The 57,671-nt window shown below is 43.7% G+C and carries 51 protein-coding genes and 1 riboswitch (2 of these 52 cut by a window edge); of the genes, 29 read left to right on the top strand and 22 right to left on the bottom strand.

The window, feature by feature from the left end:
* The 5 genes from FDP09_RS10185 to FDP09_RS23775 all read left to right on the top strand — a co-directional run.
* On the top strand, positions 1–117 hold the 3' end of the coding sequence (locus FDP09_RS10185; RefSeq protein ID WP_187328834.1) for a hypothetical protein. The gene continues 135 nt to the left of window position 1, outside the view; the window shows 117 of its 252 coding nt (coding positions 136–252); the start codon falls outside the window, past its left edge; its stop codon occupies positions 115–117.
* A 61-nt stretch (positions 118–178) separates the two neighbouring features.
* On the top strand, positions 179–355 hold the full coding sequence (locus FDP09_RS23770; protein ID WP_187328835.1) for a hypothetical protein: 177 nt from the start codon (positions 179–181) through the stop codon (positions 353–355).
* An 823-nt stretch (positions 356–1,178) separates the two neighbouring features.
* The gene (locus FDP09_RS10190; RefSeq protein ID WP_137402568.1) at positions 1,179–1,808 is read left to right on the top strand and encodes a hypothetical protein; all 630 of its coding nucleotides are present in this window, start codon (positions 1,179–1,181) and stop codon (positions 1,806–1,808) included.
* A 1-nt stretch (position 1,809) separates the two neighbouring features.
* Positions 1,810–2,322: a peroxiredoxin family protein gene (locus FDP09_RS10195; RefSeq protein WP_137402569.1), complete on the top strand. Its 513-nt coding sequence runs from the start codon at positions 1,810–1,812 to the stop codon at positions 2,320–2,322.
* Positions 2,323–2,788: 466 nt separating this feature from the next.
* On the top strand, positions 2,789–2,953 hold the full coding sequence (locus FDP09_RS23775; protein ID WP_187328836.1) for a hypothetical protein: 165 nt from the start codon (positions 2,789–2,791) through the stop codon (positions 2,951–2,953).
* Between the two features lie 725 nt (positions 2,954–3,678).
* Here the strand turns inward: FDP09_RS23775 and FDP09_RS10200 are convergent.
* The 3 genes from FDP09_RS10200 to FDP09_RS10210 are packed head-to-tail and all read right to left on the bottom strand — an operon-like array spanning position 3,679 to position 6,506.
* Entirely contained in the window at positions 3,679–4,725 is a 1,047-nt protein-coding gene (locus tag FDP09_RS10200) for a vWA domain-containing protein (protein WP_137402570.1), read from the bottom strand.
* Complete coding sequence (locus tag FDP09_RS10205) at positions 4,712–5,635, bottom strand: hypothetical protein (protein WP_137402571.1); 924 nt, start codon at positions 5,633–5,635, stop codon at positions 4,712–4,714. The genes FDP09_RS10200 and FDP09_RS10205 overlap by 14 nt, the downstream gene beginning before the upstream one ends.
* The gene (locus FDP09_RS10210) at positions 5,628–6,506 is read right to left on the bottom strand and encodes a DUF58 domain-containing protein (protein WP_137402572.1); all 879 of its coding nucleotides are present in this window, start codon (positions 6,504–6,506) and stop codon (positions 5,628–5,630) included. Before FDP09_RS10210 ends, FDP09_RS10205 begins: the two co-directional genes overlap by 8 nt.
* Before the next feature lie 108 nt (positions 6,507–6,614).
* Between FDP09_RS10210 and FDP09_RS10215 the strand changes: the two genes are divergently transcribed.
* Positions 6,615–6,956, top strand: a complete 342-nt coding sequence (locus FDP09_RS10215) for a DUF4296 domain-containing protein (protein WP_137402573.1) — start codon at positions 6,615–6,617, stop codon at positions 6,954–6,956.
* Between the two features lie 105 nt (positions 6,957–7,061).
* Complete coding sequence (locus tag FDP09_RS10220; RefSeq protein ID WP_137402574.1) at positions 7,062–9,455, top strand: endonuclease MutS2; 2,394 nt, start codon at positions 7,062–7,064, stop codon at positions 9,453–9,455.
* Between the two features lie 33 nt (positions 9,456–9,488).
* On the opposite strand, the gene FDP09_RS10225 is transcribed toward FDP09_RS10220, so the two are convergent.
* From FDP09_RS10225 to FDP09_RS10255, 7 genes are read right to left on the bottom strand one after another with little or no spacing between them, the layout of a single operon-like run.
* The gene (locus FDP09_RS10225) at positions 9,489–9,923 is read right to left on the bottom strand and encodes a nuclear transport factor 2 family protein (protein WP_137402575.1); all 435 of its coding nucleotides are present in this window, start codon (positions 9,921–9,923) and stop codon (positions 9,489–9,491) included.
* Positions 9,924–9,931: 8 nt separating this feature from the next.
* Entirely contained in the window at positions 9,932–10,408 is a 477-nt protein-coding gene (locus FDP09_RS10230) for a hypothetical protein (RefSeq protein WP_137402576.1), read from the bottom strand.
* A gap of 59 nt (positions 10,409–10,467) precedes the next feature.
* On the bottom strand, positions 10,468–11,103 hold the full coding sequence (locus tag FDP09_RS10235; protein ID WP_137402577.1) for an ABC transporter ATP-binding protein: 636 nt from the start codon (positions 11,101–11,103) through the stop codon (positions 10,468–10,470).
* 3 nt (positions 11,104–11,106) lie between these two features.
* A complete protein-coding gene (gene lpxA / locus FDP09_RS10240; RefSeq protein WP_137402578.1) occupies positions 11,107–11,886 on the bottom strand; it encodes an acyl-ACP--UDP-N-acetylglucosamine O-acyltransferase in 780 nt (259 codons plus the stop codon).
* Complete coding sequence (locus FDP09_RS10245) at positions 11,883–13,277, bottom strand: bifunctional UDP-3-O-[3-hydroxymyristoyl] N-acetylglucosamine deacetylase/3-hydroxyacyl-ACP dehydratase (protein ID WP_137402579.1); 1,395 nt, start codon at positions 13,275–13,277, stop codon at positions 11,883–11,885. The genes lpxA and FDP09_RS10245 overlap by 4 nt, the downstream gene beginning before the upstream one ends.
* Before the next feature lie 39 nt (positions 13,278–13,316).
* Positions 13,317–14,339, bottom strand: coding sequence for a UDP-3-O-(3-hydroxymyristoyl)glucosamine N-acyltransferase (lpxD, locus tag FDP09_RS10250; protein WP_137402580.1), 1,023 nt, complete (start codon positions 14,337–14,339; stop codon positions 13,317–13,319).
* Positions 14,340–14,354: 15 nt separating this feature from the next.
* Positions 14,355–15,584, bottom strand: coding sequence for an HD domain-containing protein (locus tag FDP09_RS10255; protein WP_137402581.1), 1,230 nt, complete (start codon positions 15,582–15,584; stop codon positions 14,355–14,357).
* Positions 15,585–15,650: 66 nt separating this feature from the next.
* Between FDP09_RS10255 and porX the strand changes: the two genes are divergently transcribed.
* Genes porX through FDP09_RS10270 form a run of 3 tightly spaced genes read left to right on the top strand, consistent with a single transcriptional unit; the run spans position 15,651 to position 18,865 of the window.
* A complete protein-coding gene (gene porX / locus FDP09_RS10260) occupies positions 15,651–17,213 on the top strand; it encodes a T9SS response regulator signal transducer PorX (RefSeq protein ID WP_137402582.1) in 1,563 nt (520 codons plus the stop codon).
* A 10-nt stretch (positions 17,214–17,223) separates the two neighbouring features.
* Positions 17,224–17,646, top strand: coding sequence for a tRNA (adenosine(37)-N6)-threonylcarbamoyltransferase complex ATPase subunit type 1 TsaE (gene tsaE, locus FDP09_RS10265; protein ID WP_137402583.1), 423 nt, complete (start codon positions 17,224–17,226; stop codon positions 17,644–17,646).
* Position 17,647: 1 nt separating this feature from the next.
* Positions 17,648–18,865 carry an alanine dehydrogenase gene (locus tag FDP09_RS10270; RefSeq protein ID WP_137402584.1) on the top strand — a complete coding sequence of 406 codons (1,218 nt, stop codon included), beginning with the start codon at positions 17,648–17,650 and terminating at the stop codon, positions 18,863–18,865.
* Positions 18,866–19,093: 228 nt separating this feature from the next.
* Here FDP09_RS10270 and FDP09_RS10275 read toward each other — a convergent pair whose 3' ends face one another.
* Positions 19,094–19,567, bottom strand: a complete 474-nt coding sequence (locus tag FDP09_RS10275) for a response regulator (RefSeq protein WP_137402585.1) — start codon at positions 19,565–19,567, stop codon at positions 19,094–19,096.
* 247 nt (positions 19,568–19,814) lie between these two features.
* Between FDP09_RS10275 and FDP09_RS10280 the strand changes: the two genes are divergently transcribed.
* Genes FDP09_RS10280 through FDP09_RS10295 form a run of 4 tightly spaced genes read left to right on the top strand, consistent with a single transcriptional unit; the run spans position 19,815 to position 24,820 of the window.
* The gene (locus FDP09_RS10280) at positions 19,815–20,903 is read left to right on the top strand and encodes a ThiF family adenylyltransferase (RefSeq protein WP_137402586.1); all 1,089 of its coding nucleotides are present in this window, start codon (positions 19,815–19,817) and stop codon (positions 20,901–20,903) included.
* Positions 20,904–20,912: 9 nt separating this feature from the next.
* Positions 20,913–21,599: a hypothetical protein gene (locus FDP09_RS10285; RefSeq protein ID WP_137402587.1), complete on the top strand. Its 687-nt coding sequence runs from the start codon at positions 20,913–20,915 to the stop codon at positions 21,597–21,599.
* Positions 21,600–21,606: 7 nt separating this feature from the next.
* The gene (locus FDP09_RS10290) at positions 21,607–23,745 is read left to right on the top strand and encodes a 7TM diverse intracellular signaling domain-containing protein (protein WP_229683277.1); all 2,139 of its coding nucleotides are present in this window, start codon (positions 21,607–21,609) and stop codon (positions 23,743–23,745) included.
* Positions 23,738–24,820, top strand: a complete 1,083-nt coding sequence (locus FDP09_RS10295) for a hybrid sensor histidine kinase/response regulator (RefSeq protein WP_137402589.1) — start codon at positions 23,738–23,740, stop codon at positions 24,818–24,820. The genes FDP09_RS10290 and FDP09_RS10295 overlap by 8 nt, the downstream gene beginning before the upstream one ends.
* Before the next feature lie 75 nt (positions 24,821–24,895).
* Here FDP09_RS10295 and FDP09_RS10300 read toward each other — a convergent pair whose 3' ends face one another.
* Positions 24,896–25,615, bottom strand: a complete 720-nt coding sequence (locus FDP09_RS10300; protein ID WP_137402590.1) for an SIMPL domain-containing protein — start codon at positions 25,613–25,615, stop codon at positions 24,896–24,898.
* A 164-nt stretch (positions 25,616–25,779) separates the two neighbouring features.
* Between FDP09_RS10300 and FDP09_RS10305 the strand changes: the two genes are divergently transcribed.
* Positions 25,780–26,319: an inorganic diphosphatase gene (locus FDP09_RS10305; protein WP_015266079.1), complete on the top strand. Its 540-nt coding sequence runs from the start codon at positions 25,780–25,782 to the stop codon at positions 26,317–26,319.
* A gap of 134 nt (positions 26,320–26,453) precedes the next feature.
* Positions 26,454–27,590, top strand: a complete 1,137-nt coding sequence (locus tag FDP09_RS10310; RefSeq protein WP_137402591.1) for a 1-acyl-sn-glycerol-3-phosphate acyltransferase — start codon at positions 26,454–26,456, stop codon at positions 27,588–27,590.
* 37 nt (positions 27,591–27,627) lie between these two features.
* Here FDP09_RS10310 and FDP09_RS10315 read toward each other — a convergent pair whose 3' ends face one another.
* Entirely contained in the window at positions 27,628–30,633 is a 3,006-nt protein-coding gene (locus FDP09_RS10315) for a DNA polymerase III subunit alpha (protein WP_137402592.1), read from the bottom strand.
* A gap of 229 nt (positions 30,634–30,862) precedes the next feature.
* On the opposite strand from FDP09_RS10315, the gene FDP09_RS10320 reads away from it, so the two are divergent.
* A complete protein-coding gene (locus tag FDP09_RS10320) occupies positions 30,863–31,234 on the top strand; it encodes a DUF983 domain-containing protein (protein ID WP_137402593.1) in 372 nt (123 codons plus the stop codon).
* Between the two features lie 60 nt (positions 31,235–31,294).
* Here the strand turns inward: FDP09_RS10320 and FDP09_RS10325 are convergent, their stop codons facing one another.
* The gene (locus tag FDP09_RS10325; RefSeq protein ID WP_137402594.1) at positions 31,295–32,833 is read right to left on the bottom strand and encodes a BCCT family transporter; all 1,539 of its coding nucleotides are present in this window, start codon (positions 32,831–32,833) and stop codon (positions 31,295–31,297) included.
* A 208-nt stretch (positions 32,834–33,041) separates the two neighbouring features.
* Between FDP09_RS10325 and FDP09_RS10330 the strand changes: the two genes are divergently transcribed.
* Both FDP09_RS10330 and FDP09_RS10335 read left to right on the top strand, forming a co-directional pair.
* Positions 33,042–34,088 carry an App1 family protein gene (locus FDP09_RS10330; RefSeq protein WP_137402595.1) on the top strand — a complete coding sequence of 349 codons (1,047 nt, stop codon included), beginning with the start codon at positions 33,042–33,044 and terminating at the stop codon, positions 34,086–34,088.
* Positions 34,089–34,094: 6 nt separating this feature from the next.
* On the top strand, positions 34,095–34,970 hold the full coding sequence (locus FDP09_RS10335; protein ID WP_137402596.1) for a diacylglycerol/lipid kinase family protein: 876 nt from the start codon (positions 34,095–34,097) through the stop codon (positions 34,968–34,970).
* A 49-nt stretch (positions 34,971–35,019) separates the two neighbouring features.
* Here FDP09_RS10335 and FDP09_RS10340 read toward each other — a convergent pair whose 3' ends face one another.
* Positions 35,020–35,475 carry a DinB family protein gene (locus FDP09_RS10340; RefSeq protein ID WP_137402597.1) on the bottom strand — a complete coding sequence of 152 codons (456 nt, stop codon included), beginning with the start codon at positions 35,473–35,475 and terminating at the stop codon, positions 35,020–35,022.
* Positions 35,476–35,643: 168 nt separating this feature from the next.
* The gene (locus tag FDP09_RS10345; RefSeq protein ID WP_137402598.1) at positions 35,644–37,104 is read right to left on the bottom strand and encodes a Gfo/Idh/MocA family protein; all 1,461 of its coding nucleotides are present in this window, start codon (positions 37,102–37,104) and stop codon (positions 35,644–35,646) included.
* A 308-nt stretch (positions 37,105–37,412) separates the two neighbouring features.
* Here FDP09_RS10345 and FDP09_RS10350 point away from each other — a divergent pair, with 308 nt between their 5' ends.
* Complete coding sequence (locus FDP09_RS10350; RefSeq protein ID WP_137402599.1) at positions 37,413–38,966, top strand: beta-N-acetylhexosaminidase; 1,554 nt, start codon at positions 37,413–37,415, stop codon at positions 38,964–38,966.
* A 63-nt stretch (positions 38,967–39,029) separates the two neighbouring features.
* Here the strand turns inward: FDP09_RS10350 and FDP09_RS10355 are convergent, their stop codons facing one another.
* From FDP09_RS10355 to FDP09_RS10365, 3 genes are all read right to left on the bottom strand, one after another.
* Complete coding sequence (locus FDP09_RS10355; RefSeq protein WP_137402600.1) at positions 39,030–40,280, bottom strand: serpin family protein; 1,251 nt, start codon at positions 40,278–40,280, stop codon at positions 39,030–39,032.
* Between the two features lie 512 nt (positions 40,281–40,792).
* Positions 40,793–41,968 carry an O-succinylhomoserine sulfhydrylase gene (locus FDP09_RS10360; protein ID WP_137402601.1) on the bottom strand — a complete coding sequence of 392 codons (1,176 nt, stop codon included), beginning with the start codon at positions 41,966–41,968 and terminating at the stop codon, positions 40,793–40,795.
* Positions 41,969–42,106: 138 nt separating this feature from the next.
* A riboswitch (SAM riboswitch) is annotated at positions 42,107–42,215 on the bottom strand.
* Between the two features lie 81 nt (positions 42,216–42,296).
* The gene (locus FDP09_RS10365) at positions 42,297–42,971 is read right to left on the bottom strand and encodes a GDSL-type esterase/lipase family protein (protein ID WP_137402602.1); all 675 of its coding nucleotides are present in this window, start codon (positions 42,969–42,971) and stop codon (positions 42,297–42,299) included.
* A gap of 391 nt (positions 42,972–43,362) precedes the next feature.
* On the opposite strand from FDP09_RS10365, the gene FDP09_RS10370 reads away from it, so the two are divergent.
* Entirely contained in the window at positions 43,363–44,535 is a 1,173-nt protein-coding gene (locus FDP09_RS10370) for a DUF4407 domain-containing protein (protein WP_137402603.1), read from the top strand.
* A gap of 1 nt (position 44,536) precedes the next feature.
* Here the strand turns inward: FDP09_RS10370 and FDP09_RS10375 are convergent, their stop codons facing one another.
* Both FDP09_RS10375 and FDP09_RS10380 read right to left on the bottom strand, forming a co-directional pair.
* Complete coding sequence (locus FDP09_RS10375) at positions 44,537–45,319, bottom strand: DUF5995 family protein (protein WP_137402604.1); 783 nt, start codon at positions 45,317–45,319, stop codon at positions 44,537–44,539.
* 1,609 nt (positions 45,320–46,928) lie between these two features.
* Complete coding sequence (locus FDP09_RS10380) at positions 46,929–48,137, bottom strand: Gfo/Idh/MocA family protein (protein ID WP_137402605.1); 1,209 nt, start codon at positions 48,135–48,137, stop codon at positions 46,929–46,931.
* 203 nt (positions 48,138–48,340) lie between these two features.
* Between FDP09_RS10380 and FDP09_RS10385 the strand changes: the two genes are divergently transcribed.
* On the top strand, positions 48,341–48,922 hold the full coding sequence (locus FDP09_RS10385; RefSeq protein ID WP_137402606.1) for an acetyltransferase: 582 nt from the start codon (positions 48,341–48,343) through the stop codon (positions 48,920–48,922).
* Between the two features lie 7 nt (positions 48,923–48,929).
* Complete coding sequence (locus FDP09_RS10390) at positions 48,930–49,592, top strand: Crp/Fnr family transcriptional regulator (protein ID WP_137402607.1); 663 nt, start codon at positions 48,930–48,932, stop codon at positions 49,590–49,592.
* 13 nt (positions 49,593–49,605) lie between these two features.
* On the opposite strand, the gene FDP09_RS10395 is transcribed toward FDP09_RS10390, so the two are convergent.
* The gene (locus FDP09_RS10395) at positions 49,606–50,421 is read right to left on the bottom strand and encodes a universal stress protein (protein ID WP_137402608.1); all 816 of its coding nucleotides are present in this window, start codon (positions 50,419–50,421) and stop codon (positions 49,606–49,608) included.
* A gap of 151 nt (positions 50,422–50,572) precedes the next feature.
* Here FDP09_RS10395 and FDP09_RS10400 point away from each other — a divergent pair, with 151 nt between their 5' ends.
* From FDP09_RS10400 to metG, 6 genes are all read left to right on the top strand, one after another.
* Positions 50,573–51,376, top strand: a complete 804-nt coding sequence (locus FDP09_RS10400) for a sulfite exporter TauE/SafE family protein (protein ID WP_137402609.1) — start codon at positions 50,573–50,575, stop codon at positions 51,374–51,376.
* A 140-nt stretch (positions 51,377–51,516) separates the two neighbouring features.
* Positions 51,517–52,938, top strand: a complete 1,422-nt coding sequence (locus tag FDP09_RS10405) for an MBL fold metallo-hydrolase (RefSeq protein ID WP_137402610.1) — start codon at positions 51,517–51,519, stop codon at positions 52,936–52,938.
* Positions 52,939–52,950: 12 nt separating this feature from the next.
* Positions 52,951–53,532 (top strand): YeeE/YedE family protein, encoded by a 582-nt coding sequence (locus FDP09_RS10410; protein WP_137402611.1) that lies wholly within the window; start codon positions 52,951–52,953, stop codon positions 53,530–53,532.
* Between the two features lie 68 nt (positions 53,533–53,600).
* Positions 53,601–54,038 carry a DUF6691 family protein gene (locus FDP09_RS10415; RefSeq protein WP_137402612.1) on the top strand — a complete coding sequence of 146 codons (438 nt, stop codon included), beginning with the start codon at positions 53,601–53,603 and terminating at the stop codon, positions 54,036–54,038.
* Between the two features lie 1,310 nt (positions 54,039–55,348).
* Complete coding sequence (locus FDP09_RS10420) at positions 55,349–56,530, top strand: MFS transporter (RefSeq protein WP_137402613.1); 1,182 nt, start codon at positions 55,349–55,351, stop codon at positions 56,528–56,530.
* A 102-nt stretch (positions 56,531–56,632) separates the two neighbouring features.
* Positions 56,633–57,671: the 5' portion of a methionine--tRNA ligase gene (gene metG / locus FDP09_RS10425; RefSeq protein WP_137402614.1), read on the top strand. Its footprint extends 1,022 nt past the window's final position; only the first 1,039 of its 2,061 coding nucleotides appear in the window; it begins with the start codon at positions 56,633–56,635; its stop codon lies off the right edge, out of view.

Here is a 57,671-nt window from a genome sequence, read left to right on the forward strand (position 1 = left end):
CAGACGGCGATCGACGAGGTGCTGTATTGGAACAGGTTCAGTGCGCTGTTTGCCTTTCTGATGTTTACAGTCAAGTGTTTTTTGGTGGCAGTAGTGTTGTTTGCAGAGTGGAATTAACCTATGGCATGCATGCCAAAATACTTGATTTATATCTAATATCAACTTAAAACTTACAATTATGAAACCTATTTCCATTGAAAAAATGTCTGAAATTAAAGGAGGGGATAATTATTCAAATAGAACATGCTCTCGATTGGGAGGCGTTGCATTTCTAGCTGCAGTAGGGCAACAGTGGGCTGCAACACTTGGGATAACAGCTGCTGCAGCTGCTGGTGGATGTTTTGATTACTGGTAAGCTTTAATGTCGCTCAATGGCAACTGAATAATAACTGGATTTTTGTCACTACGATGTTCTGTTTTTAGAAAATAGTACCGTAGTGGGGAATTTTATCTTTAGTAAAACAATTGAAAATCAATCGTGCATAACAGTATTTCTGATGTTTGGTTATCAAAAATGTTAGAGTAAATATGTTAAATCTATGAAAGTATATATGAGCTTTACAATTAAATTCATAAAACTATTCATTAACCTTTTTGCAGCAGGATACCTGTTTTATCTTGGTTATTTGCATATGGACGATATTCCAAATGGAGAAATTCTATTTCGCTCCAATTTAATTCTAGGAATAATTTGTTTGGGCTTTTTCTTTCGAGAATTAAAAAGAGTCAGACAGCGTTAATAACTCTTTTATGCGTTATAACTTGCTGATTTGATAGAGAAATACTCCTTTGGAAACATGAGAATGATTAATGGTAATTTTATGATGCCATGGACTCCGTTGCTATTTCTTGTGATCGCAAAAGGATATATCATATCAGTATTAATCTTGTTTTGACTTTCTAGTCTCTGGTATTATTGGGGGATTTTCTTTCAGATGATTACCTATTTGGTGTGTGACACAGTCTGTTTTTTAGTTGTTAAAGTCCTTATTGTTCTAAACTGGATGAAAAAAGTTGCGAAATCCGCGAGAATTAGAGTCAAAGTCATTTAGTTAAGCGAGGGGAGGGGATAGGCACCATAAACAGAGTAAATGGTATGCCCCTTTACTTCGACTCTGCTCGGTATGATATAACTGGAGAATAGTTAACTAAAAGACATTGAAGTTAGAATTATCAGTATGAAACCATTTTTGATCTTATTGGGCTATTCATTGGCTTTATATTTAGCAACACTTTTGTTGATTGATTTTGAGGGGATGCTGCTGAACGAAATGCTAAATGAGGATGCGCTTGAACTGTCATTTAAGGAAGTCCAGACGGCGATCGACGAGATGCTGTATTGGAACAGGTTCAGTGCGCTGTTTGCCTTTCTGATGTTTACAGTCAAGTGTTTTTTGGTGGCCGTGGTGCTCTATGCAGGGCTGTTCTTTGCCGATCGGCACAAGGAGGTAAGGCTGGGGACGCTTTTTGGTATTGCCGTATATGCGGAGGTGGTTTTTGTGATCGCCGGACTGGTGAAGCTGGTGTACGTATCGGCCTATGGCCTCAGCTATCAGGAGTTTGCTGCCTTTTACCCCTTGTCCTTACTCAACTTGTTCGATTTAGAGAATATTAATCCCGTTTTCAGTTATCCGCTTCAGTTGGTGAACCTGTTTGAGTTGGTCTATGTATTTGTATTGGTGTATTTGGTGAAAGAGGAACTGGAACTGAGTATGCCCAAAAGCTCGAATATAGTCCTCGGGTCATACGGTACGGCACTGTTTTGCTGGGTGGTGTTTACGGTCTTTATCACCTTGAACATGTCCTGATATGAGGAAGAAACTGAAGTTTGTGGTGCTTTTTTTGGTAATTGCCTTTCTTGGGGTAATGGGGTACCTGATCATGGATAGGGTAATGGAGAAAAATAGCGTAGCAGAAAGGATCAGCCAGTTTCCAGCGTTTACGCTTTATAGGCCTGACGGGGAAAAGTTCACCACCGACGAGCTGCCCTATGATCGACCGGTCATCTTGATCTATTTTAACTCTACCTGCCACCTGTGTGAAAAGGAAATCCAGGCCATTAGGGAGAGACAGGAAGAATTTGGCGATATCCAATTGCTATTGGTATCGAGCGAAGCGGGGAATGTGATAGGGGACTTTGCCAAAAGGATGGAACTGGATGCTTGTAAAAACATACATTGGTTCCAGGATAGGGACATGGAAGTGGCCGTTTACTATGCTGTGGGCAGCGTTCCGGAGATCTTTTTGTATGGCCCTGACGGTAAACTGGTCAAGCGTTTTCAGGGGACGGTGAAGGTGGAGAGGTTGCTAGAAGCGTATTGAATATATTTAGGTTAAAAGTCCAAAGACTTTTTTGAGTCATGGTTCAAGTCTTCAGACTTGAACCAACGCTGCTGGTGAGAGGGAGGAGCTTCTCCATAATACAGTCACACAATCCCACAGTTCCACGGCCATACATCAGCCCTTCAAGTGGTTTTACTGGGATTTTTGTCATTTTATGCCCTGTTTTTGGTGGTGGGGAGTTTTTATATTGTAGTTCTAAAATGTTGATTGTTATGGAGTTGTTTGTGAAAATAGGGAAAGTGATTTTTAGTCTTTTGGCAAGTGTTTATTTGGTTTACTTGGCCTTTGATCATAAAGCTGATTTTTTGAATGGAGAGATGACCTTTTTAATGAGTATGGTAGGAGGAGGAATATGTCTTTCCTATTTTTTTAATGGATTGCGTAGGTTGGTGATGAATGTTCCGGCGGTGTTGATTTCCTTGATGCCAACGGTTCTGGGGTGTATATGACCAAAGGGCTCATGGACGGGGAACAAATCATGCGGGTAATTATTCTGGGCTTGGCTTTGCTGCTCATTGGAGTGGGGTGGTATGGGTATTATACAAGTAAAGTAAAGCTCATTACAGCAGTATTGATATCTGTAGGGATGATGTTTCATCTATTGGATTAATTACCAGTATCATCAAGAATTGCAGTACTGATTAGGCTTAATCGTATGAGTTTGACAAAAGAAATAGTACTTTTAATAACCTGAGCTCGACTTAATTTTAGTATAAAAAGCGTCATTGCGAACCCTTTTTAGGAGGATGTGGGTTGGAAAAGGGTGTGGCAACTCGCCGCGGCGAGCTGCCACGGCTTCCACCCGCTCAGGCCTACCTCCAAGCCTCGCAGTGACGGTTTTATAATCGAACTGAGGTTTTAATATTTAGCGGAGTGTTGGTCATTTTGGCGAAGCTAACGCTCCAATACGAATGGGTGTCCACAGACAGTGTGAATGTTTTGTTTTTGATGCCTGTGCTTATTGTTGTTTTTGACTTGGTCAGAGAAAAGTGGAAGAGAAGTAAGTGCGGGAAATAAACATCAAGAAAGTTGTCCGGCAAGGCCATGAAAAAAGCTCAGATTGAAGATTTTATTTTGCTCCTAATCCTATTGGCCAGCGTGCTGTACATGGTGTTTTGGGGCTCCTTTTTGGCAGATGAACTTTATTCCAGAATGGCGAGGCTGATGTTTGGAATGTCGGTAATTATGCTGATTTTTCGGAATCGGCGGCGTAAACAATAGGTGTCGTAAAAGTCTGGAGACTTTTTTCAGTTTGGGTCCAAGTCCTAGACTTGGACCAGTTGTCGTGGGGTATAAGACAATTTTACGCTCCAATAGTTTGGCGTTCCATCTTCACTAGTCCAATAGGAAATTGTTGACAAAGGTGCTTTTCAGCCCCAGCCAGATGAAGAAGAAAATAACGCCCAAGAAAAGGTATGGACGATAGAAATCCTGGGTCTCTTTGTAGCGGGATTCTAAGATTTCTGCTTTTTCCATTTGGTCGATCTGTTCGAAGATGTTTTCCAGGGCCTTATCATCCGAGGCTCTGAAAAACTGCCCTTTGCCGATTCTTGCCAAGTCGCGAAGGGTAGTCTCATTCAGGTAGGATTCTACCATTTGTGGCCTTCCAAAGAAATCGGTGCCATACGGAACCATACCATCTTTTCCTACGGCAATAGTGTAGATCTTGATGTCCATAGCCTCTGCTAGTTCTGCTGCAAATGTGGGATCCACGTTTCCGGCATTATTGTCTCCATCACTGAGAAGTACCATCACTTTTGACTTGGAGTCGGACTCGCGCATACGGTTGGTGGCGGTGGCCACAGCACTCCCAATCGCAGTGCCTTTGGCATCCATCATATCGAATGAAATGTCGTCAATAAGATCAGTAAGTAGCTCGTAATCAGTAGTGAGGGGTGCCAATGAAAATGCCTCTCCTGCGAAGATTACCATCCCTATCCGATCTCCAAATCGGCCATTGATAAAGTCGATGGCGGTGGATTTGGCGGCTTCTAGCCTGTTGGGTTCGAAGTCCTGCAAGTCCATGGATTCAGAGATGTCCATGACCAACATAATGTCAATACCCTCTGTGGATTGTTCCACTTTTTCATTAGATCGCTGTGGACGCGCTAGGGCGATGATCACCATAGCGAGGGTCAGCATAAAAAACAGGGTTGGTACCAAGCGCAAATACGTCCATGGATTGCTGTTGGATACGCTCCCTGGAAGTGAAAGCTCGAGAGAAGGATTTTTAATGAATTTGGTTAATTTCCTTATCAGCAGGATCAAGGGGACAATCCATAGCAGGTGCAGTACCCACGGATTTTTCCATTCGTATGAGCGGAAGGTTTCCGGTAAAAACCAACTCCATGAAAACCAATCAATGATATTATTTGCGTTCATGGATTTCTTTTACTTTTTGGTTGTACATGTCCACACAGACAGCTTTTAGCTTATCGGCTGTAGCCACAATGTCCTCAGCCGGCCTGTTGGCATAAATGATGATTTCGATTTTTCTAAAGTCAGTTAACAGCGATGGCTGTTCCAGGTATTCGGCGATTTCTGTGGCCGTCCATTCTTTGTATGGCTTGTTTGTGAGCTGTTCCATATAATCCCTCCATAGCCAAAGTACTTCTTCGGCGGTTTGCAGGGAAGGAGCGGATTGAAGTGATTGAATGGAAGTGTCCCATTTTTTGAGGAATGTACTATGCTGCTTTTTCAGGCGTCCGGCAGCCCATCTTTGTTGGATTTTCTTTCCAAACAGCAATAAAACAGCTACGCCTATTACTAGAACAATTCCTATGAAAATCAGCAAATAGGGATAGTTAAAATCCTTTTCGATAGGCATGTACTTGTCATTGTCCTTAAAGGTCAGTTCTTCGGGAAGCGGATCGATGGTAAGCTGAAGTGCTAGTTCATCTTGTGGTGCATAATGAACGATGCTATCGTATTTGAGGATTTCAAACACCGGCAATGCATAGGTTTTTACAGAATCCAGTGAGAAATTGGAAAGAAAGTAGATCGCACTGTCTTGTGTGATGCTGTCAGGGGTATAGGAGGTAAAGGTCTGCTTTTCCAGAAATGAAAAGTCCCTGTATTGAAAAGATGAATCAGGAAATACAATATTCATTTCTGAAGGATATTCAGCCTTTAGGACATAGCCGATACGTTCGCCCAGCTTGGCGGAATCCTGCATAAAGTACCCATCCACTTTGAGTCCTTGGGGCTGACCTTGCGCCCATCCCTTGACCGGAAGTGAAAGGCTGAGTACTGCAAATAAATAACTTAGAATAAATGCGTTGATTTTACCCACGTTTCATGGATTTATTTCTATACCTAAACAATTCTATCAGAGGAAGTACGATGTCCTCACGGGTGTCTATGGGAAGATAATTGACTTGGTTTTTCTTGCATAGCTCTTTTAATGTGTTTCTTTCTTCCGAAAAGGTTTCGGCAATTTTACGTGAAAAGCTGCCAAAAGCGGTGTTGACCCAAGTGGTCTTTCCCTCTTCTTTGTCAAATACTGGGATGATGCCGAGAGAGGGCAGTGCTGATTCACGCGGATCGGTCACCTGAATGGCTACGACATCATGTTTTTCGCCCATAGCTTTTAGCGACCGGTGGTAATTTTCATCGATAAAATCCGAGATGATGATAATGATGCTTCGTTTTTTAATCAGGTTCAGGGCAAAGGAAAACATTTCATTAAGATCCGTTTTCAGCGACTTGTTTTCATGGTTGAAAATTCCCCGGATCACCTTTACTCCTTGCCTAGGACCTTTGCCGGGAAGGATTATCTTTTCTTTTTGGTCAGAAAAGGAAATAAGGCCTACTTGACTGCCTTCGTGAATGGCAGCAAGGGTAAGTACACCTGCGATTTCTTTGCCCAAGTCGATCTTTTTGCGGCGTTCGTCACCAATGTCTTGGGATCCGGAAATATCCAACAGAAAATACACCGATTGGTCTTTGTCTTCCCGGAAGGTTTTTACGAATGCCCCGTGGCCTTTGGCAGATACTTTCCACTCAATCGTCCGGACATCGTCGCCATACTGGTAAGGCCTCAGGTCATCAAACTCCAGGCCTGCGCCTTTAAATATAGATTGATAATCCCCTTGAAGGTGGTTATTGGCCACTTTCCGGATCATTATTTCGTATTTCCTGAGTTTTTTCAGCAGTTGATTCATGGGCGGTTTTATTCCGAAGGCCTAAATTTAATGGACTCCTTTGAATAATAAAACGAGTAATGGCTAACATATTACCTAAATTTCAACGGAAATGGCTAATTTTGAATTGTGAAAAAGACAATATTCTTCTTCGTTTTCGTGATTGGGGTCATTTCATGTGATGATGACCAGGCCCCAAATTACCTGCTTTCTGAGAATGAGATGGTGGGAATAATGGTGGATATCCATATGGCCGAAGGAATGGCCAGTTCATTGCCTGTATCCTATGACTCTTCCAAAAAGCTGTATCCACTTTTTGAAAACCGTGTTTTCGAAAAGCACCACGTGGCCGATACGACTTACACAAAGAGCTTGGAGTATTATTTGAGGGATACCGAAAAGATGAAGGAACTGTACAGCCGCGTGATCGACTCCTTGAACGTGAAAGAAAAAGTCGGACAAGAAGACTGAAAAGTGAGCGGTACAAGTAGCCAGGGTGTCATGTTCTCACATTCCATCTGTGTACTATCAGGGCCAAATAACGAGTAACTATTAGCGAATAACTAATTTTGACGTATGCAATATCCGGATAATCTTGAAACCAAGATTAATTTCGATAAAATAAAAGAATGGATCAGGGAGGAGTGTAGCAGTGCACTGGGAACAGCAATGGTGGAGAAGGTGGCCTTTTCCCATGATATAAATCTGCTAAACAAGCTGTTGGACCAAACGGAAGAATTTCGCCAGATATTGATCTCCGGTGATCTTTTTCCTTCATCCAACTATTTGAATATTTATCCCTATCTGGAAAAGGCGAAAATAGAAGGCACATTTTTGTATGAGGATGACTTTCACGAGATCAAACTTTCGCTGATTACACTCAAAGAGTGTGTTGATTTTTTTAGCAAAAATGAAGAGGAATACCCCCAATTGTTCCAGTTGATCGGAATGGTGGCACTCGATAACAGTCTGTTGCGGGCCATTGAGCGCGTGTTGAACGATAAAGGCAAAATCAAGGACAATGCAACGCGGGAACTTGGCCTGATCCGTGGGCAGATCATTTATGAAGAAAACCGCCTAAGAAAGGTGCTGGATAGGATTTTTCGAGAGGCCAAAGCGAAAGGGCTGACACCGGATGACGCATCCATCACCATCCGTGGCGGACGAATGGTGATGCCTGTTTTGGCCGAAAATAAACGAAAAATCAAAGGCTTTGTCCATGATGAATCGGCTACGGGACAGACGGTTTTTCTGGAACCCGCTGAGGTATTGGATATCAATAATGAGCTGAAGGAACTAGAGTACATGGAGCGCAGGGAGGTGCAGAAAATTTTGATGCAGCTCACAGATACCTTGAGGCCCTTTATTCCGGAGTTGAAAAGTGCCTATAAATTTCTGGGTATGGTGGATTTTATCCGTGCCAAGGCACGGCTGGCCCTGAAGATGGATGCCAGCAAACCCACTCTTCAGAAAGAGAAGATCATCGAATGGTACAATGCCCGCCATCCTGTGCTGCAGCATGCGTTGAAGCAGCAAAATAGGCCGATTGTTCCGCTAAATATTCATTTGGACCATAATAGTCGCTTACTGGTGATCTCTGGGCCCAATGCCGGCGGAAAATCTGTTACGCTAAAAACCGTTTCACTGGTTCAGTACATGCTTCAGTGTGGTCTGCTGGTGCCGATGGATCCACATTCAAAATGTTCTGTTTTTCATCATTTCTTTATTGATATCGGGGATGAGCAGAATATCGAAAATGACCTGAGCACGTACAGCTCCCATTTGATGAGCATGAAGTATTTTACGCAGTTTGCGGATAAGAAAACCATTTTTTTTATCGATGAGTTTGGTACGGGAACTGAGCCGCAGTTTGGGGGCGCGATAGCAGAGTCAATTTTGTTGGCACTGAACAAATCCGGTGCCTACGGGGTCGTGACCACTCATTATGGTAATTTGAAGCAGATTGCAGCCAAAAACCAAGGCATGACCAATGGTGCGATGCGCTTTGATATCGAAAAATTGGAGCCACTTTACCAGCTGGATATAGGCAAACCAGGGAGTTCTTTTGCACTGGAAATCGCCACTAAGATCGGGATTCAAAAGGATATCATCGGCTATGCCAAGGCACAGATCGGTGATGAGCGGGTTCGGTACGATAAACTCCTCAATAAGCTGGAATCCGATAAGAACAAATACGAGCAATTGATCCTGGAAGCGCAGCGTAAAGAGAGGCTTTTGACGCAGCGGCTCAAAGAGTATAATGAGCTAAAGGAAACCGTCGATAGCAATAAGAAGCAATTGATCCATCAAGCCAAGCTGGAAGCAAAAGGGATCTTGGACGGAGCCAACCAAAAGATAGAGGAGACCATTCGATCTATAAAGGAAAATAAAGCTGATAAAGAAGTGACCAAGAAGCTTCGGCAGGATTTGGAACGTCATAAGGACAAGGTAAAACCAGATAAGACCTTTAAGCCCAAGAAAGGCTCAGAGGAAATAAAAGTGGTAAGTGGAATTATAGCGGTAGGGGACTATGTTCGGTTAAAGGATAATGGGGCCGTGGCTGAAGTTTTGGCTATCCGAAATAAGGATGTAGAGATCAGTATCGGTGATCTGAAATCCAATGTCAAGCTCAACAGGCTGGAAAAAGTATCCAAAACTGCCATGAAGAAGGAAAAGAAAACCATCGCAGCAAGATCTACTTTCGATACTACCTCTAAGATGCGAGACTTTTCCCCAAATTTGGACCTAAGGGGTAGAAGAGGAGAGGAAATTTTACCGATAGTCCAGAATTTTGTGGATGAGGGATATATGCTTGGGGTAAAAGACTTGCGGATTGTTCATGGCAAAGGGGATGGAATCCTGAGGGAGATTACCCGTAATTTGCTTCGGTCCATGCCTTCTGTGGGCAAATATGAAGACGAACATGCTGATCGTGGCGGATCTGGGGTCACATTGGTTACCTTGAAGTAAGCAATGTGACTTGTCTATGATTTCAGTTTACTTTTACTGGGGGATTTTATAGGCCTGTCTGGCCAATAGTTTCCAGGATTCACCATTATTGCGCCAAATCATCAGTACCCCTATCCTGACATGTCCAGGAATTCCATTATCGTTGGTTTCGGCAACCAAGATATGCCTGGCGATGCCGATATCATCGACAACATCATAAGATTGCTCATTTAGGTTGATGGTCACAAAATCTGACGTTCCGGTCATTAATGAAGAAATGAAGGTGCTCTGGTCTTCTTGGCGTCCACTGGAATGGCCATAAGACAGTTTTTTGTGCGTCATTGTCTTTAGCTGCGCTTCATCTGGATGGATCATCAGACGGGTGAGGTCCTGAACTGCGTTTACCAGTTTGATGCTGTTTTGGGACTGTGCAAAGCTACCAAGGGTGATGCCACAAAGGAAGAAGGTGAAGAGTATCCATTTTGTCATAAGGCAACCTATTTTTTCTCAAGCATAAATACGTAATCACCGGCCAAGGCGCTTACCCTACCATTTGATGGAGTGGGAACATTAAACTCCAGTCGTAACATATTGCCCTGCCCGGAAAAAGCAATTTCTTGTCCTGCAGCAGGTTGAACCCCGCTAAGGGATATTTTGTCAAAGTTGGTGCCTTCAAAGGACCAGCTGCCACTTTCGTCAAACAGTAGATTGCTGTTCGAAGAAGTATAGGCTTTGTTACTCCCTGATGAAGAAAATATGATCTCGAAATCTGCAAAGTCAGCCGTTTCATCTTGTCCTTTATGGGTGACAAAACCCTCATTACCGATTACCCAAGCCTGCACTCCTTCTCCGGTTAATTCTTCAAGGGCGATTTGTTCTTTGGATTTGGATGGGGTAGGCTCGTCATCCCCGCCGCAAGAAAAAAATGTCATCAAGGCGATAAGGGAACATAAAGCGTAAATTCGTGGTGTCATATAGCGTGTTTTTTCCGAGTAGTATGAATATGGCTAAATATAATCAGATTCATCAAAAGTTATCGTGACTTTTTTATCTTGTGATCTTCTATGGAGAGGTGTTCGGTGCAGAATTCGTATTCCCCAGGATCATTGGAAGCCACAAAAATGGTGCGATCCTGTCCATATGCATGTACCAGTTCTTGGTACCATTCACTCCCCCTGCGATCGAGGTTTGAAGTAGGCTCATCCAGCAGCAACAGCGAAGTGTTCGAAAAAAAGCAAAGGCCTAATTTTAGGCGTTGTTTCATGCCTGAGGAGAAATGCGAGACTTGCTTATTGATCGCGTCCTCTAAGTACATGACCTTAATCATCTCTTTCAGCTGGATACCTTGGTAAGGTGTTTTGAAATTGAAATGGAAGCCTAGGAGTTCTAGCAATGTGAATTCTTCCGGCAGTTCCATATAGGGAGCGGAAATGGACAAGTGCCTGTAAACTTCGTTGTCGGATATGCTCCGTTGTTCGAGCGAATATTCGGTCTCGCCTTCGGTAAAAGGATTGATTCCGGCAAGACATTTTAGAAAAGTGGACTTGCCGGAACCATTGCTGCCCGTAATGGCGATTTTATCGGTTGGTTTTGCATGCAAGTCAAGGTGTCTAAAAATCCAGTCATACTGGAATCGTTTTGCTGCATTGGTTAACCTTATTTCGAGCATTTATTAATTTATATAACCTTTCATCACGCCTCTTTCGGAAGACCTGATGAAGTTCACGATCTCATCCCTTTCTTTCGTTGCGGGAAGGTTGACTTCTATTTCTTCAAGTGCCCGGCTGTTATTGAGACTGTTCAGGAACAGATAGCGATAGACTTCCTGGATATGACTGATGGACTCACTGCTAAAGCCTCTTCTGCGCAATCCAAGGGAATTTACCCCTGCATAACTTAAAGGTTCCCGAGCGGCTTTGGTAAATGGTGGTACATCCTTTCTGACCAACGATCCGCCGGAGACCATTGCATGCATACCGACTTTTACAAACTGATGGATGGCGCTACTTCCACCAATGATCGCCCAATCATCAATAGCCACATGCCCTGCGACCTGCACCGCATTGGCGATGATGACATTGTCACCAACAATACAGTCATGGGCAATGTGTACGTAGGCCATCAGGAGGCAGTTGCTGCCGACCTTGGTGATTCTTTTGTCGATGGTGCCACGGCTAATCGTTACACACTCCCTAATGGTAGTGTTGTCCCCAATTTCTACCGTAGAAGTTTCTCCTTGGAATTTAAGGTCCTGGGGTACCCCTGCGATGACTGCCCCAGGGAAAATTTTGCAATTTTCACCAATTTTAGTCCCAGGGTAGATGGTTACATTTGATCCTATCCAGGTTCCTTTTCCTATTTCTACGTTTTCATGAATGACCGAAAAAGGATCGATGGTTACATCTTCACCGATTTGGGTTTTATCATGTATTTGTGATAGCTTACTTATCATGCTTCTTTTCTTACTATACTGGCAGTCATAACGGCTTCGCAAACCAATGTGTTGCCCACATAGGCTTCACCTTTCATTTTGGCAATCCCTCTTCTGATAGGGGACAGTAACTCACATTTAAAAACCAACGTGTCACCCGGCAGGACCATTTTTCTGAATTTACAACTTTCGATGCCTAAGAAATAGGTCCAATAGTTTTCAGGATCATCCACGGTACTGAGCACAAGAATTCCGCCAGTTTGAGCCATGGCTTCTACTTGTAATACTCCTGGCATTACTGGATTGTTTGGAAAATGCCCCATAAAAAACGGCTCATTGATCGTGACGTTCTTTACTCCTGCCACAACCGTTTCGTCAAGATAAATGATTTTATCCAATAACTGAAAAGGATAGCGGTGTGGAAGGATGTTCCCTATTTGATTAATGTCGAGGACAGGAGGTAGTTTAGGGTCATAGTGAGGGATATGACTGGGACCCACTTTTTCCATTGCCCGCTTCAGTTTTTTGGCAAAGGCTACATTAGCGGCATGGCCCGGACGAGCGGCGAGGATTTGGCCTTTAAGCGGACGGCCCACCAAGGCGAGATCGCCAACGACGTCCAGCAGCTTATGCCGGGCTGGTTCGTTTTTGTAGCGAAGTTCTACGTTGTTTAGGATGCCTTCCTTGCGAACCTCTACTTTTGGCTTGTTGAACATCTGAGCCAGTCCTTCCAATTCCTCGTCCGTAACGACCCTGTCCACCACAACGATCGCATTGTTCAGGTCGCCGCCCTGAATGAGGTTTTGTTTATAGAGCATCTCCAGTTCATGCAAAAAGCAGAAAGTCCTACAAGAAGCGATTTCTGCCTTGAACTGGCTAATGTCGGTAATAGAAGCGTGTTGGCTGCCCAGGACCGGAGAGTTATAATCCACCATGACGGTGACCCTATAATCATCCAGTGGTAACGCGGCCATTTCTACTTCTCTCGAGGAATCCCTGTAATGGATGCTCTCTGGGACTTCAAAGAAGCGACGAAGGGCGTTTTGCTCTTTCAACCCCGCTTCTTCGAGGATATTGATGAATTGGATAGAGCTACCGTCCATGATTGGAGGCTCGGGTCCATCCAACTGGATAAGCACATTGTCTATTTCTAATCCCACCAGGGCTGCCAGTACGTGCTCGACCGTATTGACGCGTGCGCCACTTTGCTCGATAGTTGTCCCTCTGGATACATCCACTACGTTATCGACATCAGCATCCACAATGGGCGCTCCCTCCATATCTATACGTTGAAACTTATAGCCATGGTTTGGCGGAGCAGGTAGAAAGGTCATGTTGGCATCCACTCCAGTGTGTAGCCCTACACCGGAAATGGTTACCTGCTTTCCTATAGTATGTTGTTTGACTTTCATTAAAGATGATTTTTGGGCATCATTTATTTTGCCACAAATTTATTGTTTTTTTTCCAGTTCTTTCACTCTGTCCTGAAGAGATGGCAGTTTTTTGAAAATTGAATAGGACTTGAGGAATTCTTTCATCTCATACCCCATATACCCAAAAATGGTTTTTCCGGATTGAAGAATGGATTTAGTAATGCCCGTTTTTGCTCCAATAGTGGTGTTGTCGGCGATTTTGAGGTGTCCAATGATGCCCACCTGTCCTGCGATCACGCAGTTTTTTCCGATTTCGGTAGATCCTGAAATGCCCGATTGGGCAGCAATGACGGTGTGTTCTCCTATGATCACATTATGGGCAATTTGTACTAAGTTGTCTATTTTTACCCCTTTCTTGATAATGGTAGAGCCCATGGTAGCGCAGTCGATGGTGCTGTTTGCTCCTACGCTGACATTGTCTTCCAGTATGACATTACCAAGCTGAGGGATGTTTTTATAGCTTTTGTCCTCTTGTGGGGCAAAACCAAAACCATCAGCTCCAATAACGGCATTTGGATGGATTTCACAATCATTGCCAACGTCGGTGTCGTTGTATATTTTGGCACCTGAATGGATGATGCAGCGATCGCCGATTTTTACATTGTCTCCGATGTAGGCTTGAGCATGGATGATGACCTGTTTGCCTATCTGACAGTTTTTACCAATATGGCTAAAAACTCCACGGTAACCTCCTTCATCCATTTTGGAGGATTTGTCGATGTAGGAGGGCTCATCCACTCCTGTCTTACTATGTTTGGTGAGCTGCGCATAAGCTTCCAAAAGCTGGGTAAAACCGGAATAGGGATCCTTTACCTTGATGAGTGAAGTGTTGAGTGGCTTTGATGGTGAAAAATCCTCCGCTACAATAACCGCAGATGCCTCCGTGCTGTAGATGTGAGGCTCATATTTCATGTTGGACAAGAAACTGATTCCTCCTGCTTTACCATCTTGGATTTTGTCAAGACGGTTGACTTTTTGGGAACCGTCACCCACTACTGTACCGTTTAAAAGCGCTGCAATCTGACTGACAGTAAATTCCATGAGTTTAAAATTATATTACCGCAAAGTTAAATTTTTAGCGCGACAAGCATAGTACTTTTTCACAATTTTGCTCATCGCTTTGATGTTAGGGAGGTCTGCTGCTTGGGCCACATCGATTACCTCACCTTTTTTGGTGAGGATCATGACTTTTTCTTTGGCCACATAGGCATTATTGGAAATAAATCCAGAGGAGACGAAATAATGAAGCTCTTCATCGGATATTTTCAGGCCTTTGGCGACTTCCTTTTTCATAAGGGAGAGTTCCTTTTCCTCGATTGGGGTATTGCTCAGCTTGATTTTAAACAGGTTTCTGGTCAAAAACATCTTTGAGATACTCCTCAGGACAACGTCATCATGGTTTTTCCAGTATTTTATGGCTCCCCAAATATCAAAATCATCCATGTCAGCAAAAGTTTCCAGCAAATCCGAGGATTGCTGAAAGTCCCTTAAGGTGAAATTATTTTGTAGCAAATGCCTGAAAGCGTGTGAACCCTCTACATTTACGCCTGATTGTTGGAGGTCTTTGGCCCTGGTAATGAGGTTGATGAGCATTTTTTCTGCACTTACCGTGGTTTTATGCAGGTACACTTGCCAATACATCAGGCGCCTTGCACTGAGGAAATTCTCTATGCTGTACAAGCCTTTCTCTTCTACTACGATCTGATCATCCTTGATGTTCATCATCTTGATGATCCTGTCAGCACCGATTGTTCCTTCAGAGACACCGGTAAAAAAGCAATCCCGCTGAAGGTAATCCAAGCGGTCAATGTCCAATTGGCTGGAAACCAATTGATAAAAGAATTTTCGTTCATATTTATTCTTAAAAATTCTTAAAGCAAGATCCAATTGGCCGTTTAATTGGTTATTTAAAGACTCCATGAGCAACAGCGATAGGGACTCATGGGGAATCCCTTTGAGCAAGGTGTATTCAAGCGCATGGGAAAAGGGACCGTGGCCAATATCATGGAGCAAAATGGCAATCAATGAAGCTTCGTATTCCCGGTCACTTATTTCATGTCCTTTGTTGCGGAGGTTGTCCAAGGTGATGCTCATGAGGTGCATGGCACCAATGGCGTGGTGAAAACGTGTATGCAGCGCACCGGGATAAACCAAATCGGTCAAACCAAGTTGTTTGATCCTCCGTAACCTTTGGAAAAAAGGATGGTCGATAATGGTGAAAATCAACTCACTGGGGATGGTGATAAAACCGTAAACAGGATCGTTAAGTATTTTATGGCTTTTCAATTGCCTAAGAATTAGTTGATAGAAATCAAAAGTAATTATAAATTTAAAAGATTTAAACCGGATAAGATGCAAAAATTTAAAATACTCTGGGCAGATGATGAGATTGATCTGTTGAAACCTCACATCATGTTTTTGGAGCAAAAAGGATATGAAATCACCACGGTAAACAGTGGTGTGGACGCCATTGATATGGTAGAAAAAACCAATTTCGATGTGATTTTTTTGGATGAAATGATGCCTGGGATGACTGGATTGGAAACATTGCAGCAGGTGAAGATCCTCAAACCGCAGACGCCCGTGGTCATGATCACCAAAAGTGAGGAAGAGCATATCATGGATGATGCCATCGGTGGTAAAATCGCCGATTACCTCATCAAGCCGATCAATCCCAACCAGATTTTGCTTTCGGTTAAGAAGATCCTGCAGAATAAGCAATTGATAAGTGAAAAGACCAATCTATCTTACCAGCAGGATTTCTCCAAGATAAGCATGGCGTATAATGACGCCATCGACCATAAGGAATGGGCCGATATCTACAAGAGGTTGACCTATTGGGAGCTAGAGATCGACAAAACCGAAAACAAAAGCATGCAAGAGGTGCTCGACACGCAAAAAACAGAAGCCAATGCTAATTTTGCGCGATTCGTAAAGGACAATTACCTGGATTGGCTGAATGATGGAGATGCCGACAAGCCGATTTTGTCCCATCGGGTGATGAAGGAGAAAGTCTTTCCCCAATTGAAAGAATCCGACAAGCCCTTGTTTTTTGTGGTGATCGATAACTTGCGTCTCGATCAATGGGAGATCATTGAGCCGGCCTTAAGTGATTATTTTAATATCAAATCAGAAGATACCTATTATAGTATCTTGCCCACTACTACCGCATACGCTCGGAATGCGCTGTTCAGTGGAATGATGCCATTGGACATGGCCCGCTTCCACCCGGATTTATGGGAAAATGAAGATACCGATGAAAGTAAGAATAGCCATGAAGCAGATTTCTTGGCTGTTAATTTAAAGAAAAACCGTCTTCAGAGTAAATTCAGCTATCACAAAATCCTCCAAGCAAATCAGGGGAAATCAGTGCTGGAACAATTTCCCAATCTGATGAACAATGACCTCAATGTACTGGTGTACAATTTTGTGGACATGATGTCCCATGCCAGGACAGATATGAAAATGATCAGGGAACTGGCGCCAGATGAATCGGCATACCGGTCTATTACCGAAAGTTGGTTTTTGCATAGTTCGCTGTTTGAGCTGTTTAAGAAGGTAAGTGAGGCTGGATGTGAAGTGATCGTGACGACAGATCATGGGACGAAGAAGGTGAATCGTCCGTACAAAATCATTGGGGACAGAAAGGTGACCACTAACCTCAGGTACAAGCAAGGTAAAAATTTGAATTTCGAATCTGGAAAAGTTTTTGAAATAGGAAAACCGGAAGACATCAAGCTTCCTAGATTTAATGTTTCCACAAGTTATGTTTTTGCAGTTGAAGATTATTTCTTTGCATATCCGAACAATTACAACTATTATGTAAATTACTACAGGGATACTTTTCAACATGGAGGGGTTTCTTTGGAAGAAATGATTGTTCCGATCATGCATTTATCACCTAAAATGAAGTAATAAAAGGAGGTTGAAAACAATCAAGTGTAGAGATATTATGGACTTGCCCAAAGCGGCAAAGGAGGTGGTGGCCGTTTGTAAGGACTTGCCGGTTTGGATCTTTCAGGGAGAGATGGGGGCAGGGAAGACTACATTGATCAAGGCCATCGCTAAAGAATTTGGAGTGGGAGATATCGTAAGTAGCCCTTCCTTTTCTATCGTAAATGAATATCAAAATGATAGGGGAGAGACCTTTTATCATTTTGATTTCTATCGGATAAAAGAACAAGAAGAGGTGTTGGAAATCGGAGTGGATGAATATATTTATAGCGGCAATTACTGTTGGCTTGAATGGGCAGAAAATATCCCGGATTATTTACCGGAGGAATTTTACCTAATCAGAATATCAGTAAGCGAAAACGATGGTAGGGAGATGAGCATAAAAAAGTTTTAAGATGGGGGCTAAAATGGCTGAGATAAGTAAAGAGAGTGGGATCTACCCGCAGGAGTCCTTGGCAAAGACAAGAACTTCGGACCATTCGATTTTGATAGGAGTTCCCAAAGAAGCGGAATTGCAAGAAAAGAGAGTGGTGCTGACACCGGAAGCGGTGGCTTTGTTGGTCAACAATAACCAGCGGGTGATGGTGGAGTCCGGAGCCGGAAAGCCCTCAAAGTTCTCAGATAAGGCTTATTCAGATGCCGGAGCCAAAGTAGTCTATTCCTCCAAAGAGGCCTTTGAAGCGGAGGTAGTGCTAAAAGTGGAGCCGCCCACAGAAGAACAGATCAGTTATATGAAGCCGGGTAGCTGCCTCATTTCCGCACTCCAGTTGGGAAAACAAAATGCGGATTATATCCATGCTCTTAATAGAAAAAAGATAACAGCGGTATCATTCGAGCACCTCGAGGATAAAGTGGGAGGGATGCCAGTGGTACGTGCCATGAGTGAGATCGCTGGCAGCTCGGTGATGCTCATCGCTGCTGAGTACCTTAGCAGTGCAAAAAAAGGCGGGAAAGGACTGATCTTGGGCGGAATTACCGGTGTTCCTCCTACCAATGTGGTCATCATTGGGGCGGGAACAGTAGCCGAATATGCTGCCAGGACCGGTCTTGGACTTGGGGCCAATATAAAGATTTTTGATAATCACCTCTACAAGCTTAGGAGAATAAAGCAATTATTGGGACAGCAGGTCTATACCTCTACCATCGATAATTATACATTGGGCCAGGCCTTAAAAAAGGCAGATGTAGTCATAGGAGCACTTAGGGGCGAAAAAGGCCGTGCTAAGGTAGTGGTATCAGAAGAAATGGTGGCGGAAATGATGCCCGGAAGTGTAGTGATCGATGTGAGTATTGACCAAGGAGGCTGTGTAGAGACATCCCGGATGACTACTCATAACGATCCCGTTTATAGCATGTATGATATCATTCATTATTGTGTGCCAAACATCGCTTCACGAGTCTCAGGAACGGCTTCTATGTCGCTGAGTAACATTTTCACACCTATTTTACTGCAGATGGCGGACTTAGGTGGAGCTGAGGAAATGGTTTTCAATTATAAGTGGTTTATGAAAGGCGTATATACCTATCGTGGAAGCCTTACCAATGCCCACTTGGCGAGAAAGTTTCAGATGACCCATAAGGAATTGCAACTGCTGCTGGCAGCCAGGTATTAGGATATTCAATTTTTCTAGGCCGAGGGATCCATCTTCACGGGAATTGTTAACTCCCTTTGTCAAGCATTCCTTTTTTGGATTTCTACTTGATCCAGTAATAATAGCTTTTCCACAAAATCAAAAGGGTGCCCGTTTTTCAACTAAACTGGATGATCGGGGTGGTTTCTTTAGCCAGTTTGATGTGTTTTTTACTTGTATTGAGTTTTCCTGTTTTTCACTTTGGGAAGATTAGGATAAGAGTTTCTGTCTTAATAAAAATTCAAGTTGTTCATTTGCCTTGAGGAGATCATCCGTTAGTTTCTTGTTTTCCTTTCTTAACGAATAGACTTCATAAGCATTTTTGATGACAGTTTTGATGTATTCCTCTTCCCAAGGTTTGGTCAGGTAGTGGTAAACTTGCCCTTTATTAATGGCATCGATGACCGCTTGGATATCAGTGTAGCCTGTCAGAAGTATGCGTATGGGTTCAGGATGCTTGTCTATGATAGACTCCAGAAATTCTACGCCAGTCTCTTCTGGCATGCGCTGGTCAGTAATGATGATGTCAATTTCATTTTCGGCCAGGATCTCACGGCCCTTGACAGCAGATTCTGCCAAGTGAATTTTGAACTCTCTCCTGAAGGTAGCTTTAAATGCCTGGAGATTGTTCGATTCATCATCCACATAAAGGATCCGGATCTTATCTTTAGCTTCTTCACTCATTGGGAATTCTATTTAGGGCGTTACTCTTGTAGGGGCATGAGTGGTTTAGGGTGATTGAATGTTTCAATTTCTTGTTGAAATATAGTACAAATATAGACGTAATTTACTTATTCAAACTCTTTTTTGATAATTCTATTTTAACGAATTATGGCGGTCTTCTGTAAAAAATGCAATTTTTTATTTATTTCTGCGATCAATAATATAACTTTACTTGCTTTAATTACCTAATGAACCACCAACAAGTTAAATGATTTTACAGGACAATGAAGAGCTTGATTTTAATTATCAAGCGTTAATTATTCCCGCGGATGCTCAAGGAGCTCAAAGGGAGGCCTTGGGACGTTTGTTGGAAGACGAGACAATTGAGAAAATTGATCAGCTGGATATCCAAGTGTCCGAACTGATCAAAATAGAACATCCTGCCCGGAAGTTTGATGAGGAAGAATTGCTAGATAAAATGGAAGCTTTTTTCAATGAGCACCCACGGGACAAATATGGAAATTGGGTTTATTTTCATTGGAGAAGGCAATTAATTCGTATTTTAGCTAAAGAAGATTTTGTAAACCTCCGGACATCCAGAAACCGGTACAAAATCAAGGATGAAGAACAGCAGCGTCTTTATACTAAAAAGATTGGTGTAATAGGTCTATCTGTTGGGCAAAGTGTAGCCTTGAGCTTGGCGATGGAGAGGTCTTTTGGAGAGTTGCGTATTGCAGATTTTGATACGCTCGAACTCAGCAATATGAACAGGATACGCACCGGCCTGTATAGTCTGGGGATGAAAAAGGTATGGGTAGTGGCCAGGGAAATCGCAGAAATAGATCCATTTCTCAAAGTGACCATTTATGATGAAGGAATCACGGAAGGGAATATTAAAGATTTTTTTGAAAGGGACGGGGGGATTGACCTGTTGGTGGAGGAGTGTGATAGCCTGCCGATAAAGATAAAGAGCAGATTGATGGCTAAATCAATGGGGATTCCTGTTGTTATGGATACTAGTGACAGGGGTATGATGGATATCGAACGTTTTGATATAGAGTCTGAACGACCTATTTTTCATGGCTATCTGGAGAAATTTGGTGATGAAAAAGAATTGCTTGATATATTAGCGGATAATTATAGGGAAATGTTATTGGCGATTTTGCATTTTGAGCAATTATCTGAAAGATTAAAATATAGTATGAGCGAAATTGGCAAAACTATTACTACGTGGCCCCAATTGGCTTCTTCCGTAATCATGGGAGGAGCGATGGGAGCACATTATGCTAGAATGATACTTCTTGGTCAGGATGTTCCTTCAAACCGGTTTTATGTAGATTTAGACGCCATAAATTAGTCGATAGAAATGAGGGTAAGGATACGGGCAGTCAGATCTATATGCGATACTACTACTACTAATAAATATATTGATGGACATTTTTCGGTGCTGGAGTCATATGGTGTGACCAAAGTCACCTCGGCAGACCGATCATGGGCCGAAAACCCAAATGTTTACCTATTGGTAGTAGAGTCAGAGGATGGCTCCAAGGTGTATGGTGGAGGTAGGGTACAGATAAAGAGTGGGAACTATAACCTTCCCTTAGAGCCTGCTATTATCGAAAAAGACACTCGTATCGTGGAATATATGGCTCAGTATGAGGATTTGGAAGTGGCTGAGCTATGTGGTGTGTGGAATTCGAAAGAGGTCGCAGGCTATGGGATTGGAAGCATTTTTTTGATAAGGGCTGGTGTGGCTGTGGCCTCATTGCTCAATCTGAAATGCCTAATGGGATTTTGTTCTCCATTTACCTTACAAAATTGCCAAAAACTGGGGTTTGGAATCATAGAAGGCTTAGGTGACAGTGGTACCTTCTTGTATCCAAAAGAGGGGTTGATTGCTACCATCTTGGATATAAAAAACCTGAAGGACTTGCCCAATGCTAAAGAGGAAGAAAAAGAAAAGATTTTTTATTTAAAAAATAATCCCGTTCATGCTTCCGAAGAAACAAGTCCTAAAGGAGACTTTACAATATTATATGATTTGGAGACTTGATAGTGCCATGAAATTACAATTCACAAAAATCGGTTTTGGGAGGAGTTTCCTACCATTAATGCTAGTAGTCATTGTGTTTTGCAGTTGCTCAGGTCAGGTCGGTCATGAGGAAGTGAGAAACGTTAAAATCAGTCATTATGAGCTGCTTAATGTAGCGAATGGGGATTTACAAACAGCCGAAACAGAAAAAGATTTTTCTGTAAATGAGGTAGTAAACCTTGGGATACAGTCTGATACGGTTTATGTCAAGGCCCAAATAGATGTGAGCGAATGGGGATCTGGTGGAGGACCGTATTACCTAGAAGTCAAAAATCCCACTATAAGGTATTTAGAACTTTTTGTGAAGGATGTTTCTGGAGCTTATGTCTCAGTGGGCAAGAAGGGGACATTTTTTATGGAGGAGGGATTAAATGGCCACTTAGCGCCTTCGTTTTTGGTTGAAAATATCGGGACGGGAGACATTATTTTAAAGCTATATTCCCAAGAGCCAATTTCCTTCGAGGCATCTGTTTACGCAAAAGGTGTTTTCGAAGAAATGGATTCCAGGCGGATGCTGCTGACTAATATTTACATAGGGATTATGCTAGCGCTGTTTTTGTATAATTTAGTGCTTTATTTTTCAGTTCATGCCCGTGTTTATTTAGTATATTGTTTGTATATCCTTTTTATATCCTTGGCCCAATTATCCCTTGCCGGGTATTCAAAACTTTTTTTGTTTAGCGACAATTTCCGATTTTTTGAAGAGAGCGCAGTGTTGTTTTCAGGCTTTTCAGGCATATTTGCCGTTACCTTTATCAGGATTTTCCTGAAGACCAAAACAATCATTCCCAAACTCGATAAGGTATTGTTGGGCATCGGAGTGATTTACGGACTGGTACTTTTTACTCGTGTGTTTTCCTTTGTAGAGCTGAGTTATCGGTTGACAGATCTTGCAGGGATGTTGGTGGCAGTGTTCTTTTTTCTCTCCGCTATTTTAGCTGCTAGAAGTGGTTACCGGCCAGCATATTATTTCCTGATAGCATGGTCATTTTTCTTGGTAGGTGTGGTGATCTTTGTGTTGAAAAACCTAGGGTTCGAATTGCTTCAGGATTTGGCAAATTTCCCGATGCTGGTGGGAACCGCCTTGGAAGCGATCTTGCTTTCACTTGCACTGGCCAATAGGATCAACATTTTAAAAAAGGAAAAGGAACAACAGCAACAGGGGAAATTGGAAGCCTTAAAAGAAAATGAAAGGTTAGTGAGGGAACAGAATGTTATTTTGGAGGAAAAAGTTAAATTAAGGACTGAAGAGCTTGAGCAGACATTGAAAAATCTTCAAAATACACAGACGCAGTTGGTTAATCAGGAGAAAATGGCGTCCTTGGGACAGCTTACAGCGGGGATTGCCCATGAAATCAATAATCCGATAAATTTTGTAAGCTCTAATATTTCCCCATTAAAGCGCGATCTTCAGGATGTGTTGGAGGTAATGGAAGAGTACAGGGAAAAGGGAAAAGAAGAGTTTTCAGAAACTACTAAAAAGCAGCTCCATGACCTAGAAGAGGATTTGGAGTTTTCGTATTTGATAGAGGAGATAGACCTGCTGCTGAAAGGGATGGAGGAAGGAGCCAAGCGTACCGTCGAAATTGTAAAGGGACTAAGGCTGTTTTCCAGGGTGGATGAGCAGGATGTGAAAAAAGTGGATTTGCACGACGGATTGAATAGTACCTTGATTTTGCTTAACAGTACCATGGGGCGTGTGAAAGTGGACAAGCACTATGCAGAGATTCCTATGGTGGAATGCTTGGCAGGAAAGATCAACCAAGTGTTTATGAACATCATTAGTAATGCTATTCAAGCACTGCAAGAGCAAGAAAACAACAGCAATCCGTTGGTAGAAATCACCACTTCTGTTCTAGGAGGAGACAGGGTACGGATAGAAATCAAAGATAATGGTCCTGGTATGCCTGAGCATGTGAAGGAGCGAATATTCGAACCGTTTTTTACGACGAAGCAAGTTGGGAAGGGGACTGGATTAGGACTGTCCATAGTTTATAAAATTATTGAAAACCACCAAGGAGCAATGGAGGTGTTCTCTACGGAAGGAGAAGGAACCTCTTTTGTGATTACTTTGCCAATTTATCAAAAAACAGCGCGTAATGAGTAGTAAGATAAATGTTTTATATCTAGATGATGAGCATAACAACCTTAATTCTTTCAAAGCAAGCCTAAGAAGGGATTTTAAGATTTTTACTGCCTTGAATGCTGATGAAGGCTTGGTGATTGCCCAAAATGAGGATGTTCATGTAGTCATAGCCGATCAGCGGATGCCGGGAATGACCGGCGTGGAGTTTTTTGAAAAATTGGTTCAGATTAAGCCTGATCCCATTCGTATTTTACTTACCGGTTACTCGGATATTTCGAGTGTCATTGATGCCATTAACAAGGGCGAGGTATATAGGTTCATTGATAAGCCATGGAATATCGAGCAGATCAAGAATGCTATCACGAATGCCGCTGATATTTATTTTATCCGCCAGGAACTAAAAGAAAAAAATGCTCGTCTGGAGAAGATGCACTCCGAAATGAACCAGTTTGTCTATAGCCTTTCCCATGAACTGAGAGGTCCCTTGATGAGCATTTCTGGGGTCTCTAAATTGGCCAAGATGGAGTGTAATGACCGGACGATCTTGGAATATTTTGAAATGATCGATTCCGCTACAGTCAAGCTGGATGATTTTATTTATAAAATGCTGGATTTTTATCGCTCTACCAAGATTGATAACGTGGTCACCAATATAAATTTCGAGGAACTTTTGGCCCAGCAATTCGAAGCTTATGAAAACAAGTGGGACCTTACGGGCATAGAGGTAGAAACCACCATAAATCAAGAGGAAAGATTCCGTTCTGATGAGGCTAAGTTAAGAGTGATTTTCAATAATCTATTTAGCAATGCCTATAAATTTCAACAGGAAATCAATCCAGATAAGTACATTAAGATCCGGGTGGATGTGCAGGATAGGAAGGCCGTTATTAAGGTGCAGGACAATGGGATCGGCATAGATGAAAAATACAAAACGGATGTTTTTGACCTATTCCAGCGTGCTACTCAGAAAAATGTAGGTTCTGGAATTGGCCTTTATATGGTCAAGGAATCAGTAGAACAACTAAAAGGAACCATAGAGTTGGACTCAAAGGTAGGGGAAGGGACATTATTTACGATAACCATCCCATACTTATAAAAAAGAGCCCCCCTGCCGGGACAGAGGAGCAAAGAAAGTGCTTTTAGAGTCCTGGGTTTCTAAGGCTATTGCCCATTAATCTTCAAAGCTAAAGATTACCTGTACCTCATCAGTAAGCTTCTGCTCTTCCGGAGAAAAGGAGGGAGCAGCCTCGGCGGCCATGCTTTTATCCATTCTCATGTATTGCATCTGTGAAGGTCGCGGCATGGTGATGGGGGTGTTCGAGGTGTAGTTGATACTGGTCACGGACAATCCCTGCAAAGACATGGTCTTTGCAATCAGGTCGGCCTTCTCCCTGGCGTCCTGTAGAGCTTGTTCGAGAAGCTGTTCTTCATATGCTTTTTTCATTTTTTCTGAGATCGAAAAATTGACGTCAAACATGATCTCTTCATTTTCATTAAGAAGTTCCACCACTTTCACCAAGTCATCCTGGGGGTTAGGGAGGGTGATCTTCAGGTTTTGGCTTGCGACATAGCCACTGTCTTTACTGGTACCTTTGGTGTAAACTCGGTTGACAGTGACATTGTAATTACTGGTGGTCAGTTTGTAGCCTTTGGCCTTACTGCTTTTGAGTTGCTTTTCGATGATGCCTGTCTTTTTGTTGAGCATCGCAGAGGCATCAGAAGCTTTCATGGCTTTGTGTTCAAGACGGACATTGATGAGGGCTTCATCAGGTTTGATGGAGATTTCACTCTTTCCGGTCACCGCTATATGTTGTTTTTCTGATTTGGTTTGGGCATTGGCTGTGGTGATTCCTGCCCAGATTACTGCAATAATTAAAAGCGTTTTTTTCATAACTAATAGTCAGTTTTATTACCTATACGACAAATCATAAGCCAATATGACAGCGGGGGTAAAAAATATAATAAATTCAGCTTTTTTTGTTTTGTTAACTACGTAAATGGCAGTAATTTGCCATCCGTAAAATTTTACAAATAAAGTAACAAAAGGTTTTTAATATGATTAATCCATGGCATGATGTCCAAATAGGCGAAGAAGCACCTGAATATGTACAAGGCATCATAGAAATCCCAAAGGGTAGTAAAGGGAAATATGAACTGGATAAGAAAACCGGCATGCTGATGCTGGATAGGGTGTTGTTTTCCGCTGTTCATTATCCGGCAAACTATGGTTTTATACCGCAGACTTTTTGCGAGGATCATGATCCATTGGATATTTTGATCATGTCGCAGATCGATATCCCTTCCATGACGTTGGTAAAAGCAAAGGTGATCGGTGTAATGAGAATGGTGGATGGTGGAGAAGCTGATGATAAGATCATCGCCGTCGCTGCTGACGATCAATCCGTGAATTATATCAATGACATCGATGAGCTCCCTCCTTACTTGATGAAAGAGATCCATCGTTTCTTTGAGGATTACAAAAAACTGGAAAACAAAGAAGTGAAAGTGGAAGATTTCTTAGGAAAAGAAGATGCCATGAGGATTGTAAATGAGAGTATAGAACTCTACGACAAGAATTTCAGAACAAAAAAATAAACTAAAGCCATCACAAGATGGCTTTTTTTTTGGGTCTAGTAAGGGCTTCTTTATGTAGGGCCAACTAAAGTTGACTTATATGGTCTGTTGACGTTTTATTTTTTGTATTTTGCGACTTTGTAAATGAGAACTACATGTCCAAATTTGATCATATAAGGCCATTTTATGATACTGAAGTGAATCAAGCCATCAGGGGGATAGTCGATGATCCCATGATGAAGGCAGTTATGAACTTCACTTTTCCTGAAATGGCGGAAAGCGAATGGAAGCGGCAGCTAAGCAGGACGCATTCTATAAGGGATTTTCAGATTAACTTTATTTATCCGGCCATAGAAATGGTGCTGAAGCGTAGCTCAGAAGGACTGAGCTATTCAGGTCTGAACCAGCTCGACCAGCATGTGTCTTATTTGTTTATTTCCAATCATCGGGATATTATACTGGATACGTCTTTATTGAATTATGTCCTTTATAATAATGGATTGATGATGACATCCTCGGCGATAGGGGATAATTTGGTAAAACGGCCACTGCTGATGGCGCTTTCCAAACTGACAAGGAATTTTGTGGTTCAGCGTGGACTTTCTCCTCGGGAACTATTGGAGAGTTCCAGGCTGATGTCTGAATATATACAAGACTTACTTTTTCATGAAAACCGATCCGTGTGGATAGCCCAAAGAGAGGGCCGTACCAAAGATGGTAACGATGAGACGCAGAAAGGCGTGCTGAAGATGATTTCAATGGCGCGTGGAGATGTAGGCGAAATGGAGTATTTCAAGAAAGTCCACATTGTGCCGGTGTCCATTTCTTACGAGTACGATCCTACCGACGTGCTGAAAATGCCAGAGCTAATGGCCAAATCCCGCTCTGAAGTGTATGTAAAGCATGAAAATGAGGATTTTAATACCATTCTGAACGGGATTATGGGGCAGAAAAAGCACATCCATGTTCATGTGGATAAGCCATTGGATGATGAGATTGATAAAATCATCAAAACAGAAGAGCCTGCCAACAGGCAGTTTCAGTATTTGAGTGAAGTGATCGATGAAAGGATCATTGGGAATTATAAATTATGGCCAACAAATTATATCGCGCACGACCTGCTCCATGGAAGCGAGCAATATATAGAAAAATATAGCCCGGAAGAGCGGGAGCAATTTCAAGAGCGTATGGCGGAGGGGATTGACCTTCAAGATGAAGTGGCGGTCACTAATTTCTTGTCGATGTATGCCAATCCAGTGACCAATCAGGAGGCGCTGAAAATAAAAGGATAATATTATCTGGCCAGTAAACTTGGTGGAGTAGTTGGAGTTACCCCTTGGTGTAGGATATCTGACTGGGTGGATTAGGCTTGGGCTGGTCGTCGGCAGCATTCCAATAGGCCAGTTTTTCGCAGCTTATGATTTCGATGGTGTAAAAGTTGAATTCTTCAGATACCTTTCCTCGTAGCAGGTAGATTCCTCGTCCAGTTAGCGGGTGTTGCTTTACAACGGGAGGGAAATGAACCGTGTCTATCCAGTGGCCATCCCTGTCGAGGAAAGTGCCAAAGTTCATGATGTCCCCTTTTACAGTTCTGGTGTATTTTACCGTGACCAGATAGCCCAATAGCTCAATTTCTTTTCCGGCATATGACTTGATATCCCTTGCTTTTACAGTGCCTTGTGGCATTGATTTTAGCAATAGGAAAGGATCTGCAATCGAAAATTCCATGATTTCCAGGTGATCGAGGATATCCTGCCGCGGATCATTGTTTTCCAGATTGGGGATGGTGAGTCCCCGGAGATTGATTTGACGAAAGAGGTGGTTGGTGGATGGCTTGTTTTTTTGCTTGTTGGTGAGAAAATGGGCCTCCCAAAGCAGTTCTTGTTTGGTCTTGGATGTAAACCGAAAGGCATCAATCCTGATCAGGATCAAAAGCTGCTCCAAGCTGATCGCTATACGGTTGATAAAGTCCCTGAGATTGCTGAAAGCTCCTTCTGTATTCCTGTTTTGGAGGATAGTATTGGCGATTTCTTTATGAAGGTATTTTAAATGGATAAAGCCTAAGTAAACCGTGGTTCCCTTGATCATGGTGAGGTGTTCGCTTTCATTGATATGGGGGAGTTGGACATCTGCGTTGCAGGCCTGAAGTTCTCTGATGTAAAACTCCGTTTTGTAAAAACCACCGAAATTATTGATCACACCAACCATAAATTCCAGGGGAAAGTGAGCTTTGAGATAGAGGCTTTGATAACTTTCGACAGCAAATGAGGCAGAATGGCCCTTGGCAAACGAATATCCTGCGAAGCTTTCGATCTGAAACCACACTTCACTTGTAATCTTTTGGTCGTGCCCTTTTTCTGATGATTTTTTAAAAAAGCTGTCTTTTACTTTAAGAAATTCCTCTCGAGACCGAAATTTTCCGCTCATGCCTCTACGGAGTACATCAGCTTCATCAAAGGACAGCCCTGCGTAATAGTGGGCTACCTTGATGACATCTTCTTGATAAACCATGATGCCGTATGTTTCCGGCATCAGGTCATATAGGATGGGGTGTGCCCGGGATTTTCTCCATTCAGGTTTACGGTGCCTTAAGATGTATTCACGCATCATGCCGGATCGGGCCACACCAGGTCTGATGATGGAGCTGGCAGCGACCAATCCTAAATATTCGTCTGCTTCGAGTTTTGCCAGAAGCATCCGCATAGCGGGCGATTCCACATAAAAAGCACCAATGGTATGGCCTTTTCGAAGGTGATGTTTGATTTTTTCGTCTTTTTTAAAATCCTTTATCCGGTGGATATCTACTTTTTTCCCTTGGTTGGTTTGGATGATTTCCAGGCTGTCTCGGATATGGCCCAGTCCACGTTGGCTGAGAATATCAAATTTGGCAAAGCCGATTTCCTCTGCCGTTACCATGTCAAAATGTGAAACGGGAAAGCCTTTAGGGGGAAGGTCGGTGGCTGTGTAATAATGTATGGGTTGTTGGGAAATCAGTATGCCGCCTGCATGGATGCTGAGGTGACTGGGCATGCCTTGGATCAGCTGGCTATATTTCAGTACCAAGGAGCCAATGCGGTCAGGGATGTAATTGCCCGGTTTGGAGACATAGTTGATGAGGGCTTCAATTTCTGTTTTGGGGAGACCAAAGACTTTACCCAATTCGCGAATGGAGGAATTGATCTGGAAAGTGTTATGTGTGGCGAGCAGGCAGACATGTTCATGAAGGTCTGTGTTGTGGTTTTGGAAAATGTGCTGGATGATCTCGTCACGGTCCCGCCAAGAAAAATCAATATCAAAGTCCGGTGGAGTGGAACGGTACAAGTTGATGAACCGCTCGAAGTACAGGTCAAGCTCTATGGGATCCACGTCCGTGATGAATAGGCAATAGGCTACGATGCTGTTGGCGCCACTGCCCCTGCCGACATAATAGAAGCCACGGTTGCGGGCATATGTTACGATTTCGTAATTGATCAGGAAATAGGAGACAAAGTCCTTTTTTTGGATGATGTCCAGTTCTTTTAGGATCCGTTGTTTATGCCCTTCCGACAGTTCGTGGCCGTACCTTTTTTTAGCCCCTTTATAGGTGAGTTCGGTTAATTTGGCGACATCTTCCTTTTCTGATCCGAATACACGTTTTTTGTTTTCTACTTCCTGGTAATCTTGCTCAAAATGGCAGCTTGCGAGCAGTTCATAAGTTTGCTGTAGCAGCCAGTAATGTTGGTCGCATCGTTCGGTCAATTCCAATGTGCTGTAAAAACGGTCGGATATGTTGCCTTGCTCAGAAACAGGGAGTTTGCTCAGCAAGATATTTAGTTCTATACAGCGAAGGAGCCGGTGGATATTAAACGATGTTTGGGAATGAAAGCTTACAGGCTGTAACAGCACCCAGCGATCTTTTTCTGCTATCCATGGTGAGCGAAGTGCTTTTTTGAGCTGGTGAGGATGGATGCCAAGGTACTCATTTGGGCCAAGTTGGGAATAGGGCCGGGGAAAAGGATAGATGACAGCAGTATGCTGCCAATGGGGTGCTTTTTGGGGAAAGGGACGCTTTTTTCTCTTGTGGTCAGAAAGGTGGCGGTTTAGTTCAAAAAAACCATGATGATTTAAGGCCAGCCCAATGTACTGCTGTTCGATGCCATTTCGGAAATCAACTCCTACGACACCGTGAATTTTGGCTGCCTTTGCGGCTTTCAGAAAAGGATAAACCGCTGCTGTACAATTGATGTCGGTCAGGGCCATGGTTTTTACCCCATGTTTTTTTGCATGATCTACCAGTTCCTGAACAGGCATGGTTCCATAGCGAAAGCTAAAATAGGAATGGCAGTTTAGATACATGACTATGAAGTGATTATGGTTTTAGTGCAAATATAAAAAGTTTATTAAACAAACCTCATAATGTTTATTTAATAAACTTTTTGTTGGTGATTGTGGCCAAGGCAGGAGGTGATCAGAAAAGGGGGAGTGACCCAGTTTTACAAGCGTTCAGGAGTAAAATGAACTTGTAAGATTCAAGTGGAATGGGAGACATTTTTATTATCTTTGTGCAATCAAAAAAATGGTGATTATGAAGAGCAAAGGTGCAGCGATTTTGGCGGCAAAATGCCCTAAATGCCATCAAGGCAATATGTTTCCTGTTTCAATGGTCAGTTTTAGAAAGCTGTCAGTGGTCAATAGCCATTGTCCTCACTGTAACGCCTCTTTGGAGCCAGAGCCTGATTTTTATTATGGAGCCATGTACATTAGTTATGCCTTGTCAGTGGCCTTGGTGGTCAATGTCATGATCATCCTCAATTTTGTTTTCGGCGATCCAGCGTTGTGGGTTTACTTGGTGTCTGTAGGGATTGCAAACATCGTCTTGCTACCAGTGATGCTGCGGTATTCTAAGGTGCTGTACTTGTATATTGCTGGTAAGCTAAAATACGATCCTAGTGCTTAATGCGGACATTGCTTTAGGCAGTATGAAGTAAGGCAAAGGTGGGTCGGAAAGGTGCCGTTGCTACCGGTTTAGGTATTTTTGAGGTTGCCACATCATTTTGTTGAGGCTGATGGTGATGCCGGTAAGCAGTAAGAGAGCAGGAAGTCCGCCCAGGTTGGACAGCATTTTGATCCCGTCAATGCCGGCAAAAGTGATCATGATCCAAGCCAATAGCCCCACTAATGTGCCCCAAATCACTTTCAAATTGGTGTCTGAGTCGAACTGTTCCAGCGAGAACTTCTTCATGCTGAGCGAAGCCATGGCTTCTGTGCTGGAGTCTGCGGCCGTGACATAGCTGATAAACATGGCGATGACAAAAGCAGGCCGGAGGAGGTTTGTAAAGCCAATTTCATCAAAAACTTGGTAGATGACAGATTCAGGGCCGGAAGTTTCCAAGAGGGTTTTGAACAGGCCGGTGTCCTGTGATGCGTAGAACAAGGTGCTGCCTCCGAAAATACTCATCCAGCAGAGACAGAAAATTGCGGGCAGTAGCCAGTTGAACAGAAGGAACTCCTTGACGGTGCGGCCATAGGCGATCTTTCCCAAAAACAAGGCCGTAATTGGTGCCCAAGCCATCCAGTTGGCCCAGTTGAAGACGGACCAAGATTGTGACCATTCGCTGTTGTGTACATTGCCCCATTGTAGACTGAGGGGAAGTACATTTTTGATATAGCTTTTGACTCCTTCAAAAGCAGCATCGACCATGGCTGCAGAAGGACCGATCATAAGGATGGTGATGCTGAATAAGACAAAAAATGTAAAATTGATCTGGCTGAGATTTTTGATGCCACGGTCTATTCCTGACGAGGCCGAAATGATAAATGAGCAGAGGATAGCGAAGGTGACCAAGGGTAATAAAAATCCCCTTTCCGAGTAGCCCCATTGGTCGGCGATGCCTCCAGATATGCTTAATATACCAGCGCCAAGGGATGCGGACATGCCTGCAACCAAAGCGAAAAGGCAGACCATGTCAATCAATGCAGCGAGTTTTGGTCGACTTTTTTTTCCTATCAGTGGAATAAGCGGACTGCTAAGGCTAAAGGTGGAGTTGGCATTGTAAATGGCCAGGGCAATGCCGAGAGAGGGGATCGCGTAAATGGCGTATGGAGTCAGTCCCCAGTGGAGGAAAATAGCCCCCATGGAGAATTGTGCAGCGGCTTCTGATCCGCTGGAATACGCAGTGAATGAAGGCGGGAACAGGAAATGGAAAAGTGGCTCGGCACTCCCCCAGAAAAGTATCCCGACAGCTACGGTGGTGCAGAGCACAATTGAAAACCAACTCATACGATTGAACTTTGGTTTGGCATTTTTACCTCCAATACGCACACCGCCTAAGGGTGAAAAAACCACTAAGATGCAAGTGAGGACCATGGCGAAAGAGCTGTAGGAGAACCACAGTGAAAAGTGATCCAAAATAAAGCTATTGATACTATTCATGGAGTATTCGAAAAAATCAGCATTGATAAGGCTGGTGCATACGGCGGCTAAAATGAGTATAAAAGGTGGCCAAAATACGCTTTTCCTTATCGGGGTATGGAGGAGAGAAGTTAGTTTTTTCAAATCAGGTGGAGGTAAAGTGATAAAAGAATCTTTTGAAAAGCCCTTACAGTTTTAAATGGGCGGAGCAGAGAAGGCGTTGGAAGTCGTTAATTTCGTGTAATTTTTATAAAAAATAAAGGTATCTTTAGAATAACAGGTTTTTGGGATGATTCTTGAAGAAGTGTTTAGGGTACTTTTTTAATCAATGTAAGGTACAAAAGGCAGATACATGATTTTAAGGTTATTGACATTCCCATTTCGCTATACCTTTGGCAAGTTGAAAAAGGTAGTAGGAAAACTGGACAAAATTAAAATTGAGCCGTTATATGCTTTTGGAAACGAGGATTGTATTTATGTGAAGGGCAGGGTGATAGAAGCGTATAAACAAAGCAAGCCCTCCCACAAGAAGAACAGTCTTCAGAATATTGTGGCGGCACTTCGACGGTATGCAGGCAGCAGTGTGCCGGATGCGAAAGTAGAGGTGACCTACTTTGGTCAGAAGAAAGCATTATATAGCGATGAGGAAGGTATCATTAGCTGCGAATTCCATACCGTGTGCCAAGAAACATCGGAAGTGCATCGTGTGCGGTTTAGCCTGGTGGAGGAGGAAGGGCTGGTGTCTGAGAAAAGTATGAGTTCTTTGAAAGTACAGCAATTTTCTAAAAATCATCCGATCGGGGTGATTTCTGATATTGATGATACGGTTTTGATCTCACATGCCACGGATATTGGCAAGAAGTTATGGCTGTCAGTATCCAAGAACGCGTTTACAAGGAGACCTTTTCCAGGAGTCAGTGGCTTTTATAGAGAGCTTACGGAGAATGGGAAGCATCCTATATTTTATGTTTCCAGCAGTGATTGGAACCTGTATGATCTGATCAAAGACTTTTTGGCATTTAGAAAAATTCCAGCCGGGCCGATCCTATTACAAGATTTACATTTAAGTCTGAAGAATATCTGGAAATCAGGTGGCGGTAGCCACCAACACAAGCTTGAAAAGATCAAAATGCTGCTTGATATGTATCCAGGGATGCGCTTTTTTCTTATTGGAGATAGTGGACAGCATGATCCGGAATTATACGGAGAAGTGATAAGGGAGTACCCTGAACGGATAAAATCGGTCTATATCCGAAAGGTAAGTGATGGTAAGGAAGAAGGACGGACCAAGCTGATAGAAGAATTAAAAAAGATAGGGGAATCTCCACAAATGGTTTTTGTGAAAAATACTCAAGAAGCCATCAAGCACGCCAAACAACACGAATTTATTCCTTCCTAAAAAGCTATGAGCAAAAAGTTTTTATACATTCTCAACCCAATCTCGGGAGAAGGGGTTGATCGAGCTGAAGTGAACGACGTTCTCGCCAATAATCTTTACGGTATAGACCTGACGGTCTACGAGACGACGGGCAAGCCCGAAGATCCACAAAATATCCAGCAACAACTAAAGGAAAAACATTGGGACGGAATCCTGATCGGAGGAGGGGATGGCACGATAAAAATGGTCGTGTCTGCCATACTGGGGACGGGCATCCCGGTAGGGATAATTCCTTTGGGCTCGGCCAATGGACTGGCTACGGGTTTTGGGATCCATGGGGTTTCGGATGCTTGCTTTGCCATTCAGAAAGGGCAAATCGAACCAGTGGATCTCTGGGATATAAATGGTGAGTTGTGTATCCATCTCAGTGATTTTGGCTTTAATGCCGGGTTAGTGAAAAAATCCACCGCTATGGAGAAAAGGGGGATGCTCGCGTATGCCAAAAGTTCACTGGAGCAGTTACGGGAGATGAGGTCGTACTCCTTTGTCATCAGGGCAAATGGAGAGGAAGAGAAAGTGACTGCCAAGATGCTGGTAGTAGCCAATGGTAACAAATATGGTACAGGGGCCGTGATCAATCCGTTTGGCAAAGTAGGTGATGGTAAATTTGAAGTGGTGACGGTAAATCCCGAAGGTATAGACGAGATCATCGGTCTTTCCCTTGCCTTGTTCAATGACCGTCTGAAAGAAATAAATCACGTAAAAAGTAGGAGTTTTGACAAGGCAGAGATAGATAATCCAGATGGGGCAGATTTCCAGATCGATGGAGAGGTCATGCCCCCGACAGATCAGATCAAAATCGAGGCTATTCCCCATCAGGTGAATTTCTACAGCCTTGAATAATAAGTTTGGCAGCGGCTAAACCTATCAGTGTGCAGTCAGGAATAGATGACTATGCGCGCACAGCTTTTCTTTGGGCCATGGCGTAGCCAAGATGCATGCCTTCATGGATGGCGTTGAATTCGACTGCTTCAGAGATGTTTTTTAGGGTGACGCCAAAGCTGGTGGTGTATTCGGTAAACGTGGCAAAACTTCCGGCCAAAAGATCGTTTTTAAAACTTTCCAAGGTTGATAGAGCTAACACTTTCAGCTCTTCAAGTTCTTTGGAGGTGATAGGAGATTCGGGTTTTGTTCCTTTTCGGTATTTTTCTACTAGTGTGTCGGGAACCAGCATTTCCTGTCCTGAAAGCTTGTAGCAGATGATTTGTTGCGTGACGATAACATGCCCGAAATTCCAGGCGATATTGTTGTTGAATCCTTTAGGGATTTCATTGAGTTCATCGATGGTCATGTCATTCACTAGACTGATGAAGTTTTCCCTGGTCTTTATGGTGGGGCTGATGTTCATGGTACATTACAATAAGTTGATTCGTTCTAAAGTTAGGTGATTTATTTAATGTTCACGAAGGCTTATTAAAAAAAGCTATACAATATATAAAAGTAAATCCGTCATTGTTTCTCTAAGGCTATGCCGAATGAAGCAATGACGGATAATTTATGTGCAATCTTTGTTCTTTTATACACCCAACGACCAATCGCCACGGTAATCCCTTCTGACGAACTGGTTGGCTTCTTCGAAGTTAGTGACTTTCATATTTGGTCCGTCCCATACCAGTTTGATACCTCTGCCAGGATAGTCGTAGCCGCCATTTTCGCGAGGTTTTCTGATGTCATAGCTGCGAATGGCAAGGTTGCCCATAAGGACTGACTCGGTAAGTGGTCCGGCGATAGAGAAAGGAGAACTAAGTTCTTTGAATTCCTTGCTGCCATGCCCGGCTACACAAGCTTTTACCCATTGGGCATAGTGGCCATTGTCGCCATTTTCTACCCTAGGGATGGTTTTTGGGACATTTTTTCCGTCTTCCCTGGAGGTTGGAAGGAGCATTGGGTTGATGCCGTAGGTGGAGCACATCATCTTGCCTTTGGTCCCTTCGATGATCACGCCATTGCCACCATCTCCCATTTGTTCGTTAGGGCCAAGTTCTTCTGGCCGGGTAGGCTGGATGCCGCCGTCCATCCAGTGGAATTCCAAGTCTTTGCCACTTGGCATTTTAAATTTCAGGGTAACGTGGGAGGACGGAGGGCATCCATCAGGGAAATATCCACGCTGAAACTCGCCTACATATACCGACCCTACGCTGCATTCAGCTTCCGTAGGATAGCCAAGGCCAAGGGTCCTGAATGGCGGTTCCATGATGTGGCAGGCCATGTCGCCAAGTGCTCCTGTGCCATAGTCCCACCATCCGCGCCAGTTGAAAGGGACGAGGTTGTCCACGTATTCTTTATAGGGGGCAGTGCCCAGCCAAAGGTCCCAGTCGAGCTCCTTAGGAGGTGTGGTGCCTTTTTCTGGCCATTTGATGCCTTGAGGCCAAACCGGACGGTCTGTCCAGCACCATACTTTGGTGGCTTCTCCGATCAGTCCTGCATCGTACCATTCCACCATCCGGCGAACACCGTCCCCAGAGGAGCCTTGGTTGCCCATTTGGGTAACCACTTTGTATTTTTCGGCAGCTTCGGTAAGCATCCTGGCCTCGTAGATATCGTGGGTAAGTGGCTTTTGTACATAGACGTGTTTCCCCAGCTGCATGGCGGCCATGGTCATGACAGCATGATTATGGTCAGGAGTGGAAATGGTAACCGCATCGATGTTTTTATGTTCTTTTTCTAGTAGCTCTCTATAGTCTTTATAGTACTTGGCTTTGGGGAAGCGCTCACGGGAAGTGGCAGCCCTTCTGTCGTCCACATCACAAAGATAGCCGATTTCTGCGTGGCCACTTTGGTACATGGCATTGATGTCGCTTTGGCCTTTTCCGCCAGCACCAATGCCTGCGATGACGATCTTGTCACTTGGAGCGGTAAATCCAGTGCCTCCTAGGACGTGCCGAGGTACTAAATAGAATCCTGCAGCTGCAGTGGCGGCACCTTTCAAAAACGTTCTTCTGGAATTGCCATTGCCGAGTGGCTTTTGTTTCTTCATGGGAATTATTGTCGGTTGAAAATTTTTTGATTGTTTTTTAGGTCAAACAATTTATCAAAAACTTTTTTTACTTCCATCTAAAAAATAGTTTTTCACTTTAAAAGGTCTTATTTTAGGATAAATGGTTGTGGTTTTTAACGATTTTTACCGATATAATTGAGGTTTTAGCTATTGCTAAATCGTTAAATTATCTTTAAATCTATGGTTTTTTTATGTCTAAAAGTTTATGTGATCATGAATAATGTTTTAGTAAAAAATTAATTAAGTTTAGGGATTGTTAAGCGAAATTTAAAAAAAATATAAATAAAATGACTGTACATAACATAGGTAGGATCTCGGTGGTTTTATTGGTAGTGACATTGATCTTTTCGTGTGGACAAGACCCTAAAATGTCCGGTGCTGCACTGATCCCGCTTCCCGACAGGGTGAGTGAAGCTGAGGGTGCTTTTGAAATCAACAAATCTACAAAAATCCATGTACAACAAGGTGCTGATGACATGCATGGTGTAGCTGGCTTTTTGTCGGAATTTATTCATAAAGCTACTGGTTTTAATGTACAGGTAGTAGAGGATCTTCCTGAAGCAGGTAATTATATTTCCTTGGTACAATCAGGGGATGGAGAGGCCTATACGCTTGACATAAACCGCGATCGTATTCAGGTTGAAGCGGGTTCTGCGGCGGGTGCTTTTTGGGCAGTGCAGACGCTTCGTCAATTATTGCCTGTAGCGATCGAAAAGCAAGGGACTTATGAAGGGGTGTCATGGAAGGTGCCGGCGGGAAAGATAGAAGATGATCCAGAATACGCGTATCGTGGAAGTATGCTCGATGTAGCCAGGCATTTCTTTGATGTCAATGATGTGAAGCGTTATATTGATTTGATGTCAATGTACAAGTTTAATCATTTGCACCTGCACTTGGCGGATGATCAAGGTTGGCGGATAGAGATCAAATCATGGCCAAAACTGACCGAAATTGGTGGTAGTACGGAAGTAGGCGGTGGTGCAGGTGGTTTCTATACCCAGGATGAATACAAGGAAATCGTGCAGTATGCAAGGGAGCGGTTTATTACGATCGTGCCGGAAATCGATATGCCGGGACATACTAATGCGGCCTTGGCTTCTTATCCAGAACTCAATTGTAATGATGAGGCTCCAGAGTTATATACAGGTATCGAAGTAGGGTTTAGTACGCTCTGTACGGACAAGGAAGTGACCTATCAATTTATCGATGATGTGGTACGCGAATTGGTGGAAATGACGCCTGGTCCCTACATTCATATTGGTGGCGATGAGTCACACGTGACCGCTTTGGAGGATTACATACCATTTATAGAACAGGTACAAGATATAGTCAATTCATATGACAAACAGGCCATCGGCTGGGATGAAATCGCCCATGCGGCGTTGCGGCCAAGTACGACAGCCCAATACTGGGCAAAAGCAGATAATGCAAAAATGGCCGTGGAGCAGGGATCCAAAGTGCTGATTTCTCCAGCGAGCAAGGCCTATTTGGACATGCAGTATGATTCTACTTCCAAGTTGGGATTGCATTGGGCAGCGTATATTGAATTGGACAGTGCTTATATATGGGAGCCTACCGAGTTGGTAGAGGGGATTGGCAAGGATGATATTTTGGGAGTGGAAGCACCGCTGTGGACTGAGACGATTGAGACGATGGATGATATTGAGTATATGGTATTCCCCCGATTGGTCGGAATTGCTGAGGTGGCTTGGACCTCACCCGATAATCGGGATTGGGAGAGTTATAAGGCACGATTGCGCAAGCATACCGCCAGGCTGGAGGCGCTGAATGTGGATTATTACAGATCACCGCTGTTGAAAGATAAGGAAGAAGAAAAATAAAAAGCACGTAGGCCGATTTTCCCAAATCGGCCTACGTGCTTTTTTGTGGTGGCTTTTTTAGGGTTAGAGCAATGACGGATCGCTGAGCTTTCCTATAAACAAAATGGCCCCGCTGTGTTTTTCTTGGATAAAGAACAAAAATGGCTTGTCTAGCTTGATGATAGGGGGGCCAACTGGGGCGGCAGAAGTGGCGATTGCTTCTACAATTGTAGCCGCTGCAGCTTCGGTGCCTTTTTCATCCACTTCGATCATTGCATCGTGAATGACTCGGCTGATTTTTAAATCATCCGTTGGGGTGTCAAACAGTTCGGTGAAGTTTTGCTCGTCAAATTCAAATGGGGTAACCAATCCTAGTGCTTTTAGATCTTCTTTAAGGTTACCAATTTTTTTGTGCATGTTGAACTTGGGCATATGGAGGATGATGGTCCTTTCCCTTGCTGCGTTTCGCCATTGCAGGAGATTTTCTGAATTGAGCAGTTCTTCTACCTGATCTAAGTTCGGTTCGTCTGGTAGTAGTACCCCCATGGAATATTGTCCCGTGCTATAGGGGATTTCCAAATAGGTCAGGTGCTCGGGTTTATGGTAGTTTAAATTAGCAGGTTCTTGGGTGTTCATCATGTCCACATTGACAATGGTGTGTTCATCGACATGGAACGGGGCCTTTACTGTAGCGCCTTTTTTAAACTGGTATTTCCAATCTCCCTTGAAGTATATGGCATTCACCAAATACATGACAGCATCCTTATGGATGTAGTCCAGCATATTTTGAATGAGGTTATTGGTGTGGGCTTCTATCCAACTATTGATGATGTCCACGGAATTAGGGTTTGCCATGTTTAGGCCACTCAGCGCAGCAAAATAGTGTTGCTGGACAATTTGTTGAAAGGCTTCCTTTACGGTGAGGCTTTCTTTGTACCAGATGCCGTTGGCAATCTTAAATGTCACCTTTGGATCTACTTCCTGGAGGAATTGCGTGAGCCCTTCGTTGGCTATATTGGCTTGGTCAGCGGTGAGGTTATCGTACCTGAGGGTTTGAATGTACTCTTCAATGACTGTTCCTTTATTGCCGTTCATGGTCATGGATAGTGCCTGCTGAATACTGAAAGGACTGAAAAAGAGGTTGGTGTCGTCATGGTTCTTAAGCTTCAGGTAGAGGTCGATGGCAAAATCTCCGCTGTAGGTGGCTAGAGACTGTTCCTCCGCAGTCAGTGTTCGTAGGTTGGGCTGGATATCGCGGTCTTGGGGATCCCCATCCATGCATCCAACTGTGGAAACAACCATTGATAAAAGAAGAAAATAATTGAACTTTTTCATGGCACGGTCATTTGGTTTTATTACCAATACGGTCAAAATCAAGTAAGTGCTACACCAAAAAAGTAACCAAAAAAAACCGCCGCTACGCCACGGCGCACAGGTGTGCAGCTATTGGTCTAAAATTAAAGCCTACCCCTCATGCAGGCAAACTCCTCCTGTCTAAAGCCAAGAAGGCCTATCTAAAGCCAGATAAACCTTTTCTAGCTGCCAACATTCTTTTTGGCTATTATTTCGTCAAACAAGCCTGCCTTCTTGCCTGCCCGCTTTATGCATTAGGAATCGTTATGAGAGCTGAAACTACAAGAAAATCAGTCCCGGTCAATCGGGAAGAGAAGCAACTGATTTTTAAGTGGTTTCAGGTCGAAATAGATAGGCTAGTGCATAATGCGGGTTCAAAAGTACTGTCATAAACAAAAACACCGTCATAGCGGACCTGTCTGTGATAAAAGCCAGGTCGGCTGTGACGGTGATGAATAGTCGCCATCTTTTCAGTATCTATTTTTTAGGGTAGGCTATTTGGATTTTTCCAGTGCCCGCTCAATATCGGCGATGATGTCATCATGGTGCTCCAGTCCCGCAGAGAGCCTGATCAGCCCAGGGAGAATGCCTACGCGCTGGCGTTCATCTTCAGTGAGCTTGCTGTGTGTCGTGGAAGCAGGATGGGTAATGATGCTTCTGGTGTCCCCTAGATTGGCGGTGACGGTGATCATCTGCAGCTCGTCAATGAATCGCTGAGCCCTTTCAATTCCTCCTTTCAGCGTGAGTGTGACTATGCCGCCGCCATGTTTCATTTGCTTCTTGGCAAGGTCATGCTGCGGATGGGATTTTAGGAAAGGGTATTTTACAAATTCTAGCTCTTTGTTGTCCTCGAAATAAGACGCTACTGCCAATGCATTGGCGCAGTGTCTTTCCATTCTGACCGAAAGTGTTTCCATGCTTCTGGAGAGAATCCAAGCATTGAAGGGAGAAATAGATGGCCCCGTGTGGCGTGTAAAGAACTGTACATCTTTGATAAGTTCTTGCTTTCCAAGGATTAATCCGCCCAGTACCCGTCCTTGTCCATCGATGTATTTGGTGGCGCTGTGGGCGACGATGTCCGCTCCCCATTTGGCAGGCTGCTGGAGGTAGGGAGTGGCGAAGCAATTATCGACCACTAGGATCAAGTTGTGTGCTTTGGCAAACTTGCCGATCCATTCCAGGTCGATTACCTCTAGACCAGGATTGGAAGGAGTCTCTATGAAGAGCATTTTTGTATTGGGCTTGACCAGCTTTTCCCAGTTTTCGATATCCGAAATGTCCCCGTAGGTAGAAGTGATGCCCCATTTGGGAAAGACCCTTGTGAGCAGCTGGTGGGTAGATCCAAACAATGATCTGGAAGCAAGGATATGGTCTCCTTGTTGTAGGAGAGAAGCGATGCTTCCAAACATTGCGGCCATTCCAGAGGCAGTGGCGATGCCGTCTTCGGTGCCTTCCAGGGCACAAACCTTTTCGATCAAGTCCGAGCTGTTGGGGTTTGCATACCTGGAGTAGATATTGCCCGGGATTTCCTCTGCAAACATCTGACGTGCCTCTTCGGCACTGTCAAAGGTGAAGCTGGAGGTCATGTAAATGGGGGCAGAATGCTCCCGTTGGTTGGATTTGGATGAAGCGATCCTGATGGCTTCTGTTTCAAAATGCTTATTTGACATGGTATTTAATATCTTTCAGTTTTATAGAATCGGTCATTAATCAAGAAAAGTCAATATTAGTCGAACATGGCATAGACCCACGAAATCCGATAATGGATAAGAAAAAAGCGGTGAAAAGGCAGATTGGTCATAATGTCTAATTTATAGGTCCCTAATTCGTTTTGGGCAGGTTTTGGCACCTTTTCGCAGCAGCGAATGGTTGCCAGAGGGTCAAAGAGCCTGGTCTCTCGCCTCTTCTGTATAAATCAGTCTCCTGAAGTCATGCAAAGTAACATCAGCCCGGTTGATTTTCCAAACAATTTGGCTTTTGAGTGTACAGGAGGATGGCCTATGGAATGTGTGGTTCAAGCATTTCTGCCCATCCCTCATAGCCCAGTTTGGTCATGTGGAGGCTGTCGGAGAGGAAGATTTCCGGCTTGGGTCGTCCTTCTTCATTAAGGGCAATGTCCCAAACATTAACAAATGCAACCCCGCTGGTCTTTTCGGCATATACTTTCAATAGCCGGTTTAGTGATTCATATTCTTCTCTGAGCTGCCAACGAGATGGACTGGGTTTGGGGCTTATGAGGACTATTTCAGTTTCTGGAAGTGCTGCCTGGAGTTTGCCGACCAGTTTTTGCATGGTGTTCAGGATGGTGACGGGAGTTTTACCGCTCGCCAGGTCATTGTCACCTTCGTAGATAAAAACCTTGTGTGGAGCGTAGCGAATGATCAGGTCATCAGCATAATGTAGCAATTCAAACGTCTGCGAACCCCCAAACCCGGTATTGACTACCGTCACGTCAGGGAAAAAGCGGTTGATGTCCTTCCACATTCTCACACTGGAGCTTCCTGTAAAAAGATAAATATCTCCTGATGGTACAGGGGTGTTGGAGACAATTTGATCTACTTCTTTTTGGAATTTTTCCGGTTTGTCCTGTGCTGATAGTGCATGGATAATGCATGCTTGGAGAAGTACAAGTAGTATGCCTGTGATACGGTGAAATGAAGCTGAGAGGGACATTTGTGCTAGTGGTTAGTGTTAAGGTTTTATCAGTTATTCTGTTATGTAAATAACTAAAAATATTGGAAAAGGAGAAATGTTAATACATCTGAAAAGGGAACGGAGTGTTTAAACCCGGATCCCGAATGCCCAAACTGGGTCTAGCTTATTTTTTCATTTCCGAACATATTGTCGTACATAGGCGGTACCTGTGCGATTTTGGTCAATGAGATTTAAAAGGCTTTGACGGACTGGGCAGGAGTTTTTACACCTTGAAAGTGCTGATTGGTGGCATTATAGGGTGTTTTCATCACATTGGTTATTGGATGTGTTTTCCGGTGCGTAATTTCAGAGGATTGTTGCTCGCTTTTTGAGTGGAAGAAGTGGAGTATCCCAATGAAATAGATTGTCAATGGAAAAAGTGAAAGCATTCTTTTGGTTTTGCAGTGGCGCCAATATGGCCATTCTTAAAAAATGTCCTACCGAAACGAACAAATATGTAGGAATCGGAGGTACGGTATTCTTTACAGGCGTATTGGCGGGATTGTCGGCTGGATATGCCCTGTACACGGTATTTGAAAGTTGGTATTTTGCGGTGACTTTTGGGTTGGTCTGGGGCGTGATGATTTTCAATTTAGACCGTTTTATTGTATCAAGCATGAGGAAGAAAGAAAGGTCTTGGGCTGAGTGGAAGCTGGCCTTTCCCCGGCTATTGCTCGCCGTGTTTTTGGCGATGGTGATCTCCAAGCCGCTGGAATTGAAGATCTTTGAGAAGGAAATCAATCAAAAAGTGGGGGAGCAAAAGGTGGTGGAGATGCAAGAGGCCAAAGAGAATTTGGGAGCTGCTTTTCCCGAGATAGTCCGTCTGGAACGGGAGAATCAACAGCTGCGCGATGAAATTGCGGCAAAGGCCACCTTCAGGGATCAGGTACAAAAGGAGTATGATGAGGAGCGTTTTGGGATAAAGACCCCAGGCACCACGGGCGTAGTAGGCTTGGGGAGCAATGCAAAAAAGAAAGAAGAGCAGCTGGATGCAGCCCAACAGGATTTGGAGCGAATGCAGGAAAGGAATTGGGCGAAGATCGATGAGAATGAGAGGGAGATCGCAGCAGTATTGGCCAGAAAGCAACAAGTGTTTGAGAAGCAGCAAATTTCAATCGATCAGCTTGACGGGTTGGCAGCTAGGATGCATGCCCTGTCGGAGCTGACAGGGGAGAGTCAAGCGGTCTATCTGGCCAATTTTTTCATTATGTTGCTTTTTGTGGCGATGGAAACTGCTCCTGTGCTGGTCAAGTTGATGGCAGGAAGAGGGCCTTACGACCAAATGCTGGACAAGTCAGAGCGTGCTGTAAAGGTGTATGCCGATGAGTACAACTATAAAAACCAGGCTGAAAGCACCAGCCGGATCCGGGTATTCGATGAGGTGATCGCCGCAGAGACCTTATCGCTCATTAAGAAAAAACTCCATCGCAATGAGGTCTTGACCGAAGCAGAAATGAACCTTCTCGAAAAGCGGATAAAAGATGCCAATGAGCTTAAAGGACAGGACAAAACTGAGCATCAGGAGGAGGCCATTAAAGATTAGTCTATAGTGAAGCGGTTCGTAGGTTGTTAGGGGTTGCGGTTTGCGCAATTCCTTCCAGTCTGTCCATTACTTGAGGGATGGATTTCCACTCGGTAAGGTTGATGACAAATACGATCCACCCAAAGAATTTTCCCGGATTGGCTATTTTGTTCCCGATTCGGTGAATGGCTTGGTCGCGGATCATGAAGCATCGATCAATATCCTGGGTGGTGCTGTATTCTTGGGCAAACTTCCATGCCCCGTCCCTAGCGATTTGGATGCTGAAATTGAGCAGGAGTTCATCTTTCCCATCGGCCAGCTGGATCAGAAAACCAAATAGTGGAGAAATGATGGAAAGGTTGGTTTTTACACCGTCCACCATGCTTGCCAAGATAATGTTGATCTTATCAAAGTCATCTTTTATGGTCTCCAGGCCGTTTCCCTGCATGGTTTGGACGGTCGCAATGCCTAAGTCCAGGTTGATGTGGGCGTTTATGCCCAAGAGTAAATGCTGGAGAATAACCTTTCCGGTTTTTTTGGTGGTGTCAAAGGCACAAAGCCAGCTTTGACTGGTGGGGACCCCAGAAAGGTAGTTCTCGTACGCGTCGAAAAATCGCTTGGCAAAGATGATGTCAAGTCGCTCCATGCGTGCGTTGTCTTCAAACTCTCCAAGGTCTATTCCTTCTTTTATCCTCTTGGTGACTTGCCGATACAAAATGGCAAAGTAGCCAATTCTGCTTTTTTGTGTTCTGCAGTCGGCTACTATTTGATCCATTCTGGTGATTACCTCTTCTATTGAAAGCATAGTCGAAAAGTCCGTGCAATTGGTATGTTTTTTTTAAGATAATAAAATTATTGATGTTTTTGGTTTAATTCGACCTGTATGGAGCGTTTTTCGAATGTGATGGGTAGTTTGTGATTGTTTTGGGAAAGTTGGGAAATTATCGAGATACTATGGCTTTCTTAGGAAAGTGGAGAATTAATCGTTTTAGTATGGATTGTAGAGGTGTAGTTGTATTTCGGATGGAGTGGGATTAAGTGTTGATTAAGGAACTGAACGATTGATCGGAGAAATTATTTTTGGTGTTTTATTGTAATCAAAAATATTTTTATTAAGTTTAAAGAAGTTTTGGTTCTAAAAACGAGGATTAACTTCCTTTTTTCCAAAATATATACGGCTGTTAGTCAGTTAAAATAAACCCATTCGAGGAATCTCTGCAAGGATTCCTCTTTTTTTTGTCTTTTTTTAAACCAGTTTTCGTTTGTTTTGCATAAATAATTTGATTTTCGTGTTGTTTTTAAACCTGTTTTTTGATTTTTAACAAAATCAATTTTCTATTGGGCTGTTGTATTAACCGGTTTTTGGTGTAAGTGTCAGTTTTTAAGTGTATTAGGTTTTTATTTTAGCCTGTTTGTGCTACTGGTAGGCTTTGAGCCAGTGTAAAGCTCGTTCCTGACTTGGTGTTAATTAATTGTTAAGTAGGTGTGGCGAGTTGGGGGATTTGGTTCTATATGATTTGGTGTGGGTAAGTATTAGGGTAGATTGTTAAATTTCAGTGAAATGGCTCCTTTAACCTTTGTCACTTTTTTGCTACAGGTCAAAAAAGTGACCAAAAAACCCTGCATACATGCAGGTAAACTCCTCGTGTTTAGCTTCCAATAACCATTTTTCCCACTATTTCGTCAAACAAGCCTGCCCTTTTTCCGCCTGCTTGTTTAATTTCTTCACGCCCAATAGCTGCTAGGCGGATGATGTCCTTGGGGCTATTTTACTAGGTGATGATTAATCATCAGGATTTTTGAAAAAAATCTACCCACTGTAATCCATATAGAGCCTGGGGTTTATAGGATCAGGCCATACTTCTTGGGTTTATCTGCAAGGAGGATTAACCTCAGTTCGATTATAAAACCGTCACTGCGAGGCTTAGAGGTAGGCCTGAGCGGGTGGAAGCCGTGGCAGCTCGCCGCGGCGAGTTGCCACACCCTTTTCCAACCCACATCCTCCTAAAAAGGGTTCGCAATAACGCTTTTTATAATAAAAATAAGTCGAGCTCAGGTTATTACAAATGCCTTTCTCAACAGTTTGCATTTCAAATGTGGAACAAAAGATAGGGGTATGGCAAAGGCGTTTATTAAAGTGAAGGGAAACGAATCACGTGTAGGGTGAGGATCATCCGTGCCGCTGGCACTTTAACGCTGTTTATGCGTTAGGAATCACATTCAAGACTGAAAAAGAAAGAACATCAATTGGCTTGAAGATTGAGGCATTCGCCGCGACGGATCAGGTCACAATACCTGTGGTTGTGGGGTAGATAGGCCAATGTATCTTCTTGCCAATAATATAAAAGCCATTCGTTTAAATGAATGGCTTTTGACATTATGGGATTACGTACGGTGTCGTGACCGTGTGCGGTTTACCCATAATTATATTCTGGTTTCCAGTTTTCGATGGTTTTGTTGAACAGGGAATGGTTGGCCAAATGGATGCAGGTGGCGGTAGTGGCGCCACTGATGACATTAGAGGCTGGGTATTCTTTGTTCTGAATGGATTTATAAAAATCGCTGAAGGCATACCAAGTTCCGTCTTTGGTCTTTTCTTCCAAAATAGGGATTCCTTTACCTTCTTTCCAAGTGAGCTTGGTGGCGCCAGATACGCCATCGACAATTTGCAATTCATCCATTCGCTCTTTTTCAGGATAGAAATATCCTTCACTCATCAATAGCTCTACGGTTCCTTGTGTGCCTTTGATTGAGAAAGAATATCCTTCTCGTGCGTTGCTGCAGGTAGCACCAAAATTACCGATCATCCCTTCCTTTTCATATCTTAGGAGAAGCTGTACATTATCGTAGGTTTCTCGACCATCGTGATAATTGTCGATCCCTCCCGTTCCGATGATGGTGTCAGGGTGGGTCTCGAAGGCCCAGTTGATGAAGTCAATTTGGTGGGAAAGGAGTTCGGCGGGAAGTCCTCCGGAAAATTCCCTATACATTCTCCAATTAATGATCCTTTCCAAGGAAGGATCGGGAACAGGTCTTTTCCAATTCCAGTTTCTGTCCCATCGGGAATCGATTTGGGTGATTTTTCCCATATAGCCCGATTGGATCATATCTTTTACTTTATAGTACAGAGGAGTGTAGCGATATTGGTGGCCTACCTGAAGGGTAAGTGAAGGATTCTTCTTCACCAAATCGATAAGCTCCATGGCCTCAGGGATGTTATAGGTCATCGTTTTTTCGAGATAAACATGCTTTCCTGCTTGCAGGGCTGCTTTTGCCGGGGCAAAATGCATGTTAAGTGGGGTAGCAATGGCCACTGCTTCTAAGGAGCTGTTATCCACTAAATCTTGGTAGTTTTTGTAGGATTTGGCTTTTAGGTCTGGGAAAGCTTTGCGGGTTTGATCCAGCCGAAAGTCCATGTTGTCACAAATGGCGACGATCTCAAATTGCTCAGGCATGCCCGACATGACGTGCATTAGTCCCTTTCCCCTGTCTCCACAGCCTATGACGCCTATTTTGATAGGACCTTTATCGGTGTTGTTTCGGAACGCGTTTGCGAATTGGTAAGGGAGAATGGATCCGCCTAAAACTACACCACCGGTTTTCATAAAGTCCCTTCTATTCATGATTGCATTTATTAATAATTTGAACGATTATATTTCTTGACAAGGTTTAAATATATAAGATTAATGGTTGAAAGAAAAATGAATAATTTTTTAGTGGGGACATGGTCTGGTTGTTTGGTGGTTTTACGGTGTATTAGGTAAACGGTAATGAAAATTGTAATTCTTCCTATATTTGAACCTGTTATAAATCAAAAGCAACCGAAATGTATTTGTTTGGAGCATCTGGTCATGGCAAGGTCGTGATCTCAAATTTGGAAAGCCAAGGTGAAGTAGTCCACGGTTTGTATGATGACGACCCTTCCGTCAAGGAATGCTTGAATTATCCGGTATTTCAGTGGGACGGTACTGCTGATATTAGCCAACATTTAATTGTAAGTATTGGGGATAATTCCATACGGCGTCAAGTGGTGGAGAGGCTGTTGGGAAGAGTGGTTTATGGCAGGGCAATTCACAGGCATGCGCTAGTCAGTGGCCATGCGGTAATAGCTGCGGGAACTGTGGTGATGGCAGGGGCCGTTATTCAGCCCGACGCCAGGATCGGCTCCCATGTCATTGTCAATACATCGGCTTCGGTAGATCATGATTGCAGGGTCGGGGATTATGTACACATCGGGCCAAAAGCAGTCCTGTGTGGAGAGGTGAAGATAGGAAAGGGAGCTTTGATCGGTGCAGGGAGTACTTTAGTGCCAGGGATTCGTGTGGGGGCGGGCTGTGTGATTGGTGCGGGAAGTACGGTGTTACGGGATGTGGCTGATGGGGAAAAAGTATGGGGGACAGTAAAGTGAAACGAGTATGAAAGAAAATAGGATCCGGGCATCGGTGCCTACGATTACGGACGAGCGCTTGTTAGATGAAATGGATCAGCAGGGAGCATTGGTGGAGATTGCCGCAGGGGAAGCGATCATGGAACCAGGAAAATTTATAAAGACCGTGCCGATCGTGTTGGAGGGCGCCATTAAGGTCTTGAGGTTGGACGAAGAGGGAAAGGAGCTTTTCTTGTACTACCTGTATCCCGGCGAGACATGTGCCTTGTCACTAACCTGTTGCGAGGCAGGGAGGGCAAGTGAAGTAAAAGCAATAGTGGAAGAAGATACCAAGATGCTCATGGTTCCTGTCCAGTATCATGAGCAGTGGTATGAGCAGTATAAACAATGGAAAGATTTTGTCATGGCAACGTACCAAAAGCGTTTTCAGGAAATGCTGAAAGTGCTTGATTCTGTGGCATTTCTTAAAATGGATCAGCGATTGGCCAGGTACTTGGTGGCCAGAATGAAGAAAAACGGCACCACTGATCTTTCCATTACCCATCAGGAAATAGCCAATGAACTGGGGACTTCACGGGAGGTGATCTCCAGGCTCCTCAAGCAATTGGAAAAGAAAAAGTGGATTGAGCTGGGACGAAACAGGATCTTTGTCCGGGGTGATTTTGAGGAACTGGCAGAAGTGGGAAGGTGATGTTGATCAGTAACTATGGTTTTTTGGACTTGAGCACTAAAAGGGGCGTGGTAGTGTGGAGGGCCATTTCCGCACAGTGGCTAGTCCTGAAAAGGTAGTCAAAAAAGCCGTGGTGTTTCGAAAACATGGTCAGAAGTGTTCTGGGGTGGTGTTGGGCGTATTGTTGTAGTCCTTCGTTGACCTGATCGGCATTTAACGTGTCAAAGGTGATGGACAACTCGGGGAACCGGTCTTTTAAAAACATGGACAATTCCGAAAAGGGTATTTCGGGAAGTGGGTCGTTGTCCTTTTTGATGTGGATGATTTGATATGGGAGTTTGTAATGACGGGTAAGTGCAATAAGTTGGCCCAAAAAGACAATATCTTCCCTGTTTAGCTCCATGGCCATGGAGATAGTATCTACTGCCTTAAACGTGGCGCTGGCGGGAATGGTAAGTACAGGCGTACGGCTTAGCCGGATAACCTCCGAAGTGGTTGAGCCAAATATTTTGGAAGGGAAGTCACTTTTTCCTTGGCTGCCCAGAATGATCAAGTCATAAGCCCCTTTTTCGGATTCCGCACAAATGGCCGAAGAGGGTGCCGTCTGCTCAATCAGGTAGTTGGTTTCTATTCCTTCTTTATTACAAATCTTTTTCAAGGACTGCAATGCCTTTGTGGCTTGCTGCTCTATCGTGGTAATGTATTCGGCTGTTTGGGCCGCAAAGTCATATACAGGCGTGTAAGCAAACAGCAGCGTAATTGAACTGCTGTGAGCTTTGGATAGATGCAGTGCGAAATCCAATGCGTTTTGCGCATTTTCGGAAAGATCAGTACCTACTAATAATTTCATCCTTGGTCATAAATGCCTATAACAATTAAAGATAACAACATTGGAGGATATTCTCAATAAGAACGGGGCTGATATAATGTAACAAAAGTCACTGAATAAGCGGAATGGATAAGGTAGCTTTGTACAAGTTTGATGAAAGAGGAACAATCGCATGGAAGTAAATTCACTAATCGGGTTGGTAGGGGCAGTATTGATAGGTATCAGTCTTGGAATGATCGGTGGTGGAGGGTCTATTTTGACCGTACCCATTTTGGTCTACCTTTTAGGGATAGAACCAATATTGGCCACCGCCTATTCACTTTTTGTCGTGGGAAGCACCTCTTTGGTGGGGGCAGGAAGCTACCTGAAGCGAGGAAAGGTGTCTTATCGAATTGCGCTGGTTTTTGCCATTCCTTCTTTTTTGGCGATTTTTCTCATGCGCAAATTTGTGGTGCATGCCCTGCCTGAGATTTTATTTACAATGGGTAGTTTTACCGTTTCAAAGGACTTGGCGATCATGGTGTTCTTTGCTGCCATCATGTTGTTAGCGGCATATTCCATGATAAAAAATGGAGCCAAGCCAAAACCGGAAAGTAAGACAAAAGCACTCAATTATCCACTCATCGCAGTGCAGGGAATGGTGGAAGGAAGTATTACGGGGATCGTAGGAGCAGGAGGAGGCTTTTTGATCATTCCAGCATTGGTGCTGATCGCTAAGCTACCCATGCGAGTGGCGGTCGGTACTTCCTTGTTGATTATTGGGATTAAGTCACTTTTGGGGTTTACAGGAGACCTTGTCTCTCAAGATATTGATTGGTTTTTTCTTTTGGTCTTTACAGGGCTGAGTATTCTAGGGATTTTTATTGGCGGGAAGCTTTCCCGTAAGGTGAATGAGGCAGCCCTGAAAAAAGCCTTTGGGTGGTTTGTGCTGCTGATGGGAGCCTATATTCTGATCAGGGAAATCTTTATCGGGTAGTGGGGGCTTATGTGATAGATGTCACTGAGAAAATGATTTGCCTACCTTAAATTAGTAGTATTATTTACCAAACGGAACTAGCACGTGTTCCTTTGGCATTTATTATAGAAATCAACCGCAAATATAACTAAAAGATAAAAATGAAAATTGAACAAATCTATACGGGATGTTTGGCGCAAGGGGCTTATTACATTGAGTCCAAGGGAGAAGCTGCCATCATCGATCCACTTCGGGAAGTAGATCCCTATGTCGAAAAAGCCAAGCGGAATGATGCTGCGATCAAGTATGTCCTTGAGACGCACTTTCACGCTGATTTTGTGTCAGGGCACAAGGACTTGGCGGAGAAAACAGGTGCCAGTATTGTCTTCGGTCCCACTGAAGCCAAGTTGGGTTTTGATGCGATCATTGCTGAAGATGAACAAGAATTTAAAATTGGGGATATCACCATAAAATTGCTGCATACACCGGGGCATACCATGGAAAGCTCATGTTACCTGTTAAGTGATGAAACAGGAACACCCAAAGCGATATTTACTGGTGATACCTTATTTATTGGGGATGTGGGGAGACCGGATTTGGCGCAGAAAGTATCCGAAGACTTGACACAAGAAAAACAAGCAGGGCATTTATATGACTCTTTGAGGAATAAAATACTACCGCTTCCAGATGATCTGGTGGTGTATCCTGCTCATGGGGCAGGAAGTGCCTGTGGGAAAAATATGAGCAAGGAAACTTCGGATACCTTGGGCAATCAGAAGAAAACAAATTATGCCCTTCAGGAAATGACCAAAGAGGAATTCATCAAAAAGCTAATAGAAGGGCTTACCCCACCGCCAGCATATTTTCCACAAAATGTCAAAATGAATATTCAGGGGTATGATAGTATCGACGAAGTGCTGGAGCGGGGCGTCAAGGCCTTGTCCCCAGTGGATTTTGAGGCAGTAGCCAATGATACAGGAGCCGTGTTACTGGATACCAGAAGCCCTCAGGTATTTGCCCAAGGGTTTATTCCCAATGCTGTTAACATTGGCATAGACGGAAGCTTTGCCGTTTGGGTAGGTACAATGATCCCAGACGTGAAACAGAAGATCTTGGTCATTGCGGAAGAAGGCAGAGAGGAAGAGGTGATCACGCGATTGGCCAGGGTAGGCTATGACTTTGCCTTGGGGTACCTGAAAGGTGGTTTTGAAGCTTGGAAAGCGGCTGGAAATGAAGTGGATACCATTACTTCCCTCCAACCCGAGGAAGTAGCTAAAGTCACTAAAGACAATCCCAATGCTGTTATTTTGGATGTCCGTAAGCAAAGTGAATATGATAGCGAGCATGTCAAAGGGGCAGAACACGCTCCCTTGGATTATATCAATGAACATATGGGGCAATTGGAGAAGGACAAAACCTACTTCGTGCACTGTGCAGGAGGATACCGTTCCATGATTTTCGCTTCGACCATGCGGGCAAGAGGTTATGACAACTTAGTGGATATATCAGGCGGGTTCAAGGCCATCAAAGAATCGGAAGCGTTTGACTTGACTGATTTTGTTTGTCCCACCACTAAATTATAATCGGTAACTATTATGGAGAATTTTATAGAATGGATCAGTCAGCCTTGGCCCTGGTATGTAGCAGGGCCTTTGCTCGGGCTGACGGTGCCCATATTGCTCTTGATTGGCAACAGGTCATTTGGCGTGTCTTCATCGTTACGGCATGTCTGTGCCGCTTGTGTGCCCGCTAAAATCCCCTTCTTTTCCTATAATTGGAAGGCGGAAGCTTGGAACTTGTTTTTTGTGGCGGGTATCGTACTTGGCGGAGTGGTGGCCGCATCGGTTCTGTCCAACCCTGCGGAGGTCATCGTTGCCCAAAGTACACAGCAGGATTTAAGGGCTCTGGGGATTACCCGGTTCGAAAACCTCTTGCCATCCGAGATATTTACTTGGGACAACCTATTGACGATGAAGGGATTGGTTTTCTTTGTCTTTGGAGGATTCCTGGTTGGGTTTGGCACCCGGTATGCGGGCGGCTGTACTTCTGGTCATGCCATCATGGGGATCAGTAACCTCCAGTGGCCTTCTGTGGTGGCTACGATCTTCTTTATGCTTGGAGGATTTGCGATGACCCATTTATTACTACCATTTCTGATGCGGCTGTCAGGGTTTTAGGTTGACCATTTTAGGGGCTCCTATGTTTTCGGTTGCTAAAAGGAATTACGAATTAAGAAATTATAAATATGAGTACTATAAAATCAGAAAAAGGGTTTGCCTTGGCCAAATACCTCTTGGTAGGGATGTTTTTTGGAATTGTACTGGTGAAGGCCGAGGTGATTTCCTGGTTCAGGATCCAGGAAATGTTTAGACTCCAATCTTTCCATATGTATGGTGTGATAGGAGCTGCAATAGCCGTGGGCATGCTTTCCATATTCCTTATCAAGAAATTTAACATTAAGACCGTTTCAGGAGAGAAGGTGGTCATAAAAGACAAGGAGTTTAGAAAAGGACAGGTGATTGGCGGATTTATATTTGGGTTGGGATGGGCTGTCACTGGTGCCTGTCCAGGGCCGATATTTGCCCAAATAGGCATTGGCTATACTGTGGTCATCGTGACCTTTATCAGTGCGCTTTTAGGCACTTGGGTGTATGGTAGGTTGGCTGATAAACTCCCCAATTGATACATGTTTGTTTTTTGGCAGTTATCAAATGGTTACAGTAGTTCTTACAGCTGTGCTGCGGGACCACGAGGTTTAAGTTTTTAACTAATGCTACTAGTGGAGCATCCCTACTGATGCCGGTGCCCACTAATAAACACGAAATCAGATATACACTATCTAAAAGATATAGATGCCTTCGCAGGGCAAACGCGTTTAGTGTTTTGAAGGGAGACAATTTTCGTGTAGGCATGGCTATCATCCGGGCCGCTGGCACTTTGCCCCGATTTCCCTGCGATTTGTACATTGGAAACCGCAGTAGCCTATCTTACAGAATGGCGGGAAAGGCTGAAAGAATGATGAGTTGATTTGGATCGAACAAGCCGTCGCAGCTATCTGTTCATGTATAGTGGTTGGCTTGGTTGAGGTTAAACTCAGAATCAATGCCGTTTAGTTAGTGTGTATCTGGAAAATATGGGTTCTATATTTTTTCCTTGGGCAGTTATTTTTCTAGCTAAATCCCTAGGTGGTTTTCATCTCTTTACCTTTGTTACTTTTTTGCTTCAGGTCAAAAAAGTAACCAAAAAACCCCGCCGCTACGCCACGGCGCACAGGTGTGCATCTATTGGGCTAAAATTAAAGCCTTCCCTCATGCAGGCAAACTCCTCCTTTTCTAGCTGCCAACATTCTTTTTGGGCAGCCTTTCGTCAAACAAGCCTGCGTTCTTGCCCACCCGCTATTTAATTCCTTAACGCCCAATACCTGCAAGGCGGATCCGATTAATAAGTTTCTTATGGATAAATTATCATCATTATTCCATGTAGTGGTATATTTTCTTAAGTAACCAAGGACCTAGATTTTTTCTTTCTTTTTTCATCAATAGCCTGCCCCGAAGGCTTTCGGGGGAAAAAAGGAAAAGGATAAAATCCACCAAAATGGCCAAAGCCATACAATTAAAGTCAAATAGAAAAGAAACTCCTAGCAGGTGAAAACAGGGAAATGGCCTTAACTAAACGGCATTAAACCAAGAATAGGTGTAAGCAACTGAGCGTCCTGCCTAATCCGCCTATATGGCCAGATTTTATTTGAAGACTTTTTTATATACTGTCCGGATGATAAAGATGGCGATGAGGACGGTGCCTCCAGCGATTACGAATTCCATTTTGAAGTGATTTTGTACGTTAAGGTAGTTTTAAAATTACATGAATCGGAGTGAATGGAGAAAAAACATTTCAGCTGCAATCGATTGTGTTGTTTTTTGTTAGAAAATCAGGGTTTTTAATGCTGAAAAAGTCCTTTACTTTGTGGTATCAAACCTATTTGACAGAGCAACTATGAACTTACTAAGAAAACGGCGTATCGCGTTAAGCGGACTTTTCTTTCTGGCCGGTTTAAGTTTCGCCTCATGGGCATCAAGGATTCCAGATTTCCAGCAGCTGTTTGACCTGAGCGAGGGGCAATTGGGGACATTGCTGCTAGGGATGCCCCTTGGCTCCTTGATAGCTTTGCCACTGGCGGGCTGGGCAGTGGATAAGTATGGCAGTCGTAGAGTGATTGTGACAGGAAGTTTGCTGTATGCATTGTCCTTATTGAGCTTAGGCTATACCGGTTCAGTGATACAGCTGGGCGTGGCGGTGGTTTTGTTTGGGATGATGGGAAATATCATGAACATTTCCTTGAATACCCAGGCCCTGCTGGTAGAGGATGGGTACAATCGCAGTATTTTGGCCTCGTTTCACGGTTTATGGAGTTTGGCAGGATTTGCGGGAGCAGGTATCGGAGCACTAATGATCAAGCTCGGTTGGGCACCGGTCAATCATTATTGGCTGGTAGCCGGCATTATGCTGCTGATTTTGGTGTCAAGTTTCAATTTGCTTTTCAAAGAGGAGAAAAGAGCAGGTAGTGGCGGTTTAATGCTCAAAAAGCCCGATGCATTATTGCTTAGGATAGGCTTGGTAGGTTTTTTTGGGATGATGTGCGAGGGATGCATGTTTGATTGGAGCGGTGTTTATTTGAAGAAAGTGGTTGTGGCGAGTCCTGATTTGGTGCCACTGGGCTATGTGACCTTCATGGCTGCCATGGCCTCCGGAAGGTTTTTCTCTGATGCCCTGGCCAATAAGTGGAGTAAAATCGTGATGCTGAGGATTTCCGGTACCTTGATATGCATCGGGCTTTTGATAGCGGTGATCTATCCTGCGTTTGGGACAGCTGTGGCAGGTTTTTTATTGGTTGGTTTTGGGACAGCTTCTGTTATTCCATTATCATATAGCATCGCTGGTAGGTCCAAAATGTACGCTCCAAGTATATCTTTGGCATTGGTGTCCACGATTTCATTTTTTGGCTTTTTACTGGGCCCTCCGATGATCGGTTTTATTGCGGAATTGTTCGACCTCCAGGTGTCTTTTGCTGTGATAGCCATGATGGGTATGTGCATTACGCTTTTGGTCAGCATAAAAACGCAATTATTTGAAAGTTATAAGATTCCTGCAAATAAAAAAGCTGCGGCAGGAAAGTAATGTAATACGGCCAGAAACTTCCAAAGGGTGTTTTGAGAAAGGTGGAAATCACCTTGGTATTTATTCCTTAAGAAAAATCAAATTTCCCTATCTTTGCAGCCTATGAGCAAAAGAGACTTTAAAAGATATACCGTTACTTCAGCGTTGCCTTATGCGAATGGGCCGCTCCATATTGGCCATTTGGCAGGGTGTTATATTCCATCAGATATTTATGTGCGCTACTTGAGATCGCTTGGCAAGGATGTGGTGTATATTGGTGGCTCTGACGAGCATGGCGTTGCCATTACCATAAAGGCCAAAAAAGAAGGTGTCAGCGCTCAGGAAATCGTGGACCGCTATCATGGCATTATGAAGGGCAGTTTCGAAGAATTTGGGATTAGCTTTGATCATTATAGCCGTACCAGCTCGCCGGTGCACCATGAGACGGCCTCTGAGTTTTTTAAGGACTTGTATGAAAAAGGTGAGTTTTTGGAGCAGACTACAGAGCAATATTACGACGAGGAGGCCGGCCAGTTTTTGGCGGATCGCTACATCGAAGGGACTTGCCCAAAATGCGGGCACGAAGGTGCCTATGGTGACCAATGCGAAAAGTGTGGGTCATCACTGAGCCCTACCGAGCTGATCAATCCTAAATCCAAACTCAGTGGCAATTCACCTGTTCTTAAAGAAACCAAGCATTGGTTTTTGGATCTGGGAAAATATGCTGGTTTTCTGAGAAAGTGGATATTGGAAGAGCACCAAGAGGACTGGAAAAATAATGTACTGGGGCAATGTCGGTCTTGGCTCGAGACAGGCGATGGCCTTCAGGCGAGGTCGATGACCAGGGATATGGACTGGGGCGTACCCGTGCCTGTAGAAGGAGCAGAAGGGAAAGTGTTATATGTGTGGTTTGATGCGCCGATAGGCTATATCTCCTCTACCAAAGAGTGGGCCGCCGAAAAGGGAGTGGACTGGGAGCCTTATTGGAAAGATGAAGATACGAAACTGGTGCATTTCATCGGTAAAGATAATATTGTGTTTCACTGTATCATTTTTCCAGCCATTCTAAAAACCCACGGAGAATATATCCTTCCAGATAATGTGCCGGCCAATGAGTTTTTGAACTTGGAAGGAGAGAAGATATCTACTTCTCGAAACTGGG

It is taken from the genome of Echinicola rosea (genome assembly GCF_005281475.1).
Taxonomy (GTDB): domain Bacteria; phylum Bacteroidota; class Bacteroidia; order Cytophagales; family Cyclobacteriaceae; genus Echinicola; species Echinicola rosea.

Excerpts from the sequence above, each read along its gene's own strand:
- lpxA (WP_137402578.1), bottom strand. The coding sequence starts at position 11,886 with ATGATAAGTAAGCTATCACAAATACATGATAAAACCCAAATCGGTGAA.
- FDP09_RS10290 (WP_229683277.1), top strand. The coding sequence starts at position 21,607 with ATGAAATTACAATTCACAAAAATCGGTTTTGGGAGGAGTTTCCTACCA.
- FDP09_RS10275 (WP_137402585.1), bottom strand. The coding sequence starts at position 19,567 with ATGAGTGAAGAAGCTAAAGATAAGATCCGGATCCTTTATGTGGATGAT.
- FDP09_RS10400 (WP_137402609.1), top strand. The coding sequence starts at position 50,573 with ATGGAAGTAAATTCACTAATCGGGTTGGTAGGGGCAGTATTGATAGGT.
- FDP09_RS10315 (WP_137402592.1), bottom strand. The coding sequence starts at position 30,633 with ATGTATCTAAACTGCCATTCCTATTTTAGCTTTCGCTATGGAACCATG.
- FDP09_RS10405 (WP_137402610.1), top strand. The coding sequence starts at position 51,517 with ATGAAAATTGAACAAATCTATACGGGATGTTTGGCGCAAGGGGCTTAT.
- lpxD (WP_137402580.1), bottom strand. The coding sequence starts at position 14,339 with ATGGAATTTACTGTCAGTCAGATTGCAGCGCTTTTAAACGGTACAGTA.
- FDP09_RS10420 (WP_137402613.1), top strand. The coding sequence starts at position 55,349 with ATGAACTTACTAAGAAAACGGCGTATCGCGTTAAGCGGACTTTTCTTT.
- FDP09_RS10225 (WP_137402575.1), bottom strand. The coding sequence starts at position 9,923 with ATGACAAAATGGATACTCTTCACCTTCTTCCTTTGTGGCATCACCCTT.
- FDP09_RS10295 (WP_137402589.1), top strand. The coding sequence starts at position 23,738 with ATGAGTAGTAAGATAAATGTTTTATATCTAGATGATGAGCATAACAAC.
- FDP09_RS10280 (WP_137402586.1), top strand. The coding sequence starts at position 19,815 with ATGATTTTACAGGACAATGAAGAGCTTGATTTTAATTATCAAGCGTTA.
- FDP09_RS10235 (WP_137402577.1), bottom strand. The coding sequence starts at position 11,103 with ATGCTCGAAATAAGGTTAACCAATGCAGCAAAACGATTCCAGTATGAC.
- FDP09_RS10385 (WP_137402606.1), top strand. The coding sequence starts at position 48,341 with ATGTATTTGTTTGGAGCATCTGGTCATGGCAAGGTCGTGATCTCAAAT.
- FDP09_RS10395 (WP_137402608.1), bottom strand. The coding sequence starts at position 50,421 with ATGAAATTATTAGTAGGTACTGATCTTTCCGAAAATGCGCAAAACGCA.
- FDP09_RS10335 (WP_137402596.1), top strand. The coding sequence starts at position 34,095 with ATGAGCAAAAAGTTTTTATACATTCTCAACCCAATCTCGGGAGAAGGG.
- porX (WP_137402582.1), top strand. The coding sequence starts at position 15,651 with ATGCAAAAATTTAAAATACTCTGGGCAGATGATGAGATTGATCTGTTG.
- FDP09_RS10360 (WP_137402601.1), bottom strand. The coding sequence starts at position 41,968 with ATGTCAAATAAGCATTTTGAAACAGAAGCCATCAGGATCGCTTCATCC.
- FDP09_RS10310 (WP_137402591.1), top strand. The coding sequence starts at position 26,454 with ATGTCCAAATTTGATCATATAAGGCCATTTTATGATACTGAAGTGAAT.
- FDP09_RS10345 (WP_137402598.1), bottom strand. The coding sequence starts at position 37,104 with ATGAAGAAACAAAAGCCACTCGGCAATGGCAATTCCAGAAGAACGTTT.
- FDP09_RS10195 (WP_137402569.1), top strand. The coding sequence starts at position 1,810 with ATGAGGAAGAAACTGAAGTTTGTGGTGCTTTTTTTGGTAATTGCCTTT.
- FDP09_RS10210 (WP_137402572.1), bottom strand. The coding sequence starts at position 6,506 with ATGAATCAACTGCTGAAAAAACTCAGGAAATACGAAATAATGATCCGG.
- FDP09_RS10230 (WP_137402576.1), bottom strand. The coding sequence starts at position 10,408 with ATGACACCACGAATTTACGCTTTATGTTCCCTTATCGCCTTGATGACA.
- FDP09_RS10350 (WP_137402599.1), top strand. The coding sequence starts at position 37,413 with ATGACTGTACATAACATAGGTAGGATCTCGGTGGTTTTATTGGTAGTG.
- FDP09_RS10410 (WP_137402611.1), top strand. The coding sequence starts at position 52,951 with ATGGAGAATTTTATAGAATGGATCAGTCAGCCTTGGCCCTGGTATGTA.
- FDP09_RS10355 (WP_137402600.1), bottom strand. The coding sequence starts at position 40,280 with ATGAAAAAGTTCAATTATTTTCTTCTTTTATCAATGGTTGTTTCCACA.
- FDP09_RS23770 (WP_187328835.1), top strand. The coding sequence starts at position 179 with ATGAAACCTATTTCCATTGAAAAAATGTCTGAAATTAAAGGAGGGGAT.
- FDP09_RS10380 (WP_137402605.1), bottom strand. The coding sequence starts at position 48,137 with ATGAATAGAAGGGACTTTATGAAAACCGGTGGTGTAGTTTTAGGCGGA.
- FDP09_RS10245 (WP_137402579.1), bottom strand. The coding sequence starts at position 13,277 with ATGAAAGTCAAACAACATACTATAGGAAAGCAGGTAACCATTTCCGGT.
- FDP09_RS10220 (WP_137402574.1), top strand. The coding sequence starts at position 7,062 with ATGCAATATCCGGATAATCTTGAAACCAAGATTAATTTCGATAAAATA.
- FDP09_RS10305 (WP_015266079.1), top strand. The coding sequence starts at position 25,780 with ATGATTAATCCATGGCATGATGTCCAAATAGGCGAAGAAGCACCTGAA.
- FDP09_RS10330 (WP_137402595.1), top strand. The coding sequence starts at position 33,042 with ATGATTTTAAGGTTATTGACATTCCCATTTCGCTATACCTTTGGCAAG.
- FDP09_RS10285 (WP_137402587.1), top strand. The coding sequence starts at position 20,913 with ATGAGGGTAAGGATACGGGCAGTCAGATCTATATGCGATACTACTACT.
- FDP09_RS10270 (WP_137402584.1), top strand. The coding sequence starts at position 17,648 with ATGGGGGCTAAAATGGCTGAGATAAGTAAAGAGAGTGGGATCTACCCG.
- FDP09_RS23775 (WP_187328836.1), top strand. The coding sequence starts at position 2,789 with ATGACCAAAGGGCTCATGGACGGGGAACAAATCATGCGGGTAATTATT.
- FDP09_RS10375 (WP_137402604.1), bottom strand. The coding sequence starts at position 45,319 with ATGCTTTCAATAGAAGAGGTAATCACCAGAATGGATCAAATAGTAGCC.
- FDP09_RS10320 (WP_137402593.1), top strand. The coding sequence starts at position 30,863 with ATGAAGAGCAAAGGTGCAGCGATTTTGGCGGCAAAATGCCCTAAATGC.
- FDP09_RS10370 (WP_137402603.1), top strand. The coding sequence starts at position 43,363 with ATGGAAAAAGTGAAAGCATTCTTTTGGTTTTGCAGTGGCGCCAATATG.
- FDP09_RS10190 (WP_137402568.1), top strand. The coding sequence starts at position 1,179 with ATGAAACCATTTTTGATCTTATTGGGCTATTCATTGGCTTTATATTTA.
- FDP09_RS10365 (WP_137402602.1), bottom strand. The coding sequence starts at position 42,971 with ATGTCCCTCTCAGCTTCATTTCACCGTATCACAGGCATACTACTTGTA.
- FDP09_RS10200 (WP_137402570.1), bottom strand. The coding sequence starts at position 4,725 with ATGAACGCAAATAATATCATTGATTGGTTTTCATGGAGTTGGTTTTTA.
- FDP09_RS10300 (WP_137402590.1), bottom strand. The coding sequence starts at position 25,615 with ATGAAAAAAACGCTTTTAATTATTGCAGTAATCTGGGCAGGAATCACC.
- FDP09_RS10390 (WP_137402607.1), top strand. The coding sequence starts at position 48,930 with ATGAAAGAAAATAGGATCCGGGCATCGGTGCCTACGATTACGGACGAG.
- FDP09_RS10415 (WP_137402612.1), top strand. The coding sequence starts at position 53,601 with ATGAGTACTATAAAATCAGAAAAAGGGTTTGCCTTGGCCAAATACCTC.
- FDP09_RS10340 (WP_137402597.1), bottom strand. The coding sequence starts at position 35,475 with ATGAACATCAGCCCCACCATAAAGACCAGGGAAAACTTCATCAGTCTA.